At 71.9% G+C, this 56,604-nt stretch carries 49 protein-coding genes, 10 tRNA genes and 1 other RNA gene (1 of these 60 only partly in view); 27 read left to right on the plus strand and 33 right to left on the minus strand.

Features of this window, described 5'->3' with window-relative positions; all coding sequences use genetic code 11:
• Positions 1-18 precede the first annotated feature (18 nt).
• Positions 19-92: transfer RNA gene (locus tag ABTZ58_RS02390), tRNA-Met, on the minus strand.
• 61 nt (positions 93-153) lie between these two features.
• Positions 154-1,284: a dihydrofolate reductase family protein gene (locus tag ABTZ58_RS02395; protein ID WP_351349608.1), complete on the minus strand. Its 1,131-nt coding sequence runs from the start codon at positions 1,282-1,284 to the stop codon at positions 154-156.
• A gap of 75 nt (positions 1,285-1,359) precedes the next feature.
• Here ABTZ58_RS02395 and ABTZ58_RS02400 point away from each other — a divergent pair, with 75 nt between their 5' ends.
• From ABTZ58_RS02400 to ABTZ58_RS02410, 3 genes are all read left to right on the plus strand, one after another.
• Positions 1,360-1,875, plus strand: coding sequence for a MarR family winged helix-turn-helix transcriptional regulator (locus ABTZ58_RS02400; RefSeq protein ID WP_351349610.1), 516 nt, complete (start codon positions 1,360-1,362; stop codon positions 1,873-1,875).
• A 139-nt stretch (positions 1,876-2,014) separates the two neighbouring features.
• Complete coding sequence (locus ABTZ58_RS02405; RefSeq protein ID WP_351349612.1) at positions 2,015-2,656, plus strand: GTP cyclohydrolase II; 642 nt, start codon at positions 2,015-2,017, stop codon at positions 2,654-2,656.
• A 117-nt stretch (positions 2,657-2,773) separates the two neighbouring features.
• Entirely contained in the window at positions 2,774-3,292 is a 519-nt protein-coding gene (locus ABTZ58_RS02410; RefSeq protein ID WP_351349614.1) for a MarR family winged helix-turn-helix transcriptional regulator, read from the plus strand.
• Positions 3,293-3,347: 55 nt separating this feature from the next.
• On the opposite strand, the gene ABTZ58_RS02415 is transcribed toward ABTZ58_RS02410, so the two are convergent.
• Positions 3,348-4,208: an RNA polymerase sigma factor SigF gene (locus ABTZ58_RS02415; RefSeq protein WP_309096947.1), complete on the minus strand. Its 861-nt coding sequence runs from the start codon at positions 4,206-4,208 to the stop codon at positions 3,348-3,350.
• A 332-nt stretch (positions 4,209-4,540) separates the two neighbouring features.
• Entirely contained in the window at positions 4,541-5,035 is a 495-nt protein-coding gene (locus ABTZ58_RS02420; RefSeq protein WP_351349617.1) for a MarR family transcriptional regulator, read from the minus strand.
• 223 nt (positions 5,036-5,258) lie between these two features.
• Between ABTZ58_RS02420 and ABTZ58_RS02425 the strand changes: the two genes are divergently transcribed.
• The 5 genes from ABTZ58_RS02425 (at position 5,259) to ABTZ58_RS02445 (ending at position 9,371) form a co-directional block, all read left to right on the plus strand.
• Positions 5,259-6,419, plus strand: a complete 1,161-nt coding sequence (locus ABTZ58_RS02425; protein ID WP_351350373.1) for a PP2C family protein-serine/threonine phosphatase — start codon at positions 5,259-5,261, stop codon at positions 6,417-6,419.
• Between the two features lie 144 nt (positions 6,420-6,563).
• The gene (locus ABTZ58_RS02430; RefSeq protein ID WP_502995996.1) at positions 6,564-7,472 is read left to right on the plus strand and encodes an STAS domain-containing protein; all 909 of its coding nucleotides are present in this window, start codon (positions 6,564-6,566) and stop codon (positions 7,470-7,472) included.
• Positions 7,469-7,894 carry an STAS domain-containing protein gene (locus ABTZ58_RS02435; protein WP_351349621.1) on the plus strand — a complete coding sequence of 142 codons (426 nt, stop codon included), beginning with the start codon at positions 7,469-7,471 and terminating at the stop codon, positions 7,892-7,894. Before ABTZ58_RS02430 ends, ABTZ58_RS02435 begins: the two co-directional genes overlap by 4 nt.
• Positions 7,891-8,334, plus strand: coding sequence for an ATP-binding protein (locus tag ABTZ58_RS02440; RefSeq protein WP_351349623.1), 444 nt, complete (start codon positions 7,891-7,893; stop codon positions 8,332-8,334). Before ABTZ58_RS02435 ends, ABTZ58_RS02440 begins: the two co-directional genes overlap by 4 nt.
• On the plus strand, positions 8,334-9,371 hold the full coding sequence (locus tag ABTZ58_RS02445; protein WP_351349625.1) for a SpoIIE family protein phosphatase: 1,038 nt from the start codon (positions 8,334-8,336) through the stop codon (positions 9,369-9,371). The genes ABTZ58_RS02440 and ABTZ58_RS02445 overlap by 1 nt, the downstream gene beginning before the upstream one ends.
• A gap of 180 nt (positions 9,372-9,551) precedes the next feature.
• Here the strand turns inward: ABTZ58_RS02445 and ABTZ58_RS02450 are convergent, their stop codons facing one another.
• The 6 genes from ABTZ58_RS02450 to ABTZ58_RS02475 form a co-directional block, all read right to left on the minus strand.
• A complete protein-coding gene (locus ABTZ58_RS02450; RefSeq protein WP_351349627.1) occupies positions 9,552-11,393 on the minus strand; it encodes a caspase, EACC1-associated type in 1,842 nt (613 codons plus the stop codon).
• Positions 11,390-11,809 carry a hypothetical protein gene (locus ABTZ58_RS02455; protein ID WP_351349629.1) on the minus strand — a complete coding sequence of 140 codons (420 nt, stop codon included), beginning with the start codon at positions 11,807-11,809 and terminating at the stop codon, positions 11,390-11,392. The genes ABTZ58_RS02450 and ABTZ58_RS02455 overlap by 4 nt, the downstream gene beginning before the upstream one ends.
• A 672-nt stretch (positions 11,810-12,481) precedes the next feature.
• A tRNA-Lys gene (locus tag ABTZ58_RS02460) sits at positions 12,482-12,554 on the minus strand.
• Between the two features lie 150 nt (positions 12,555-12,704).
• Positions 12,705-14,894 (minus strand): DEAD/DEAH box helicase, encoded by a 2,190-nt coding sequence (locus ABTZ58_RS02465; protein ID WP_351349631.1) that lies wholly within the window; start codon positions 14,892-14,894, stop codon positions 12,705-12,707.
• A 430-nt stretch (positions 14,895-15,324) separates the two neighbouring features.
• A complete protein-coding gene (locus ABTZ58_RS02470) occupies positions 15,325-15,858 on the minus strand; it encodes a hypothetical protein (RefSeq protein ID WP_351349633.1) in 534 nt (177 codons plus the stop codon).
• Between the two features lie 87 nt (positions 15,859-15,945).
• Complete coding sequence (locus ABTZ58_RS02475) at positions 15,946-16,296, minus strand: metallopeptidase family protein (protein WP_190199398.1); 351 nt, start codon at positions 16,294-16,296, stop codon at positions 15,946-15,948.
• An 83-nt stretch (positions 16,297-16,379) separates the two neighbouring features.
• On the opposite strand from ABTZ58_RS02475, the gene ABTZ58_RS02480 reads away from it, so the two are divergent.
• The 7 genes from ABTZ58_RS02480 to ABTZ58_RS02510 all read left to right on the plus strand — a co-directional run bounded on the left by ABTZ58_RS02480 (position 16,380) and on the right by ABTZ58_RS02510 (position 23,138).
• Positions 16,380-17,966 (plus strand): metallophosphoesterase family protein, encoded by a 1,587-nt coding sequence (locus tag ABTZ58_RS02480; protein WP_351349635.1) that lies wholly within the window; start codon positions 16,380-16,382, stop codon positions 17,964-17,966.
• A gap of 80 nt (positions 17,967-18,046) precedes the next feature.
• Positions 18,047-18,119: transfer RNA gene (locus ABTZ58_RS02485), tRNA-Glu, on the plus strand.
• A gap of 35 nt (positions 18,120-18,154) precedes the next feature.
• Positions 18,155-18,229: transfer RNA gene (locus tag ABTZ58_RS02490), tRNA-Asp, on the plus strand.
• A gap of 24 nt (positions 18,230-18,253) precedes the next feature.
• Positions 18,254-18,327 (plus strand) — tRNA-Phe (locus ABTZ58_RS02495).
• A 295-nt stretch (positions 18,328-18,622) separates the two neighbouring features.
• Positions 18,623-22,591 (plus strand): ATP-dependent RNA helicase HrpA, encoded by a 3,969-nt coding sequence (gene hrpA / locus ABTZ58_RS02500; RefSeq protein ID WP_351349637.1) that lies wholly within the window; start codon positions 18,623-18,625, stop codon positions 22,589-22,591.
• A 92-nt stretch (positions 22,592-22,683) separates the two neighbouring features.
• Positions 22,684-22,758 (plus strand) — tRNA-Asp (locus ABTZ58_RS02505).
• Positions 22,759-22,934: 176 nt separating this feature from the next.
• Positions 22,935-23,138: a DUF6274 family protein gene (locus tag ABTZ58_RS02510; protein ID WP_351349639.1), complete on the plus strand. Its 204-nt coding sequence runs from the start codon at positions 22,935-22,937 to the stop codon at positions 23,136-23,138.
• A 455-nt stretch (positions 23,139-23,593) separates the two neighbouring features.
• Here ABTZ58_RS02510 and bldC read toward each other — a convergent pair whose 3' ends face one another.
• Together bldC and ABTZ58_RS02520 are read right to left on the minus strand one after the other, a co-directional pair.
• Positions 23,594-23,800 carry a developmental transcriptional regulator BldC gene (gene bldC, locus ABTZ58_RS02515; protein ID WP_003949541.1) on the minus strand — a complete coding sequence of 69 codons (207 nt, stop codon included), beginning with the start codon at positions 23,798-23,800 and terminating at the stop codon, positions 23,594-23,596.
• 598 nt (positions 23,801-24,398) lie between these two features.
• Entirely contained in the window at positions 24,399-25,244 is an 846-nt protein-coding gene (locus ABTZ58_RS02520; RefSeq protein ID WP_351349641.1) for a DUF8083 family protein, read from the minus strand.
• A 222-nt stretch (positions 25,245-25,466) separates the two neighbouring features.
• On the opposite strand from ABTZ58_RS02520, the gene ABTZ58_RS02525 reads away from it, so the two are divergent.
• Together ABTZ58_RS02525 and ABTZ58_RS02530 are read left to right on the plus strand one after the other, a co-directional pair.
• Positions 25,467-26,573, plus strand: a complete 1,107-nt coding sequence (locus ABTZ58_RS02525; RefSeq protein WP_351349643.1) for a Leu/Phe/Val dehydrogenase — start codon at positions 25,467-25,469, stop codon at positions 26,571-26,573.
• Positions 26,574-26,880: 307 nt separating this feature from the next.
• A complete protein-coding gene (locus ABTZ58_RS02530; RefSeq protein WP_309095869.1) occupies positions 26,881-27,126 on the plus strand; it encodes a DUF3073 domain-containing protein in 246 nt (81 codons plus the stop codon).
• Between the two features lie 80 nt (positions 27,127-27,206).
• Here ABTZ58_RS02530 and purM read toward each other — a convergent pair whose 3' ends face one another.
• The 9 genes from purM to purS form a co-directional block, all read right to left on the minus strand.
• On the minus strand, positions 27,207-28,286 hold the full coding sequence (gene purM, locus ABTZ58_RS02535; RefSeq protein ID WP_351349645.1) for a phosphoribosylformylglycinamidine cyclo-ligase: 1,080 nt from the start codon (positions 28,284-28,286) through the stop codon (positions 27,207-27,209).
• A 45-nt stretch (positions 28,287-28,331) separates the two neighbouring features.
• Positions 28,332-29,861, minus strand: a complete 1,530-nt coding sequence (gene purF / locus ABTZ58_RS02540) for an amidophosphoribosyltransferase (RefSeq protein ID WP_351349647.1) — start codon at positions 29,859-29,861, stop codon at positions 28,332-28,334.
• A gap of 63 nt (positions 29,862-29,924) precedes the next feature.
• A complete protein-coding gene (locus ABTZ58_RS02545; protein ID WP_351349649.1) occupies positions 29,925-30,698 on the minus strand; it encodes an META domain-containing protein in 774 nt (257 codons plus the stop codon).
• Between the two features lie 37 nt (positions 30,699-30,735).
• Positions 30,736-31,533: a maleylpyruvate isomerase family mycothiol-dependent enzyme gene (locus ABTZ58_RS02550; RefSeq protein ID WP_351349651.1), complete on the minus strand. Its 798-nt coding sequence runs from the start codon at positions 31,531-31,533 to the stop codon at positions 30,736-30,738.
• Between the two features lie 5 nt (positions 31,534-31,538).
• Entirely contained in the window at positions 31,539-32,372 is an 834-nt protein-coding gene (locus ABTZ58_RS02555; protein WP_351349653.1) for a M23 family metallopeptidase, read from the minus strand.
• A gap of 23 nt (positions 32,373-32,395) precedes the next feature.
• Entirely contained in the window at positions 32,396-32,896 is a 501-nt protein-coding gene (locus ABTZ58_RS02560) for an ArsR/SmtB family transcription factor (RefSeq protein WP_351349655.1), read from the minus strand.
• A 115-nt stretch (positions 32,897-33,011) separates the two neighbouring features.
• Positions 33,012-35,270, minus strand: a complete 2,259-nt coding sequence (purL, locus tag ABTZ58_RS02565; protein WP_351349657.1) for a phosphoribosylformylglycinamidine synthase subunit PurL — start codon at positions 35,268-35,270, stop codon at positions 33,012-33,014.
• The gene (purQ, locus tag ABTZ58_RS02570; protein WP_351349659.1) at positions 35,267-35,947 is read right to left on the minus strand and encodes a phosphoribosylformylglycinamidine synthase subunit PurQ; all 681 of its coding nucleotides are present in this window, start codon (positions 35,945-35,947) and stop codon (positions 35,267-35,269) included. Before purQ ends, purL begins: the two co-directional genes overlap by 4 nt.
• Positions 35,944-36,207, minus strand: coding sequence for a phosphoribosylformylglycinamidine synthase subunit PurS (purS, locus tag ABTZ58_RS02575; RefSeq protein ID WP_010045045.1), 264 nt, complete (start codon positions 36,205-36,207; stop codon positions 35,944-35,946). The genes purQ and purS overlap by 4 nt, the downstream gene beginning before the upstream one ends.
• Before the next feature lie 267 nt (positions 36,208-36,474).
• On the opposite strand from purS, the gene ABTZ58_RS02580 reads away from it, so the two are divergent.
• The 8 genes from ABTZ58_RS02580 (at position 36,475) to ABTZ58_RS02615 (ending at position 41,052) form a co-directional block, all read left to right on the plus strand.
• The gene (locus ABTZ58_RS02580; protein WP_351349661.1) at positions 36,475-36,792 is read left to right on the plus strand and encodes a histone-like nucleoid-structuring protein Lsr2; all 318 of its coding nucleotides are present in this window, start codon (positions 36,475-36,477) and stop codon (positions 36,790-36,792) included.
• 132 nt (positions 36,793-36,924) lie between these two features.
• Positions 36,925-36,996, plus strand: a tRNA-Gly gene (locus tag ABTZ58_RS02585).
• An 80-nt stretch (positions 36,997-37,076) separates the two neighbouring features.
• Positions 37,077-37,149 (plus strand) — tRNA-Gly (locus tag ABTZ58_RS02590).
• Between the two features lie 137 nt (positions 37,150-37,286).
• Positions 37,287-38,252, plus strand: a complete 966-nt coding sequence (locus ABTZ58_RS02595) for an ABC transporter ATP-binding protein (RefSeq protein WP_351349663.1) — start codon at positions 37,287-37,289, stop codon at positions 38,250-38,252.
• Complete coding sequence (locus tag ABTZ58_RS02600; RefSeq protein WP_351349665.1) at positions 38,249-39,046, plus strand: ABC transporter permease; 798 nt, start codon at positions 38,249-38,251, stop codon at positions 39,044-39,046. Before ABTZ58_RS02595 ends, ABTZ58_RS02600 begins: the two co-directional genes overlap by 4 nt.
• A gap of 22 nt (positions 39,047-39,068) precedes the next feature.
• Positions 39,069-40,337, plus strand: coding sequence for a sensor histidine kinase (locus ABTZ58_RS02605; RefSeq protein WP_351349667.1), 1,269 nt, complete (start codon positions 39,069-39,071; stop codon positions 40,335-40,337).
• A complete protein-coding gene (locus tag ABTZ58_RS02610) occupies positions 40,334-40,954 on the plus strand; it encodes a response regulator (RefSeq protein WP_351349669.1) in 621 nt (206 codons plus the stop codon). Before ABTZ58_RS02605 ends, ABTZ58_RS02610 begins: the two co-directional genes overlap by 4 nt.
• 22 nt (positions 40,955-40,976) lie before the next feature.
• Positions 40,977-41,052: transfer RNA gene (locus tag ABTZ58_RS02615), tRNA-Gly, on the plus strand.
• 51 nt (positions 41,053-41,103) lie between these two features.
• Here the strand turns inward: ABTZ58_RS02615 and ABTZ58_RS02620 are convergent.
• From ABTZ58_RS02620 to ffs, 6 genes are all read right to left on the minus strand, one after another.
• Positions 41,104-42,003 carry a phosphoribosylaminoimidazolesuccinocarboxamide synthase gene (locus ABTZ58_RS02620; RefSeq protein ID WP_351349671.1) on the minus strand — a complete coding sequence of 300 codons (900 nt, stop codon included), beginning with the start codon at positions 42,001-42,003 and terminating at the stop codon, positions 41,104-41,106.
• A gap of 69 nt (positions 42,004-42,072) precedes the next feature.
• Positions 42,073-43,548 (minus strand): N,N-dimethylformamidase beta subunit family domain-containing protein, encoded by a 1,476-nt coding sequence (locus ABTZ58_RS02625; RefSeq protein WP_351349673.1) that lies wholly within the window; start codon positions 43,546-43,548, stop codon positions 42,073-42,075.
• Between the two features lie 220 nt (positions 43,549-43,768).
• Positions 43,769-45,610: a hypothetical protein gene (locus ABTZ58_RS02630; RefSeq protein ID WP_351350375.1), complete on the minus strand. Its 1,842-nt coding sequence runs from the start codon at positions 45,608-45,610 to the stop codon at positions 43,769-43,771.
• Positions 45,611-45,937: 327 nt separating this feature from the next.
• Positions 45,938-47,188, minus strand: a complete 1,251-nt coding sequence (gene purD / locus ABTZ58_RS02635) for a phosphoribosylamine--glycine ligase (protein ID WP_351349675.1) — start codon at positions 47,186-47,188, stop codon at positions 45,938-45,940.
• 126 nt (positions 47,189-47,314) lie between these two features.
• Positions 47,315-49,783 (minus strand): DNA polymerase III subunit gamma and tau, encoded by a 2,469-nt coding sequence (locus ABTZ58_RS02640; protein ID WP_351349677.1) that lies wholly within the window; start codon positions 49,781-49,783, stop codon positions 47,315-47,317.
• Positions 49,784-49,872: 89 nt separating this feature from the next.
• Positions 49,873-49,967: signal recognition particle sRNA small type (gene ffs / locus ABTZ58_RS02645), an RNA gene on the minus strand.
• 73 nt (positions 49,968-50,040) lie between these two features.
• Here ffs and ABTZ58_RS02650 point away from each other — a divergent pair.
• A tRNA-Ser gene (locus ABTZ58_RS02650) sits at positions 50,041-50,128 on the plus strand.
• Between the two features lie 135 nt (positions 50,129-50,263).
• Entirely contained in the window at positions 50,264-50,485 is a 222-nt protein-coding gene (locus tag ABTZ58_RS02655) for a hypothetical protein (protein WP_309096820.1), read from the plus strand.
• Positions 50,486-50,766: 281 nt separating this feature from the next.
• Here the strand turns inward: ABTZ58_RS02655 and ABTZ58_RS02660 are convergent, their stop codons facing one another.
• The 6 genes from ABTZ58_RS02660 to ABTZ58_RS02685 all read right to left on the minus strand — a co-directional run.
• Complete coding sequence (locus tag ABTZ58_RS02660) at positions 50,767-51,558, minus strand: cation efflux transmembrane domain-containing protein (RefSeq protein WP_351349679.1); 792 nt, start codon at positions 51,556-51,558, stop codon at positions 50,767-50,769.
• The gene (locus ABTZ58_RS02665) at positions 51,549-51,884 is read right to left on the minus strand and encodes an ArsR/SmtB family transcription factor (RefSeq protein ID WP_351349681.1); all 336 of its coding nucleotides are present in this window, start codon (positions 51,882-51,884) and stop codon (positions 51,549-51,551) included. The genes ABTZ58_RS02660 and ABTZ58_RS02665 overlap by 10 nt, the downstream gene beginning before the upstream one ends.
• Before the next feature lie 76 nt (positions 51,885-51,960).
• Positions 51,961-53,583: an ABC transporter substrate-binding protein gene (locus ABTZ58_RS02670; protein ID WP_351349683.1), complete on the minus strand. Its 1,623-nt coding sequence runs from the start codon at positions 53,581-53,583 to the stop codon at positions 51,961-51,963.
• A gap of 4 nt (positions 53,584-53,587) precedes the next feature.
• A complete protein-coding gene (locus tag ABTZ58_RS02675) occupies positions 53,588-55,801 on the minus strand; it encodes an amino acid adenylation domain-containing protein (protein WP_351349685.1) in 2,214 nt (737 codons plus the stop codon).
• 154 nt (positions 55,802-55,955) lie between these two features.
• A complete protein-coding gene (locus ABTZ58_RS02680) occupies positions 55,956-56,423 on the minus strand; it encodes an MSMEG_6728 family protein (protein ID WP_351349687.1) in 468 nt (155 codons plus the stop codon).
• 17 nt (positions 56,424-56,440) lie between these two features.
• Positions 56,441-56,604, minus strand: partial view of a DUF4383 domain-containing protein gene (locus tag ABTZ58_RS02685; RefSeq protein WP_351349689.1) — the 3' end only. The gene runs 289 nt beyond the window's last position; only the last 164 of its 453 coding nucleotides appear in the window; the start codon falls outside the window, past its right edge; it ends in the stop codon at positions 56,441-56,443.

Here is a 56,604-nt window from a genome sequence, read left to right on the forward strand (position 1 = left end):
CCGGCCCTCGGCCTTCAGTAGCGGGGACAGGATTTGAACCTGCGACCTCTGGGTTATGAGCCCAGCGAGCTACCGAGCTGCTCCACCCCGCGTCGTTGTGACTCCAGTGTACGCCATGCGCAGGACAGCTCGCGCCACACCCGCCACCGGGGCTCAGGACAGCAGATGGCGGTTGGGCGCCTGGGCCCGCTCGGCGTGCTCCGGGAGGACGACGACCTCCGCCCCGGCGGCGGCCAGGACGCCGCTGCCGTCGGCCGCCGCCACGAAGGTGTCCGGCTCGCGCCAGGCGGTGACCACCCGGCGTACGCCCGCGTCGAGGATCAGCCGGGCACAGGGCGTGGGCCGGGAGGAGCGGCGGGCGCAGGGCTCCAGGCTGCTGTACACCGTCGCGCCGGCAAGCCGCGGGTCGGCCGGGTCGATCCCCGCCAGGGCCGCCTCCTCGGCGTGCACGACCGGGTCGCCGCCCTCACGGGAGTGGCCGCGGGCCAGCTCCGTGCCGTCGGCCGCGACCACCACCGCGCCCACGCTGAACGCCGTGTCCGAGGGCGGGCAGCGCTCCGCCAGCTCGCAGGCGAGGGCCAGCCAGTGGTGGTCGGCGGCGACGGGCAGGGCGCCGGTGCCGGGGGCGGTCGGCGCGTAGCGCATGAGGACGACGTCCTCGATCCGCCGTGTCTCCAGCAGCCGGAGCCGGCCGCCCTGGTAGCCGCCGGGCCCGAAGAGGCGAGGGGCCTCGGGGTCGCCCACGAACAACGGGGCGAGGACCAGCTGGAGTTCGTCGGCGAGGCCCTGGGTGAGCAGCTGGGTGTGGATCAGGCCGCCGCCCTCGACCATCAGGCGCCGTACGCCGCGGACGTCGTGCAGGTGGGTGAGGAGGCGGCGCCAGTCGAGGTCCGCGCCGAGCGGGACGACGTCGGCGGCGATGCCGAGGGCGCGGGCGCGTCCGGCGCCGGTGTCGGTCGTGTACAGGACCTTCTCGCCGCCGGTGTGCCAGAACCGGGCGTCCGGGTCGAGGTCGCCCGACCCGCTGACGGTGACCTTGAGCGGGTACTCGGGCCGGCCGGCGGCCATCCGCGCGGAGCGCCGCTCGGGCGAGTTCACCAGCAGCCGGGGGTTGTCGGCGCGGATGGTGCCGGCGCCGATCAGGATCGCGTCGACGGACGCGCGGACCTCGTCGACCCGGTCGAAGTCGGCCGGGCCGGACAGCAGCAGGCGTTCGGGACCGGTGTCGTCCAGGTAGCCGTCGAGGGAGACGGCGGCGGACAGCAGGACGTACGGGTGGGACATCGACGCTCCGCGGCTGGTCGGGACGGCGGACGGACAAAGCTTGGTTCAAGTTTGAAACAAACCTACACTGGCGGCATGACGACCCGCTGGCTCACCCCCGAGGAGCAGCGCGCCTGGCGCGCCTACATCGCCGCTTCGCTGCTCCTGGAGGACGCGATCGACCGGCAGCTCCAGCAGGACGCCGGCATGCCCCACCTTTACTACTCCATCCTGTCCGTCCTGTCCGAGGCCCCGGAACAGCGGCTGCGGATGACCGACCTCGCCGAGCGGCTGAAGATCACGCGCAGCCGGCTGACGTACGCGGTGACGCGGCTGGAGAAGGACGGCATGCTGCGGCGCGAGGCGTGCCGGTACGACAGGCGGGGCAGCATCGCGGCGCTGACCGAAGAGGGGTTCGCCGTGCTGGAGCGGGCGGCGCCCGGGCACGTCGAGACCGTGCGGAACTCCCTGTTCGACCGGCTCAGCGCGGAGCAGGTCGGGCAGCTGGAGGAGATCTCCACGGCGATCGCGCGAGGGCTCCAGGAGGACGGGGCCCGGCCGGCGGCGGACGACGTGCCGTGGCGGCGGAGGTCCTCGACGGCCTGTTCGTGACGCACGCCACACGGGGCCACCCATCATTGCTTCAAACTTCAAGCAAGAGTAGGGTTCCGGCCGTGAGTCTGTTTCAAATCTGAAGCAACCCACCAGACGGCCTGTGCAGCCGAACAGGAACGGAACCCGGAGGCCCCGCATGCCCGACACCCCCAGCGTCCTCGCCACCCCCCGCTCCCGCGTCCGGGTCCCGCTGCGCTTCCACGACGGCTACGAGGCCGACGCCGAGCTCGTCACCTTCCACGGCCTGGCCGACGGCCGGGAGCACGTGGCCGTCGTCCTGGGCGAGCCGGGCCCGGTCCCCCTCGTGCGGCTGCACTCCGAGTGCCTGACCGGGGACGTGTTCGGCTCGGCCCGCTGCGACTGCGGCCCGCAACTGCGCGAGGCGGTCGAGCGCATCGCCGAGCGCGGCGGCGTGCTCCTCTACCTGCGCCAGGAGGGCCGGGGCATCGGCCTCTACAACAAGCTGGACGCGTACGCCCTCCAGGACCAGGGCCTGGACACGTACGAGGCGAACGCGGCGCTGGGGCTGCCCGAGGACGCCCGCGACTACACGGCCGCGGCACAGATGCTGCGGGCCCTCGGCATCGCCGAGCTGGACCTGCTCTCGAACAACCCCGACAAGGCGGCCCAGTTGCGCACCCTGGGCGTCGGTGTCCGGGACCGGGTCCCGACGGGCGTCTTCACCACCGCGCACAACGTCCGCTACCTGCGCGCCAAGGTCCTCCAGACGCAGCACACGCTGCCGCTCGCGGCGCTGACGGAGCTGAGCGCCGGCTGAGCCACCCGGGTCCGATCCGGCGCCGAACGGGACTGCTTGCCCTACGGCTCTTCGGGTACAGCCTTTGAATGAGGGCGACCTCCGCAGTACCCGGAGCTTATGGAAAGTGACCGTTTTGTGACCGATCTCGACGGCCCCGGCGACCACCGGGCGAAGGGACGGGGTGATGGCCCGGAGGCCGTCGCGGCGCAGATCACCGATGCCGTGGAGAGCCTGACGGCCCTGTGGTCCATCGCCGCCCAGGAAGCGTCCCTGCGGCTGTCCCCGCACCAACTGCGGGCGCTGCGCACCCTGCAGGAGACTCCCGGACTGAACCTCACGTCCCTGGCCGACCGGCTCGACATCGGCCTTCCCACGGCCAGCCGCCTGTGCGACCGGCTGGCGGCGGCCGGTCTCCTGGAACGCGTGCCGCATCCGGTCACCCGGCGCGAGGTGCAACTCCGGCTCACCGCCCACGGCCACCGCGTCCTGCGCGATGTGGCGGACCGCCGCGCCCAGGCGCTGACCACGGCACTGAAGGCGATGCAGCCGGCGGAACGGGCGGCGCTCAGCCGGGGGCTGCGGGGATTCCTGGCCGCCCGGCGGGCCGCCGTCCCCCGCGGGCACCGCACGGACGGACCGCGCGCACACCGGTGAGCGCGGGACGTGCCCGGCCGGCGGCACGTCCCGCGCTCACCGCGGGCTCAGGGCCTCACCCGGTCGCCAGCATCCCCGACCGCAGACGGGCCACCGTGCGCGAGAGCAGCCGGGACACGTGCATCTGGGAGATGCCGAGCCGGGCGCCGATCTCCGCCTGCGTCAGCTCCTCCACGAAGCGCAGGTGCAGGATGAGGCGCTGACGCTCGTCCAGTTCGGCGACCAGCGGGGCGAGGGAGTGGAAGTCCTCGACCAGTTCCAGCGCCGGGTCCTCCCCGCCGATGAACTCCGAGAGCTTGGTGTCGCTCTCCTCGGCGTCGGCGCTGATCGTGGCGTCGAGCGAGGAGGAGACATAGCCGTTGGCCGCGATCTGCGCCTCGACGACCTCCTCCTCGGAGAGGTTCATCAGGGCCGCCAGCTCCGCGACCCTGGGCGCGCGGCCCAGCCGGGAGGCCAGCTCCTCGGTGGCCTTGGCCAGTTCCGTACGGGCCTCCTGCAGCCGGCGCGGCACGTGCACCGCCCAGGACGTGTCCCGGAAGAAGCGCTTGATCTCACCGACGATGTACGGCACCGCGAAACTGGTGAACTGCACCTCGCGGGAGACCTCGAACCGGTCGATGGCCTTGATCAGGCCGATCACGCCGACCTGGACGACGTCCTCCATCGACTGGCCGCCCGAGCGGAACCGGCGGGCCGCGAAGCGCACCAGCGACATGTTCATCTCGATGAGCGTGTTGCGCGCGTACTGGTATTCGGGAGTGCCCTCCTCCAGCACCGCGAGGCGGTCGAGGAACTGCCCCGTCAGCTCGCGCGCGTCCTGCGGAGGGATCTTCTGCGGCTCCGCGATCTGCGGCAGCTCCTCGCCTGCGTAGGTGGCGGAATCCGTCGTCGTGCCGATGCGCGTGGTCGCGGTCACGGGCCCTCCCTCGTAGTTCCGGCCCGCTCCGATCCCCCGACAGGCCACCTCCACCGCCGCTACCCCCGCTCGCCCCGGTCATGCCCCGCATCGGCCCCGGCGAGACGTAGACCACAGTCGGCGCAGGTCGGGGCGGTGTCGGGGTACCCGCACAGGTGCTGTGTCAGTGCGGGCAGGAGGGTGGGCGGGTGTGGTGCGGCGAAAGAGACCCAGGGGGTCGTGGAACGGACAGTTGTCGTTTGACAACCATAGTCGTGGAGCAACAAAGTAGCGAGGCCGAGCAGGTGACGGGAAGGGTCCGCAAGGGACGGCCCGGCGCCGCGGCGGGCAGTTCAGGCAGTCCGGGTACCGGACGCGCGGGAGTCGTCGGAGTCGTCGTGTATCTGGGCCGCCGCCGCGTCGCAGAACGCCTCCAGACCCTGCAGCAGCGCGACCCGCTTGGCGGCGGGCATCTGGTCGAGCACCGCGCGCAGCGCCTCCTCACGGCGCACGCGCAGATCGGCCAGGAAGGCGCGGCCCCGGCTGCTGAGCCGCAGGCGCAGCTCACGCCGGTCGGCCGGGCTCACCACGCGTTCGACGAACCCGGCCGCCTGCAGCCGGTCGCACAGCCGGCTGGTGGAGGGCGGCGTGGACGCGAGGGAGTCGGCGAGCGTGCGCAGGTTGATGCCCTCGTGGTGCTCCAGGATGAGCAGCACGCGCAGCTGGGACGCGGACGCGGGCGCCGTCGAGGCCCTGCCCCACAGGACTTCCAGCAACTCCGCGGCCGTGGAGGTCACACGGGCGACCTCTGCGGGCTCAGGGCGGGGTCGGAGGGAAGTCACAGTCACACTCTCGCAGGCACCGGGATGGCCGTCAGCGTACTAGGCGTAGGGGACGCCGGCGGTGACGACGGCCGCGGACCCCGCCCGTCCCTCCCCCCACCGGCCGCCCGCGCGCTCATACCCGGGCCCTGGCACCCCGGCCCCTCATCCCCCGAGAACCCGTCGGCACCGGCCCGAAACCGGCCGGCGCCCGACCAAGGAATGGTGTAGCAACCCCGTGACCACGATCATGAACAGATTCGTGGCCGCCGAGCGCGCCCTGCGCACGGCGGCACCCCACCAACTGCTGGACGCGGTCCGTCGTGTACTGACCGATCAGTACGCGGCGGACTCCGTCGAGCTGTTCCTCGCCGACTACGGCCTGACCGTGCTGCAGCCGGTGTCCGTCCTGCCGCACACCCTCCAGCCGGTGCCGGTGCACAGCGGCCCGGCCGGCCGGGCCTTCGGCGCGCAGGAACCGTACGTGGAGACGCTCCCGGACGACCTCGTGCGCGCGCATCTGCCGGTCACCGTGCGCGGCGACCGCCTCGGCGTGCTGACGGTGACCCTGCGCGGCCACGAGCACGCCCGGGCCGTCCTGCCCGAACTGGCCGAGATCGCCGAGGTGCTGGGGCACGAGGTGGTGGTGGCCGAGCGGGACACCGACCTCTACCTCCAGGCCCGCCGCAGGGACCGGCTCACGCTGGCCGCCGAGATGCAGTGGCAGCTGCTGCCGGGCCGCTCCTGCGTGCGCCCCGAGTACGAGCTGGGCGCCCAGCTGGAGCCGGCGTACGCGATCTTCGGCGACAATTTCGACTGGTCCGCCACGGCCGACCGGCTCAGCCTGTACGTCACCAACGGCATGGGCGAGGGCATAGAGGCCTCCCTGCTGACGAACCTGGCGATCAACGCCCTGCGCAACGCCCGCCGGGCCGGCCTCTCCCTCGCCGACCAGGCGGCCCTGGCCGACCAGGCGGTGTACGCCCACTACCGGGGCCGCTCCTACCTGTCGGTGCTCATGCTGGACATCGACCTGGCCACCGGGCTGGTCCGGGCGGTGGACGCCGGGTCGCCGCAGCTGCTGCGGCTGCGCGAGGGCACGGTCGAGCAGGTGGCCTTCGACGCCCAGCTGCCGCTCGGCATGTTCGAGGAAACCGACTACGTGGCGCAGGAGTTCCGCGTCGAGCCGGGCGACCGGCTGATCTTCGTCAGCGACGGGGTGTACGACGTCGCCTCCCCGGGCGGCGAGACGTACGGGGCCGCCGCCCTGGCCCGGGCGATTCACTCCACCCGGCTCCTCCCGGCCGCCGAGGTGCCCCGGGCCGTCCTGCGCGAACTGACCGGCCACCGGGGCGGGACCGTCCCGGACGACGACGCCATGGTGGTGTGCCTCGACTGGCGTGGCCGCTGAGCGGCGGGGAAAGCGCAGGTCGAGGGCGTCCGCAGCGAGGTGTTTGGTGGTGCCGTACGTCGGCACTAATGTTTGTCATACGGCAAGTAACGGACTGAGGTGCCGGAGCGACCTCGGTCCGGCCCGCGCAAGGGAGCGATGCACGTGTCGGTGTCGGAAGAGACCGCGGAACAGCAACCGGCCGCCCACCAGGTCAGCGCCTTTCTCGAACGGCGCCGGGAGCAGATCGCCCAACGCTGGGCCGACGCCGCCCTGTTCCGCACGGTCTTCACCGTCTCACGCGACGAAGCCGTGGAGGCGGGCAGGGCCGTGGCCGCCGCGCTGGCCGCGGTGGCCGCCGCCGGACGGCTGGAGGACATCCGGGCGTCCGGCTTCGAGGCGGTCCGCGACCAGCTGGGGCGGATGGCCGCCTCCCGCGCCCGCACGGGCACCGACCCGGACGGCGTGGCACGCGAGGTGGCCGCCCTGCGCGAGCCGGTGACCGAGCTGCTGCGCGCCGAGTTCGAGGACCCGTCCGCCCCCGGGGCCCAGGAGTGCGTCGTGGCGCTCACCGTGCTCATGGGCACGCTGCGCCTGGTCGTGATGGAGACCACCGTCAGCGCGGGCAAGGAGGTCATCGCCCGCCAGCGCGAGCAACTGCACGAGGCGACCACCCCGGTGATCAAACTCTGGGACAGCACCGTCGCCGTCCCGCTCATCGGCACCCTGGACAGCGCCCGCAGCCAGGTCGTCATGGAGTCCCTGCTGGACGCGATCGTCACCGAGCGCGCCCGGTACGCCATCCTCGACATCACCGGCGTGCCCACGGTCGACTCGCTGGTGGCCCAGCACCTGATGAAGACGGTCGCCGCGGCCCGGCTGATGGGCGCCGAGTGCATCGTCTCCGGCATCCGGCCCGCCATCGCGCAGACCATCGTCCACCTCGGCATCGACCTCGGCACGGTGCTCACCCGCGCCAGCCTGGCGGACGCCCTCGCCTACGCGCTCAGCAAGCAGGGCGTCGAGATCGCGCCGCTGCGCGCGGCCGCGGCGGCGGACGCGGGCCCGCGGTGACCGGGGCCGCGGGACTCCCGACGGCCGGGGCCGCCGGCGGGTACGGCTACACCGTGCCGGTCCTCCGGCTCGGCGACATCCTGCTGGTCACCCTCCAGGGGGAGCTGCACGACGGCATGGCCGAGCAGCTCCAGCACGACATCACGGCCCGGATCGCGCACTCCCGGGTGACCGGCGTGGTCATCGACATCTCCGGCGTGGACATCGTCGACTCCTTCCTCGGCCGGGTCCTCGCCGAGATCGCCGCCGGAGCCGAACTGCTGGCCGCGCGCACGGTCCTGGCCGGCATGCGCCCCGCGGTGGCCATCACCCTGGTCGAGCTGGGACTGACCCTGCCCGGACTGCGGACCGCCCTGGACGTCGAGCGCGCCATGGAACTGCTCGCCGGCGACCCACGCGGCGGCGAGGGGAGTCCTTGGTGACCGTTTCCCGCCACGCCGCCCCGGCCACCCTGCCCATCGGCTCGGACGCCGATCTGGCCTGGGTGCGCCAGCAGGTCCGGCAGGCCGCCGCCGAGCTCGGCTTCGGCCTGGTGCAGCAGACCAAACTGGTCACCGCCGCCAGCGAGCTGGCCCGCAACACCCTCGTCCACGGCGGGGGCGGCCATGTGGAGCTCACCCCGCTGGACACCGGGCAGGCGCGGGGCCTCAGGCTGGCCTTCGTCGACTCCGGGCCCGGCATCCGCGACCTGGACCTGGCGATGACCGACGGCTACACCAGCGGCGGCGGACTCGGCCTCGGCCTGAGCGGATCCAAGCGTCTCGTCCAGGAGTTCGAGGTGGACAGCACGCCCGGCGCGGGGACCACCGTCACCGTCACCGCCTGGGCCACCGTCGTGGCGCCGACCCGTCCGGGGCCGTGATGAGCAGGGTCTGGGACGTGCCGGTGGCCGACTCGACCCGGGTGCGGGACGTGCGCGTGGCGGCCGAGGAGGCCAGCGCCCGCGCCGGACTGCCCCCGCAGCGCACCGCGACCGCCGCGCTCGTGGCGACGGAGCTGGCGACCAACCTGCTGCGGCACGCCGACGACGGGCACGTGATCATCAACCTGGTGGAGAGCGCGCACGACCACCGGACGGCCGTGCAGCTGCTGTCCCTGGACCACGGCCCGGGCATCCCGGACGTCGCGCAGGCGATGCGCGACGGCTACAGCACCTCCGCCACCCTGGGCGCCGGCCTCGGCACCTGCCGGCGCATAGCGAACGCGTTCGACCTGCACAGTGCCGTCGGCCGGGGCACCGTGGCGGTGGCCCGCATCGACCATGACCCGGCCGTGCGCGGCTCGTCCCCGTCCCCGCACCCGCGGGCCGGCGGCGTGAACGTCCCCCTCGGCCGGGCCGAGCACTCCGGGGACTCCTGGGGCCGGGTGCACACCGGCGACCGCCTGACCCTGCTGCTCGCCGACGGCCTCGGACACGGCGCCAAGGCCGCCGAGGCCTCCACGACCGCCGTTGCCGAACTGCGCGACGTGGCGGACCGGCCCCCCTCCGACATCCTGCGGCACCTCGGCCGGGCACTGCGGCGCACCCGGGGCGCGGCCGTCGCCGTGGCCCAGGTCGAACTCGACTCCGGCCTGCTGCGCTTCGCCGGCATCGGCAACGTCGGCGCCCGGCTGCGCACCGACGGCGGCTGGAAGTCCCTGCTGTCCCACCCCGGCATCGTGGGCGCCCAGGCCCCCGCGACCGTACCCGTGCAGCGGGAACCCTGGCGCGACGACAGCCTGCTCGTCCTGCACAGCGACGGCATGCCCACCCGCTGGTCCCCACCCGACGACGCCGTCCTCCTCCGGCGCGACCCGGCGGTGGTGGCGGCGGTGCTCCTGCGGGACGCGGGCAGCGCGGCCCGGCCGGCCGGGGACGACACGTGCGTGGTGGTGCTGGGGCGCGGCGCGGGCTCCTGAGCCCCGGCCATGGCCCCGACAAGGACAGAGGTGGCCGAACGTGAGGTAGCGCAGAGCGAGTCGATGCCCACCGCCCGGCCAGGGCACCGCGAAGGCCGCTCGGAGTCCGGAACACCGAGGTCAGAGCACACTCACGTGACACTCGGCCCGCGCCGTATCGGCTCGTGCCACTCCATCCGCTCACGCACGAAGCTTCGCAGGCAAGGCGTGCATATCCCCTTGGGAGTCCGTCAGGTATAGCCAGTCATCGGTACAGGCCGGGGCCCCTTGACGGTCAGCGCTCAGAAGCACCTCGTAAGAGCGGAGCTTTCGGCCGACGGGGAGTTTCCAAGCTGTCAACGTCGCCGCACGATCAGCAGTGAAGAGAGTGTCGCCTACGGCAAACGGCCGGGTGAGAACACGCCCTTTGGTCTTCCGTTCCCAAAGCTGGGCACCACTCTTTGCATCGAGGGCGACAAGCCGGTTGTCCACGTCACCGAACACCACCAATCCGCTCACCGCAGCCGGAGCGACAGCGAGGTTGGCTGCTGCATCGAACCGCCACAGTGGCTCACCGTTGGCCGGGTCGACAGCCACAATCCTCTGGCGAGAGAATTCGACCTGTTGGACCAAGTAGATGCCGGAGTCGGTGACAGCCCAGTCTCCGACAAGCGGCCTCTCGGGCCGGTAAGACCAGTTCGGTTGGCCTGTGACTTCCAGGAATGCCTGGACGCGCTTCTCCGTGGGGTCCGTAGCGTCCCCCTGAGGCCGGGGCTCCTCAGTCATGACGATCACACTGCCTGCGGCCACTTCAGGAGGACAACCGACGGCTGGTTGCCCCAACCCTTGTGACCAGCGAACGCCATCGGACCGGACATCGATCGAGTGCAGGGAGCCGTCCGGGCTCGTTGCGTACAGAGTGTCTACGGAGACCCTTAGAAGGCCGTCACAGACTTGCAGCCGGGCAGACCGACGAGGCTTCCCCGTTCGCAGATCCACGCTCCGCAGCAAGCTGCCCGGGCCCGGGAAGTAGGCAGTGCCACTGTGGAAGACGGCGCTGCCGGGGTAGTTCGTCTGAATCAACGGGTACCGGCGGCGGGACTCGGCGTCGAACACGTGCAGGCTGTACTTTTCGTGCACTACCAAGGTGCCGTCGGATAAAACCGGCTGACGGGCGGAGCCGGAAGCGGCCGAGACCCGCCAGGGCATTTCAGCTCGACGGGTCGGGGGCGGGCCAGCAGTCCGACGGCTCGGCCTCTTCTTGGTGGTACGCGAAGACCGCTGCCGACGCTTCTTCTTCACCTTGGTCAGCACTATGTCGTACTGCATCTCGCCACCCATCCGAGGTGTCTGTTCGATCCCCTCCAGGTGGAGCCGCTCAGAGGTGTACTTGAACAGGTCATGAAGGGTGACGAGACCATCGCCATCGAGATCGGCGTCACCACTGCGCAAACCTTCGACGATCGCTGCGGTGAAGCGTGAGAGTGAAGGCGTCTCCGCGTCGGAGTGATCGCCCTCCCAGGCTCGCTGCATCCGGGTGCCAGCGGTGATGATGACACGGCCGTGGCCAGCCAGTGCCTCCTCGAAGCCTGCCGACTCGCTCCCTTTGGCGCCAGGAATGAACAACCCGCTGTAGCAGCAGTCCACTACAACGATGATGCTGCGGGCACGACACTCGTCCATCATGTCGTGGACGAAACTCGCGGAGATCGCCGAGTGGGCGGGGCGCTCCGGATCGGTGTTCCGGACGGCGAAGTAGAGCTTGTCGCTGCGATTCCTGACCCCGTGGCATGAGAAGTACAGCAGACAGACGTCATCCCGTCGCGCGGTGAGGAAGAACTCCTCGATCGCTCGCTCCAGCAAGGGCCGGTCGGCGTCGACCAACTCCTGTACCTCGAAGTGTCCAATCTCTGGATCGCTTAGGACCTCGGCCAATCCAGCGCAGTCCACCTCTGGAGAAAGCAGCTTGGAGAGTTGGTCGTATGTTCCCGTGCCGATGAGCAGGGCCCGGCGGTGGCCTTCGCCGAATGCCTGCGCGGTCACGAGGTCGAAGGCTGCGGCTGCACAGTGCCTGTCTCGTCTGCGTCAGGCGCCCCGCTGTGTGCCAGGAAGGCATCGATCAGCCGCTCCCGCTCAACATCGGAAGCGTCACTCAACTCGATCGTGCGTCCGTCCAGTTCCACCATGATGCTGTGAATTGGACGGTTCTTCAGCCAAGTGTCGGCGAGCTTGAGGACCTGACGCAGGACGAAAGGGGCGGCAGTGACAGCAACCGCTCCGGCAGCAATCAGTTCACCGCTCTTCGCCCCTGCCCCGACAACATTGGGGGAACGTGCCAACTGTACGTCTGTCACATCCAGTTCGAGGAGAGAGCGGCGCAGTTGGCTGCTCAAGCGGAGGAGCTCGTCGTCATCGGTGTCTGAAAGCCCTCTCAGCTCCAGCCGTACGGTCTTACTCATTCTCACGCCCCGCGATCTCTGCTTTTGTGTCCAGAGCACCTTACTGGGAGTGACCGTGCAGCGGTGGGTTTTCCAGCGAATCGCCCCTCTACGTATGGCTTCGCGCCGGCCGCCTACCGTCTTGGCCGTTGGTGAGTTGCGGACGTCGCCTGCACGGTCGGCGCCGTCACGCTCTACGGTCGTCGACCTCGTCGATGTCTCCCCCGACTTCCAGGGGACCATCGTGACCCGGACCTACTCCCACCTGGAACGGATCATGCTCACCGTGCAGCTGCTGCCCGCCCCTTCGCCCCGAGCCCGGCTGAACCTTTCTCAACGACCGTGATCGCTGCCAACTCGAGGCCGGTGCCCGGTTGGTCCGCCATCTCACTACAACTGTCCGGGAGCTGGCTCGTGGAGACCCCGAGTACGCCCTCCCCAGCCGCCCCCCTCTTCCCGCCGAGCATGCCTGGTCGATTGCCAAAGCATGAAGACTCGTCCCGGACAGTGACTGTCCCCACGTGCGACCACGGGCCCGTCACCGTCTGGGAACCCGACTCGTGTGCAGGAAGCGAGAAGGAGCATCAGCCAGGCGGCTACCGCGTTGACACACACATGGCGTGGCCCCGGCCAGGAGGACTGGTCGGGGCCACGAAACCGCTGGTCAGAACCGCAGAGCGGTCCTGGCCCCGGTAGGCCCTGTGGGACTCGAACCCACAACCAATGGATTAAAAGTCCACTGCTCTGCCAATTGAGCTAAGGGCCCGGGCGATGTTGCCCCCACGAGCATAGCCGGAGGACGCCGGGTCTCCGATCGGGTATCGGCGTCCCGGCCGCGCCGGGGGGCGGAACAGGGCCGGAACGGCCGAGCGCCGCGGCCCGCCTGGGGGGCCACGGCGCTCGTCACGCGTCTGGATCAGCCGTTGCGCTTCCAGCGCGGCTTGTCCTCGCGGCGGCCGAAGGAACCGCCGCCGCGGTGGTCGTCACGACGGCCGTAGGGGCGGTCGTGGCCCGGACGGTCGTTGCCCGGACGGTCGTGGCCGCCGGAGCGGAAGCCCGGACGGTCGTCCCGGCGGTCGCGGTTGAAGGGACGGTCGCTGCCCCGGTGCCCACCGCGCTCGTCCCGGCGGAAGCCGCCGCGGTCACGGTCGCGGTTGAAGCCACCGCGGTCGTCACGACGCTCGAAGGAACGCCCGCCGCGGTCACCCCGGTCGTCACAGCGCTCGAACGAACGGCCACCACGGTCGCCCCGGTCGTCGCGCCGGAAGCCGCCGCGCTCACCCCGGTCCGCCCGGTCGTCCCGGCGGAAGCCGCCACGGTCGTCACGGCGCTCGAAGGAACGGCCGCCACGGTCGTCACGACGGTCGCGGTTGAAGCCACCGCGGTCGTCACGACGCTCGAAGGAACGCCCGCCGCGGTCACCCCGGTCGTCACGGCGCTCGAACGAACGGCCACCACGGTCGCCCCGGTCGTCGCGGCGCTCGAAGGAACGGTCACGGTCGGAGGACCGGTCCCGGTCGGCGTACCGGTCGCGCCCGGCCCCGCCGCGCTCGTCACGCCGCTCCCGGCGCTCGTAGGGCGCGGAGGTCTCGGCGCGGTCGTGACGCTCGACGTCCTTGGCGGTCGGCTGCTCGGGCACCGACACCTCGACGGCGACGGGGGCGTCCCCGGCCTCGGCGTCCGCGGCCACGGGCTCCTCGCCCCGCTCACGCGCGATCCGCGCGAGCAGCCGGTCGGCCTCCTCGCGCAGCTCGTTCGCACGGCGCTGCGCCCGCTCCAGCTCCTTGGTGAGCTGGGCGACCTCGCGCTCGGCCTGCTGAGCGGCGTTGCCCACGGACTCGGCCTGGACCTCGGTCATGGACCGGGCCCCGGTGATCTCGGCGACCTCCGGGTCGAAGGCGCCGGCGCTCTGGATGATGTGGCGCGTGGCGTCGACGCCCGCGTCCTCCATCAGCCGGAAGATCTGGCGCCGCTGGTGCGGCAGGGAGAGGGAGACGACCGTACCGGTCCGGCCGGCCCGCGCGGTGCGGCCCGCGCGGTGCAGGTAGTCCTTGTGGTCGCCGGCCGGGTCGACGTTCAGCACCAGGTCGATGCCGTCGACGTGGATGCCGCGGGCGGCGACGTCGGTGGCGACGAGCGCGTTGACGTAGCCCTTCTTGAAGTCCTCCAGCACGCGGGTACGCGCGCCCTGCGTCATACCGCCGTGCAGCGCGTCGGCCTTCACACCGGAGTCGCACAGCTGCTCGGCGATGCGGTCGGCGCCCAGCTGGGTGCGGACGAAGATGATCGTGCGGCCCTTGCGGGAGGCGATCGCGGCCGTGACCGGCGCCTTGTCCTTGGGCTTCACGATGAGGATGTGGTGCGACATGGTCGTGACGTTGCCCTGGGCGCTGTCGACCTCGTGCGTGACCGGGTCGGTCAGGTAGCGCTTGACCAGCGTGGAGATCTCGTTCTCCATCGTGGCCGAGAAGAGCATGCGCTGGCCGCCGGCCGGGACCTGGTCGAGCAGTTCGGTGACCTCGGGCAGGAAGCCCAGGTCGGACATCTGGTCGGCCTCGTCGAGAACGGCGATCTCCACGTTCTCCAGGGAGCAGGCGCCGCGGTTGATGATGTCGCGCAGCCGGCCCGGGGTGGCGACCAGGACGTCGACGCCCTTCTCCAGGGCGTAGATCTGGTTGCCCATGGACGTACCGCCGCAGACGACCTTCATCTTCAGGCCGAGGACGTCGCCGTAGGGCTGGAGCGCGTCGGCGACCTGCATGGCGAGCTCACGCGTGGGGGTCAGGATGACGGCACGCGGCTTGTGCTTCTCCGTGCGGCCGCCGGCGAGCTGCGCCAGGGTCGGCAGACCGAACGAGAGGGTCTTGCCGGAGCCCGTGCGGCCGCGGCCGAGGATGTCCTTGCCGGCCAGGGCGTCCGGGATGGTCGCGGCCTGGATGGGGAAGGGGGTGGTCACGCCGTTCTGCGCGAGCTTGCGCACGACGCCCTCGGGCAGGCCGAGGTCCGCGAAGGTGGCCTCGGGGGTGGTGTCGGGGCCGGCCTCGGGGGTGGTGTCGACTGCCTCGTTCTCGGGCATGACGACGTGATCAGTACTGGTGATGGACATGCGAATGCGAAACCTTCCGGAGTCTCGTCGGCACGCGCCCGTCAACTCCGTGATTCGCGATTCGCAATACGACCGCCTCAATGCGGTCCACCACGGCAAGGGAGAGTACGCGCCACACGGCGCGCTCTGCGGTGGCGCCGGGCAAGATGGGATCAAACGATCTGCCACCATACGCAGTCCGGGCCGCGTTGCGCAAACCGGACCGAGCGGGAGACAGCGGGAAACCGCCCGGCCGCAGACGACTCGAAGCGCTTCCCCGCACCCGTCAACCACCCACCCCCCCGAAATGTTCCCCCCACCCGAACCCCACTCCGGCACCGTCGCCCACCGGCACCGGCCACCTCGCAGCGCCCGCCCGACCCGGATCCGAGCCGGCGGCCCCGCCCGACCCGCATCCGGCCCAGCGGCCCCGACCCGGTGAAGCCGGTCACTACGCCGGTGCCCCCGCCTCCGGGGCCGGTTCCCGTTGGGCCAACTGGGGAGCGGGCGGCTCGTGGGCCGAGGACGAGGGTTCCGGCGTGGGCTCCGGGGACGTCGTCGGCTCCTGGGTCGTCGGGGTCGGGTCCGGCTCGGTCGTCCGGGTGGGCGTCGGCTGGGCCGGCGGCCTCGCCGTCGGCTTGGACGTCTTCCCCGGCTTGCCGCCCCCGGGCGCGGACGCGCTCGCGTCCGGCGCCGACGACACCCGCGGCGGCGCCGACTCCCCGGGCCGCCCGCGCTCGCCCTTCTTCCCCTTCTTGCCCTTGCCGCGTTCGCGCTCCTCGTCGGCCGCGGCGGCCCCGAACCCGCCGGCGCCGCCCGACACCGTCGAGCCGCCGCCGGACGCTTCGCCACCTCGCTGCCCGGCCGAGTGCGACGGCTTGGTGCGCCCGCCCGCGTCGTCGTCGCCCACGCTCATACAGCCGGCGGCAGCGGCGACGGCCACGACGGTGGCGGCCAGGCGGACGGGTACGTACAAGGGGCGCACGGGGCCACCTCCGGAAGGGCTGATGGAGTCAACACCTCCAACTCCCGCCGCCCACAAGAGGACACGCGCCCCCTGTTCACAACCCGCTCAGCCATAGCCCAGGGCGTGAAGGCGCTCGTCGTCGATGCCGAAGTGGTGGGCGATCTCGTGCACCACCGTGATCTCCGTCTCGGCGACGACGTCCTCCCGCGACTCGCACATCCGCAGGGTCGGGTTGCGGTAGATGGTGATCCGGTCCGGCAGCACACCGGCGTACCACTCACCCCGGTCGGTCAGCGGAGTCCCCTCGTACAGCCCGAGCAGCTCGGGATCGTCCGCCGGCGGTTCGTCCTCGACGAACACCGCGACGTTGTCCATCAGTCGCGTCAGCTCCGGCGGGATCCGGTCGAGCGCCTCGGCGACCAGTTCCTCGAACTCCTCGCGCGTCATCTCCAGCACAGGCCCATTGTCGGCCACGAGACCTCCGTACGAGAGCCTCCCGGCGCCGCATATCCGGCCCCGGACTTGGGCATACGGGACCAATGGCCCGCGTCCCCGCCGCAGTCCTGAGTGTCCTGAACCCGATCCGCAGCGCCCCGCGCGCCCTGGCCCGCCACTACCGCTCCCGCCAGGCGCCCGCCACGATCGCGCTCGTACCGCAGCCGCACCCGTGGACCCGCGCGGTGGGACTCGTGACCGTCGTCCTCGTCGGCGCCTGGCTCGGCCTGCTGGTCGTGGGCAACGTCCGGGTCCCGGTCGGTCCCATGAACACGACGATGACCCTGCGCCCGTCGCTCACCGGCGGGACGAAGATCAACATTTCGCCGCTGGGCGCCCTGGAGCTGAACAGCCACATCGCCCCCGTCCGCCTGGACGTCAACGTCGACCAGCTCGACCCCGACCGCTCCCAGGCCCTGGTCGACCACCCCGAACGGCTCTCCGGCCTCCAGGACGAGGTCGCCGAGGACGTCGGCCGCGGCACCCTCGACCTGGCCGTCCGCTCCGGCGTCGCCGTCGTCGTGGGCGCCACCGCCCTGGGCCTGGCGGTCTACCGCCGCCCCCGCCGCGCGATGGCCGCCGGCGGCCTGGCCCTCGCCCTGCTCGCCGCCTCGGGCGGTACGGCGTACGCGACCTGGCGCCCCGACTCGGTCCTGGAGCCCAAGTTCTCCGGCCTGCTCACCTCGGCCCCCTCCCTGGTCGGCAACGCGCGCAGCATCGTCACGGAATTCGACGTCTACCAGAAGGAGTTGGCCCGCCTGGTCACCAACGTGACCAAGCTCTACGACGCCACCTCGACGCTCCCCGCGTACGCGCCCGACCCCTCCACCATCCGGGTCCTGCACGTCTCCGACATCCACCTCAACCCGGCGAGCTGGAAGATCATCGCCTCGCTCGTGGAGCAGTACAAGGTCGACGTGATCGTCGACTCGGGTGACACGATGGACCACGGCACGGCCGCCGAGAACGGCTTCCTCGACCCCGTCGAGGACCTCGGCGCCCCCTATGTCTGGGTCCGCGGCAACCACGACTCGATGATCACCCAGCGGTACCTGGAGGGCCTGAAGAACGTCCACGTCCTGGACGACGGCCGGGCCGAGACGATCAGGGGCCTGCGTTTCGCGGGCATCGGCGATCCCCAGTTCACCCCCGACCGCTCCAAGAGCGCCGGCGCCGAGCAGTCCCAGCAGCTCGCGGGGGCCCGCCTGGCCACGGCCCTGCGCGACCAGCGGGCCGCCGGCACCCCGGTGGACGTGGCCGTCGCCCACGAGCCCTCCGCGGCCCGCGGAGTCGACGGCGAGGTCCCCCTGGTCCTGGCGGGCCACCTCCACCACGACGAGACGGAGATCCTGAAGTACGGCACGCGGCTGCGCATCGAGGGCTCCACGGGCGGCAGCGGCCTGCGCGCCATCGAGGGCCGGCACCCCGACCCCATCGAGGCGTCGATCCTCTACTTCGACCGGGACACCCGCCATCTCCAGGCCTGGGACGAGATCGAGCTGGGCGGCCTGGGCCTCACGACGGCCGAGGTCAGCCGCCACCTCCCCGAGGAGAACCAGCCCGGCGCCTCGCCGTCCCCGAGCACGTCCCCGAGCACGTCTCCGGAGGGCTCCCCTTCACCCTCCCCCTAAACCGTTTTGGCGATAGGTCCCGCCATCCCATATGCTTCTCACGTCCCCGACGCGCTGAGAAGCGCCCAGGCGGGCCGATAGCCCTCATCGTCTAGCGGCCTAGGACGCCGCCCTTTCAAGGCGGTAGCACGGGTTCGAATCCCGTTGGGGGCACGCACCACCCTGTGCGACACTGTCGTACGAAGCTTGGTCCTGTGGAGCAGTTTGGAGTGCTCGCCACCCTGTCAAGGTGGAGGCCGCGGGTTCAAATCCCGTCAGGACCGCTGAGGTTTCACGTGAAACCTCGTGGCTGGGTAGCTCAGTTGGTACGAGCGTCCGCCTGAAAAGCGGAAGGTCGCCGGTTCGACCCCGGCCCCAGCCACAACCGCCCTCCCGAGGGCCTGAGCCCCTCTCCGTCACCATCGGAGAGGGGCTCTTTCGCGTCGGCCGGGGGTGAGGTGCACGCCGGATACGCATCGCCCTGCCCATCGCCGCCGTCGGCCTCGCCGCAGCCGTCGCCGCCACCGTGATGACCTCGTCCGCCGGTGCGGCCACCGCCCTGCCCGCCCCGACCGTCGAGCCGGTCATCGACTCGACAGGGCGGGGGCGGTGCCGTCCCCGCCCTGGGGCAAAAGCGTTAGCCACGAATTTCCCGGGGATGAGATCCTGGATCCCGTATGTCTACGCAATCCGCCCCCGCCCTCGGCGCCCTCGCCCCCCGCCTGACCGAGCTGTCCCTGCGCGACGCGCACCGGCTCGGGCGCAGGCTTGAAGGTGCGCGCAAGATCCGTAAGCCGGAGGCCAGGGCCGCCGTGCTCGCCGAGATCGAGGCGGAGATCGCCAAGGGCGAGGAGCGGATGGCCGGCCGCCGGGCCCGCGTGCCCGAGATCACGTACCCCGAACAGCTGCCGGTCAGCCAGAAGAAGGACGACATCGCGGCCGCCATCCGCGACCACCAGGTCGTGATCGTCGCCGGCGAGACCGGCTCCGGCAAGACCACCCAGATCCCCAAGATCTGCATGGAGCTCGGCCGGGGCGTGCGCGGCATGATCGGGCACACCCAGCCGCGCAGGATCGCCGCCCGCACCGTCGCCGAGCGCGTCGCCGAGGAGCTGAACACCCCCCTCGGCGAGACCGTCGGCTGGAAGGTCCGCTTCACCGACCAGGTCGACCCCGAGGCCACCTTCGTCAAGCTCATGACGGACGGCATCCTGCTCGCCGAGATCCAGACCGACCGCGAGCTGCGCGCCTACGACACGATCATCATCGACGAGGCCCACGAGCGGTCCCTCAACATCGACTTCCTGCTCGGCTACCTCGCCCAGCTGCTGCCCAAGCGCCCCGACCTCAAGGTCGTCATCACCTCGGCGACCATCGACCCCGAGCGCTTCTCCCGGCACTTCGGCGACGCCCCGATCATCGAGGTCAGCGGCCGTACATACCCCGTGGAGGTCCGCTACCGCCCACTCCTCGAAGAGGACGGCGACGACGCCGACCGCGACCAGATCACCGCGATCATCGACGCCGTCGAGGAGCTCCAGAAGGAGGGCCAGGGCGACATCCTCGTCTTCCTCTCCGGCGAGCGGGAGATCCGCGACACGGCGGACGCCCTGACGAAGAAGAACTACCGGTTCACGGAGATCCTGCCGCTGTACGCGCGGCTCTCCCACGCGGAGCAGCACCGGGTCTTCCAGCCGCACACGGGCCGCAGGATCGTTCTGGCCACGAACGTCGCCGAGACGTCCCTGACCGTCCCGGGCATCAAGTACGTCATCGACCCCGGCTTCGCCCGCATCTCGCGCTACAGCCACCGCACCAAGGTCCAGCGCCTGCCGATCGAGCCGGTCTCGCAGGCCAGCGCCAACCAGCGCAAGGGCCGCTGCGGCCGTACCTCGGACGGCATCTGCATCCGCCTGTACAGCGAGGACGACTTCAACGCCCGCCCGGAGTTCACGGACGCGGAGATCCTCCGGACGAACCTCGCCTCCGTCATCCTGCAGATGACCGCGGCCGGCCTGGGCGACATCGAGAAGTTCCCCTTCATCGACCCGCCGGACCACCGCAACATCCGCGACGGTGTGCAGCTGCTCCAGGAGCTGGGCGCCCTCGACCCGGCGCAGAAGGACCCGCGCAAGCGGCTCACGGACACCGGCCGCAAGCTCGCCCAGCTGCCCGTCGACCCGCGGCTGGCCCGCATGGTCCTGGAGGCGGACAGGAACGGCTGCGTCCGCGAGGTCATGGTCATAGCCGCCGCGCTGTCCATCCAGGACCCGCGCGAACGCCCCGCCGACAAGCAGACCCAGGCCGACCAGCAGCACGCCCGCTTCAAGGACGAGACCAGCGACTTCCTGGCCTACCTCAACCTCTGGCGCTACATCCGGGAGCAGCAGAAGGAGCGCGGCTCGTCCTCCTTCCGCCGGATGTGCAAGCAGGAGTACCTCAACTTCCTTCGCATCCGCGAATGGCAGGACATCTACACGCAGTTGCGCACGGTCGCCAAGCAGATGGGCATCCACCTCAACGAGGACGACGCCCCGGCCGACCGCATCCACCTCTCCCTCCTCGCGGGCCTGCTGTCCCACATCGGCATGAAGGACATCAAGGACGCCGGAGGGGAGGGCGGGAAGAACACAGCGAAGAACGAGTACCTGGGCGCCCGCAACGCCAAGTTCGCGATCTTCCCCGGCTCGGCCCTGTTCAAGAAGCCCCCGCGGTTCGTGATGTCCGCCGAACTCGTCGAGACCTCCCGCCTGTGGGCCCGGGTCAACGCGAAGATCGAACCCGAGTGGGTCGAACCCCTCGCCCAGCACCTGATCAAGCGCACCTACAGCGAGCCGCACTGGGAGAAGGACCAGGCGGCCGTGATGGCGTACGAGAAGGTCACGCTCTACGGCGTGCCGATCGTGGCGCAGCGGAAGATCAACTACGGCCGGATCGACCCGGAGACCAGCCGCGAGCTGTTCATCCGCAACGCGCTCGTCGAGGGCGACTGGCGCACCCACCACAAGTTCTTCGCGGACAACCGCCGCCTGCTCACCGAGGTCGAGGAGCTGGAGCACCGCGCCCGGCGCCGGGACATCCTGGTCGACGACGAGACGCTGTTCGACTTCTACGACCGGCGGATCCCCGAACACGTCGTCTCGGGCGCGCACTTCGACTCCTGGTGGAAGCGCAAGCGGCACGAGCAGCCCGACTTCCTCGACTTCGAGCGCGAGATGCTCATCAACGAGAAGGCGGGCGAGGTCAGCAAGGCCGACTACCCCGACTCGTGGCGCCAGGGGAACCTGAAGTTCCGGGTGACGTACCAGTTCGAGCCAGGCGCGGACGCCGACGGCGTGACCGTGCACATCCCGCTCCAGGTCCTCAACCAGGTCACCGGCGAGGGCTTCGACTGGCAGATCCCGGGCCTCAGGGAGGAACTGGTCACGGAGCTGATCCGCTCCCTGCCCAAGCCGATCCGGCGCAACTACGTGCCCGCGCCCAACTACGCGAAGGCCTTCCTGGACAAGGCGGCCCCGCTCCAGGAGCCCCTCACCACCACCATGGCCCGCGAGCTGCGGCTCATGGTCGGAGTCCCCTTCGACGCCGAGGACTTCGACTGGGACAGGGTGCCCGACCACCTGAAGATCACCTTCCGGATCGTCGACGAGCGGCGCCGCAAGCTGGCCGAGGACAAGGACCTGGAAGCGCTGAAGCTCCGGTTGAAGCCGAAGGCGCGACAGGCCCTCTCCCAGGCGGCGGCGGCGACGGCCGAACGCCAGGGCGGCGAGTCCCTGGAGCGCAGGGGCCTCACCGACTGGACGATCGGCACGCTCACGCGCGTCTTCGAGACGCGCAGGGCCGGCCAGCCGGTCAAGGCGTACCCGGCACTGGTCGACGACGGCGACACGGTCTCCGTCCGCCTCTTCGACACCGAGGCCGAGCAGGCCGAGGCGATGTGGAAGGGCACCCGCCGCCTGATCCTGCGCAACATCCCGGTGAACCCGGCGAAGTTCGCCTCCGACAAGCTGACCAACGCGCAGAAACTCGCGCTGTCCTCGAACCCGCACGGCTCGGTGCAGGCCCTGTTCGACGACTGCGCGATGGCGGCGGCGGACAAGCTGATCGCGGACTTCGGGGGGCCCGCGTGGGACGAGGAGTCGTACCGGAAGCTGTTCGACAGGGTGCGCGCCGAGATCGTCGACACGACCGTCCGCACGGTGAGCCAGGTGCAGCAGGTCCTGGCGGCCTGGCAGGCCTGTGAGCGCCGGCTGAAGGCCGTACGCAGCCCGGCGCTGCTGCCGAACCTCCAGGACGTCCGCAGCCAGTTGGACGCCCTCGTGAAGCCCGGATTCGTCACGGAGGCGGGCGTGCGCAGGATGCCGGACCTGATGCGCTACCTGGTCGCTGCCGACCGGCGCCTGCAGCAGATGCCGACGAACGTCCAGCGCGACACCACGCGCATGGAGAAGGTCAAGGAGATGCAGGACGAGTACGCCTGGCTGCTGGAGCAGATGCCGCAGGGCCGGCCGGTGCCGCGGCAGGTCCTGGACGTCCGCTGGATGCTGGAGGAGCTGCGGGTCAGCTATTTCGCCCACGCGCTGGGCACGGCGTACCCGATCTCCGACAAGCGGATCGTGAAGGCGATCGACGCGCTGGCACCGTGACCGCCCGCACACCCTGGGTGAGTTCGACCCGGGGCTCCCCCTCCTGTACAGTCTCTTCTCGCAGCGCAACGCACGAAAGCGCGGCGAAACCTGGTCCTGTGGAGCAGTTTGGAGTGCTCGCCACCCTGTCAAGGTGGAGGCCGCGGGTTCAAATCCCGTCAGGACCGCAGCAGAGAGCCCGGATCTTCGGATCCGGGCTCTTTTGTCTGCCCTGCCGGCTCCCTCCGACGGCAGCCGGTGTGAGTACGGCTCCGTGCGCCCCCACGCGCCGTCTTGACGCCCCCTCAATCGGTCGGTACCCCAGAACCAGGGCCGTCCCCCGTACGGCCCGTGGAGGTGGCGTATGGCGGCATCGGCTAGGCACGAGACGCGGGCCCTGCTCCGCGCGCACCTGGCGGCCGCGTCGTCCTACCGGCACCTCACCCGGCACTGCCCGATCTGCCGTCACCTGCTGCGGCTGGCGATGGAGTCCGCCCCGCACTCCGTTCAGACGGCGAACCCCGCCGAGGACGAGGTCGCCGGGGACGGGAGCCCCGCGCCCGCATGAGGCGGCCTCAACACCCTTGCGCGCAACGGGAGCTGGGGCCGGAGGCTCCTCTACCCCACCGGCGGCCGGGCTAACAAGCCGCTCGGTATGTGACGGGTGTCACCGCATGAGTTTTACAAAGTGCGGTACTTACCCACCTCCTACAAACGGTCAATTTAATATGTGCAATTGCACCTTGTCCGAGGTGCCGCACCCAGCTGATCCGACACCCCTCCCCAGACTCCGACAAGCCCGCTCACAGCGGGTCCGGCGGCTGGTGCCCGGCGCACAAAAAAGATCGCGCTGGACCCGGCGGAGTCCAGCGCGATCGACGACGCACCCTGTTACATGCCCGGAAAGCTCTCTCTGGCTTGGGCGTGGGGCCTGTTGGGGCAGGACCCCGCGTCGCTTGGAGCTGTGGGTCCGGACGTCACGGCCAGTTGGGGGACGGACCGTTTCGCCCGGTATTCAGTTGTTCAGGCCTCGCTGCGCTGCTGCGGAATGCCCGCGAGCAGAGCGCGGACCTCGGCCTCGCGGTAGCGCCGATGCCCGCCGAGCGTGCGGATCGACGTGAGCTTGCCGGCCTTCGCCCACCGCGTGACCGTCTTGGGGTCGACGCGGAACATCGTGGCGACCTCAGCCGGGGTCAGCAGCGGCTCGGCATCAGGGGTGCGAGCGGTCATGAGCGGCCTCCTCGGGAGAACCGAACCTTCTCGGTTCTTTCCTCTAAATTCTGCACCTTGACCCGCGTTGCCCGAAATGGCGGACGCGAGTCGAGTCGGTTATAGGACGAACGGCTTGTCCTCGGCACTACAACTACACCATCTGTCCAGCCGCGTCGGCCAAACCGATGGAATTGCCCCTCCAGGTGTCCATCAGCCACGGAAGCCGATGGACCATGCCATAGCGGACAGTCACGCCGCTGTGACGATCAGTCACAGCGGCGATCAGGAGTCACGAGACCCCCCATAGCGTGCAATGCTGAGATTCCACCCATAGTGCAGCACTAGGGACGGAAGGAGCCCTCCCCGGACTCCTTGTCCTATTTTGGCATGAGGAGGGGCAAGGGGCGCAAGGGTCTCGTACGTGTAGTCCGTCACGCTTGGCCTACTTGCGAGGTACGCCCGGATCGGGTCCTACGTCCCTTGTTGACGAAGCCTCAGGAAACGCACGGCCCGCTTCAGGAACTCGGTGCGAGGACGAAACCCCAAATCGGGCGGTTCGTCAAACGTCAGTTCGTTACCGACCACGAGCGTTCCGTACGGACCGCATGGTCAGGGGTCAGTTGGCCGACCGCAGATCCCGCACCGAACGCCACCGCTCCACAAGGCGGGCGTACGCCTCCCCGGCGGCTGCGCCGTCGCCCCGGCGCAGCGCGGCGATGCCCTCGGCCACGTCGGCGGCCGAGTGGTCCGCCTCCAGGGTCCCGGCCGGCACGGCGTGCACCAGGCCGCCGTAGTCCAGCTCCACGAGCGAGCGCGGGTGGAACTCCTCCAGCCAGCGCCCGACGTCCAGCAGTCCGTCGATCAGCGGTCCCTCGTCCATGGCCTCCCGCAGGGCGCGCAGGCCCCGGGCCACCCGCCGCCGGGCCTGGACCATGGGGGTGCGGTAGCGCAGCACGGGCGGGCCGTCCTCGCCGTCACCCTTGTCGTACTCGCGCTCCTCGTCGGAGACCAGCACGAACCAGCTGATCGGCACCTGCCAGGTCGCCGTACGGATCCACGGCCGTGCGTCGGGGTTGATCGCCAGCCAGCGCTCGTAGTCCTGGGCGGCCTGGCGGCGCAGGACGGGCGGCAGGACCGCGTCCAGGACGGGCGGCGGGAGCTCCTCCGAGAGGTCCTCCAGGGCCAGCCAGCCGCGCAGCCGGGTGCGCCAGGGGCAGACGCAGACGACCCCGTCCACGTCCAGCACGAAGGCGTCCTCGCTCTCGTGCACCGGCACCGGGACCGGCGGGGTGGGCGCCAAGTCGGCCAGGGCGCCCCGGAGTTCGTCCTGGTACGAGGGACGGTCCAAACGGCGTGCGTAGCGGGCCCAGTGGCCGCGCTCCGGCTCCGGGAAGGCGGCCAGCGGTTCGTACACGCGCAAGTAGCTCGCGTAGGGGACGATCACCGAGGACACCTTGGGCACGCCTGCTCCCTCCCCCGCGCACCGCGGCGAAAACCTGCGGAACCCGCTCACGATCGCGCGGGAAATCTATGCAAATCGTCGCACGGACGTACTCCGGTCGGAGGTGATCCTGAGCACGGTGCGGCCGACGGGCCCACCAGGCTCTAATCTCATGCCCAACGGTCCCCGCCACCCGCACGGGGCCTGTCTCCACCCGCCGCAACTTACTCAGGAGTCACCACCGTGACCGACGTAACCGGCGCACCTGCTGATGTCCTGCACACCCTGTTCCACGCGGACCAGGGAGGCCATGAGCAAGTCGTGCTCTGCCAGGACCGCGCGAGCGGCCTCAAGGCCGTCATCGCCCTGCACTCCACCGCCCTGGGCCCCGCGCTCGGCGGTACGCGCTTCTACCCCTACGCGACCGAGGCCGAGGCCGTCGCCGACGCGCTGAACCTCGCCCGCGGCATGTCGTACAAGAACGCCATGGCCGGTCTCGACCACGGCGGCGGCAAGGCCGTGATCATCGGTGACCCGGAGCGGATCAAGACCGAGGAGCTGCTGCTGGCCTACGGCCGGTTCGTGGCCTCGCTCGGCGGCCGGTACGTCACCGCCTGCGACGTCGGCACCTACGTGGCCGACATGGACGTCGTCGCCCGGGAGTGCCGCTGGACGACCGGCCGCTCCCCGGAGAACGGCGGCGCCGGGGACTCCTCCGTCCTCACCGCCTACGGCGTCTACCAGGGCATGCGCGCCTCCGCGCAGCACCTGTGGGGCGACCCCACCCTGCGCGGCCGCAAGGTCGGCATCGCCGGCGTCGGCAAGGTCGGCCACCACCTGGTGGAGCACCTGCGGGCGGAGGGCGCCGAGGTCGTGATCACCGACGTGCGCGAGGACGCCGTGGGGCGGATCCTCGCCGCGCACCCCGAGGGCGTCACGGCCGTCGCCGACACCGCCACCCTGATCCGCGTCGAGGGCCTGGACATCTACGCCCCGTGCGCGCTCGGCGGCGCGCTGAACGACGACACGGTCCCGGCGCTGACGGCCAAGGTGGTCTGCGGCGCCGCCAACAACCAGCTCGCCCACCCGGGCGTGGAGAAGGACCTCGCCGACCGCGGGATCCTCTACGCGCCGGACTACGTGGTGAACGCGGGCGGTGTGATCCAGGTGGCCGACGAGCTGCACGGCTTCGACTTCGAGCGGTGCAAGGCGAAGGCGGCCGGGATCTACGACACCACGCTCGCCATATTCGCACGTGCGAAGGAAGACGGCATTCCGCCGGCTGCCGCGGCCGACCGGATCGCCGAGCAGCGGATGCACGACGCGGCCGCGGCGCGCCGGGCGCGCTGACCCCCACCGGGGCACCGCTAGTCGCACAGGTGGCCGGTACCCGCCGGTGGGCAGTTAGAGAGAACTCTCACTTCTCCCGGCGGGTCGACCGCCGATAAGTGGTTAAAATCGCGGTTGACCAGCGAGGACGGGGCGCCTCGAAGGTCCTGGGCGCGGGCACGTCATGCGGGCGACGTACCGTATGGGCGCGGGCTCAGGTACCGTGGAAGCCCTACGGACCGGTCTCTCCGCGGAGAGTCCGTGCCGGACCATGAACGCGTGTCAAGACTCTGGGGCCGTCGAGCCCCGTCGTTGAGGGGGTCGAGCCATGGGGCGCGGCCGGGCCAAGGCCAAGCAGACGAAGGTCGCCCGCCAGCTGAAGTACAACAGCGGTGGGACTGACCTCTCACGCCTGGCCGAGGAGCTGGGTGCATCGCCTTCGAATCCGCAGCCGCCTAACGGCGAGCCGTTCGAAGACGATGAGGACGACGACCTGTACGCACGGTACGCCGACCTCTACGAGGACGACGACGACGAGGACGGCCAGTCCCCGCAGCATCGTCGCGGCGCTTGACCTTGCACTGAGCACAAACCCGGTCGGTGACTCCGGTCACCGACCGGGTTCTGTGCTGCACGCAAGGTAACGACCGTGTCTCAGCCGGCGTAGTCACCGATCAGGGCGGCACCGGTAGGGTGCTCGCCCCGTTCCGTGATCTCGCCTGCCACCCAGGCGTCCACGCCACGGTCGGCGAGGGTCGCCAGGGCCACCTCGGTGGACTCCTGGGGGACGATGGCGATCATGCCCACGCCCATGTTCAGGGTCTTCTCGAGCTCCAGGCGCTCGACGCTGCCCGTACGGCCGACCAGGTCGAAGATCGGGGCCGGGGTCCAGGTGGAGCGGTCCACGATCGCGTGCAGCTCGTCGGGGACGACCCGGGCGAGGTTGGCCGCGAGTCCGCCGCCGGTGACATGGCTGAAGGCGTGCACCTCGGTGGTGCGCATCAGGGCCAGGCAGTCCAGCGAGTAGATCTTCGTCGGCTCCAGCAGCTCCTCGCCGAGGGTGCGGCCGAGCTCCTCGATGTGCGCGTCCAGGGCGAGTCCCGCCTGGTTCAGCAGGACGTGGCGGACGAGCGAGTACCCGTTCGAGTGAAGACCGGAGGACGCCATGGCGATGACCGCGTCACCCGTACGGATGCGATCCGCGCCCAGCAGCCGGTCGGCCTCCACGACGCCCGTGCCGGCGCCGGCGACGTCGAAGTCGTCCTCGCCCAGCAGGCCCGGGTGCTCGGCCGTCTCACCGCCGACCAGGGCGCACCCGGCCAGCACACAGCCCTCGGCGATGCCCTTGACGATGGCGGCGACGCGCTCGGGGTGGACCTTGCCGACGCAGATGTAGTCGGTCATGAACAGCGGCTCGGCGCCGCACACCACGATGTCGTCCATGACCATCGCGACCAGGTCGTGGCCGATGGTGTCGTAGACGCCCAGCCGGCGGGCGATGTCGACCTTGGTGCCGACGCCGTCCGTGGCGGAGGCGAGCAGGGGGCGCTCGTAGTGCTTCAGGGCGGAGGCGTCGAAGAGGCCGGCGAAGCCGCCGAGGCCGCCGAGGACCTCGGGGCGCTGGGCCTTCTTCACCCACTCCTTCATCAGTTCGACGGCGCGGTCGCCGGCTTCGATGTCGACGCCCGCGGCTGCGTAGCTGGCGCCGCCTTCGGCAATGGGTTTCTCGGACATGGCTAAAGAGAACCTTCGTGTCGTACGGCGGGGAGGACGGGCCGTCTAGGGACGGCGGATCGCGTCGGCGGCGGCCGTGGCGGCCGGGCCGGCGGCCAGCTCCGTCTCCAGCAGCTGCTTGCCGAGCAGCTCGGGGTCCGGGAGCTCCATCGGGTACTCACCGTCGAAGCAGGCGCGGCACAGGTTCGGCTTGGCGATGGTGGTCGCCTCGATCATGCCGTCGATGGAGATGTAGGCCAGGGAGTCGGCGCCCAGGGAGGTGCCGATCTCGTCGATGGTCATGCCGTTGGCGATGAGCTCGGCGCGGGTGGCGAAGTCGATGCCGAAGAAGCAGGGCCACTTCACCGGCGGCGAGGAGATCCGGATGTGGACCTCTGCGGCGCCCGCCTCGCGGAGCATGCGGACCAGGGCGCGCTGGGTGTTGCCGCGCACGATCGAGTCGTCGACGACGACCAGGCGCTTGCCCTTGATGACTTCCTTCAGCGGGTTCAGCTTCAGGCGGATGCCCAGCTGGCGGATGGTCTGCGAGGGCTGGATGAAGGTCCGGCCGACGTAGGCGTTCTTCACCAGGCCGGCGCCGAACGGGATGCCGGAGGCCTCCGCGTAGCCGATGGCGGCGGGGGTGCCGGACTCCGGGGTCGCTATGACCAGGTCGGCCTCGACCGGGGCCTCCTTCGCCAGCTTGCGGCCCATCTCCACGCGGGAGAGGTACACGTTCCGGCCGGCGATGTCGGTGTCCGGGCGGGCGAGGTAGACGTACTCGAAGACGCAGCCCTTGGGCTTCGCTTCCGCGAATCGGGAGGTGCGCAGGCCGTTCTCGTCGATGGCGACGAACTCGCCCGGCTCGATCTCGCGGACGTAGGACGCGCCGCAGATGTCGAGGGCGGCGGACTCGGAGGCGACGACCCAGCCGCGCTCCAGGCGGCCGAGGACCAGCGGGCGGATGCCCTGCGGGTCGCGGGCCGCGTACAGGGTGTGCTCGTCCATGAAGACGAGGGAGAAGGCGCCCCGGACCTGCGGCAGGACGCTGTGCGCGGCCTCCTCGATGGTCAGCGGCTTGCCTTCGTCGTCCGTCTGGGCCGCGAGGAGCGCGGTGAGCAGGTCGGTGTCGTTGGTCGCCGCGACGCGCGGGGTGCGGGTGCCCTCCTGCTTGGGCAGGTCGGCGACCATCTCGGCGAGCTGGGCGGTGTTGACGAGGTTGCCGTTGTGGCCGAGCGCGATGGAGCCGTGCCCGGTGGCACGGAACGTCGGCTGGGCGTTCTCCCAGACGGAGGCACCGGTGGTCGAGTAGCGGGCGTGTCCGACCGCGATGTGACCCTGGAGCGAACCGAGGGAGGTCTCGTCGAAGACCTGGGAGACCAGGCCCATGTCCTTGAAGACGAGGATCTGTGAGCCGTTGCTGACCGCGATTCCCGCGGATTCCTGGCCTCGATGCTGGAGGGCGTAGAGCCCGAAGTACGTGAGCTTGGCGACCTCTTCGCCCGGAGCCCAGACACCGAAGACGCCGCAAGCGTCCTGGGGGCCCTTCTCGCCGGGGAGCAGGTCGTGGTTGAGTCGTCCGTCACCACGTGGCACGCCACCGAGTGTAGGCGAGGTCGACCGTTGGTCCGAATTGGGGATACCGGACTTTCCGGTGGATCACCGCTCGGCGACAGCTCGCACACTCGTGCCGTTTTCGCTGGTCAGCGTCAGAGTTTGGTGATCGACTCCGTACTTCAGCGACCCGTCGAAAAGTCGCAGCAGGGTCTTCTCGTCGGCCATGAGTGAGTCTTCGCACATCATTCGGGTCGTGGCCGGGGGGCCGAGGGTGATATGGCCGTCGCGGACCGTGGCCTTGGCGTTCACCTTGTTGCAGCCGAGGCTGCCGGCGACGGTGCCCTTCTCCTCGTCGAAGGTGAGGTGGGCGCGGCCGCCGGCCCGGGGGCTGGTGACGGTCCACCTGGTGCCGCTCAGCCGCGCGTCCTCGGCCTTGGTCAGCCGGACGGTCTCGCCCCGGTCGGTGGTGAGGGTGAGGCGGTCGCCGTCCACCCGGGCCTCGAACTCATGGCCGGAGAGCGTGCGCGCGAGGGTCTCCTCGAACGCCATGGGCGTGTCCTCGCAGGCCATCTCCGTGGCCATGGTCCTGCCGAGCCGGACGCGGTCTCCGTCGACGGTGGCGTCGGCGCCGAAGGTGTTGCAGCCGAGGCTGCCCTCCGCCCGGCCCTCGGCGATGGTGACGTGGGCGCCGGTGGGGGCCTGGTGGGTCTTCCCGTCGGCGGTGACGCTGTCCACGCTCCACCGGACGCCGGTGACCGGCCGCTCGGCACCGACCGAGCCGCTGCCGCCGTCCGCCTTCTCGCTGCCGCAGGCCGCCATGAGCGGGACGAGCATGGCGGCGGCCGTCAGTGTCATGCGCTGCTTCTGCCTGTCCATGCCACTTCGACGGAACACCCGGGGGGATCGGTTCCCCTCATGTCATCAAGGGCAGGTGAACCGACAGGTCCGCGCGTTCCCCGCTCGCCCGCACCTGGGCGTCCCGCAGGGCCTGCGCCCAGGCCAGCCGCCCGGTCGCCAGCCGGATCCAGGTCAGCGGGTCCGTCTCGACGACGTTGGGCGGGGTGCCCCGGGTGTGCCGCGGGCCTTCCACGCACTGCACCACGGCGTACGGCGGCACCCGCACCTCCGTCGAACCGCCGGGCGCCTTCACGGCGAGCGCGTCGGCCAGCAGCCGGGTGCCGGCGGCCAGGGCCTGACGGTCGTACGGGACGTCCAGGCCGGGGACGGCGGCGTTGAGGTCGTCGGTGTGGACGACGAGCTCGACGGTGCGGGTGACCAGGTAGTCGGCGAGCGGCAGGGCGCCCGCGCCGGTGGCCAGGAGCCGGGTGCCGGGGTGTGCGGCGAGGTCGGCGGTGAAGCGCTCCTCGGCGGCGGCCAGGTGGGCGACCGGGTCGGGGTGGCGCCCGGCCAGTTCGCGGGCGTACGCGGCGATGTCCCGGGCCTCGGCCGCGATCGCGAACGGCCAGTCGAGCAGGGTGGCGTCCTGCCGGGCCGGCTCCGGCAGCTCCACCAGGCGGGAGACGGCCCGCAGGGTCATCCCGAAGTGCGCCACCAGGTCCCGGACCATCCAGTCGCCGAGCCGCGTGGGCAGGGCGAGCTGGTCGTCGCTGAGCCCGGCGACAGCGGTCCGCACGTGCCCGAACTGGGCGAGCACGGCCGCCCGGATCTTGGCGGGGTCGTAGCTGCGGGGGCGTTTCCTGGCCGGAGGCATGAGGGTCAGCCTAGGGCGGGCGTCGCGGCGGGCGCTTCGAAGGTCTCCCCGTTGCGGGGGACGCCGATCCCGCGCCAGGTGAAGGGGACGCCCCGGGCCGCGTCCGGGTCGGGGGCGTCCATCAGCTGGAAGTGCAGGTGCGGCTCGGAGGAGTTGCCGGAGTTGCCGCAGCGGGCGATCGGCTGCCCGGCCCGGACCCGGTCGCCCTGGCGGACGGTGAGACTGCCGCGCCGCAGGTGGGCGTAGGCGGCGTAGGTGCCGTCGCCGAGGTCGAGGACGACGTGGTTGCCGAGGATGCGCCGGGTGCCGCACAGCTCGCGCACCGAGCCCTCGATCAGCATGAGGTACAGCAGCCCCGGCAGGGAGGTGCGGCTGAGGTGGTCGCGCTGTCCGTCGACGACCCGTACGACCGTGGCATCGGCGACCGCGAGGATCGGGGCGCCGTGGGCCGGGAAGTCCTGGGGGCGGCGGGCGAGCGGCCACAGCCAGTGGAAGGCGGGGCGGGCACCGGGCGCTGGTTCGGCCACGACGTCGATGGCGTACGTCTGGCCGTGGGCGTGGACGCCGTGGCTGGGGGTGCGGTCGGCCGGGCTGTTCAGGGCGGACCAGCGGCCGGTGACGGGCGGGGCGACCTCGACGGGCTCGCGGGCCACCCGGGGGCTGTCCGGGGCGCCGCCCCACCGGTTGGCGACGGTGACGACCGCGTACGCGAGCACCAGCGGCAGCAGGTTGAACAGGACCGGATGGCTCCAGCCCAGGCAGACGTGGGCGGTCACCAGGCCGATGAAGAGCAGCTGGAGAACCCGGAAGGCGACCATGCCGAGCTTGCGTACGGACATCCTGTTTCCCCCTGTCTGTGTGTCTACGGGCGGGCCGTCGCCAGTGCCACCAGCAGCGGGACGACCCGGGCCGGCGGCACCTCGTAGCGGCCGCGGCCGGTCGTGTGCAGCCAGCCAGTGCCGGTGAGCCGGCTCAGGTGGTGGTAGATCTGGCCGGTCGTGCCGACCTCGTCCAGCCCGGCGAGTTCGGCGGCGGTGCGGCGGCCGCCGATGATCTCGCGCAGCAGCCGGAGCCGGACGGGGTGGCCGAGCGCCGCGAAGGACTCGGCGGCCACCGTCCCGTCGGCGTCCAGGAGGTCCTGTGTGAGGGCCGTCAGCTGCCAGGCGTACTCCTCGCCGGTCGGCAGCCGGACCGCGCCGGTGTAGAGGACGCCTCCGTCGGCGATGCCCGCGCCGGAGAGCTGCTCCCTGAGCCCGTTCAGGGCCCAGAAGTCGCCGCCGTCGACACGGGGACCGGTGCGCCGGTCGCCCTCCAGGGCCGCCAGGCGGCGTTCGAGGTCGGCGACGCGTTGCTCCAGATCCATGATGTCGAGATTACGAAAGTACGTAATTCCGTGCAACACCGTGGCGCGGGAAAGCCGTCCGGACACGGCGAAGCCCCCGCCCGGAGGGACCGGGCGGGGGCTTCGGGGCTGTCGCCTACGCCAGCAGCGCCGGGATCGTGCTCTCGTGCGCCTCGCGCAGCTCGGACAGGGTGAGCGCGAACTCGCCCTGCACGTCGACCGTGTCACCGTCGACCACACCGATGCGGGTGGCCGGGAGGCCCCGGGCGCCGCACATGTCGGTGAAGCGGAGCTCCTCGGAGCGCGGCACGGCCACGACCGCGCGGCCCGCCGACTCGGAGAACAGGAAGGTGAAGGCGTCCAGACCGTCCGGGACGATCAGGCGGGCGCCCTTGTCCCCGAGCAGCGCCGACTCGACCACGGCCTGGATCAGACCGCCGTCGGACAGGTCGTGCGCGGAGTCGATCATGCCGTCGCGGGAGGCGGAGATCAGGATCTCGGCCAGCAGCCGCTCGCGCTCCAGGTCGACCTTCGGGGGCAGACCGCCGAGGTGGTCGTGGATCACCTGGGACCAGGCCGAGCCGCCGAACTCCTCGCGGGTGTCGCCGAGGAGGTAGAGCAGCTGGCCCTCCTCCTGGAAGGCGACCGGGGTGCGGCGGGCGACGTCGTCGATGACGCCCAGGACCGCGACCACCGGGGTCGGGTGGATGGCGGCCTCGCCCGTCTGGTTGTAGAGGGAGACGTTGCCGCCGGTCACCGGGGTGCCGAGCTGCTGGCAGGCGTCCGCCAGACCGCGCACGGCCTCGGCGAACTGCCACATCACCGCCGGGTCCTCGGGCGAGCCGAAGTTCAGGCAGTCGGAGACGGCGAGCGGCCTGGCGCCGGTGGTGGCGACGTTGCGGTACGCCTCCGCCAGGGCCAGCTGGGCGCCGTGGTACGGGTCGAGCTTGGCGTACCGGCCGTTGCCGTCGGTGGCGATGGCCACGCCGAGGCCGGTCTCCTCGTCGATCCGGATCATGCCGGAGTCCTCGGGCTGGGCGAGGACGGTGTTGCCCTGCACGAAGTGGTCGTACTGGCTGGTGATCCAGGACTTGGAGGCCTGGTTCGGGGAGGAGACCAGCTTCAGGACCTGGTCCTTCAGCTCCTCGGAGGTCTCCGGGCGGGGCAGCTTGTTCGCGTCGTCCGCCTGGAGGGCGTCCTGCCAGGCGGGACGGGCGTAGGGGCGCTCGTAGACCGGGCCCTCGTGGGCGACCGTGCGCGGATCGACGTCGACGATCTTGCCGCCGTGCCAGTAGATCTCCAGGCGGTCGCCGTCGGTCACCTCACCGATGACGGTGGCGATGACGTCCCACTTCTCGCAGATCTCAAGGAAGCGGTCGACCTTCTCCGGCTCCACGACCGCGCACATGCGCTCCTGCGACTCGCTCATGAGGATCTCCTCGGGCGAGAGCGTGGAGTCGCGCAGCGGGACGTCGTCCAGGGTGACGCGCATGCCGCCCGAGCCGTTGGAGGCGAGCTCGGAGGTGGCGCAGGACAGGCCGGCCGCGCCGAGGTCCTGGATGCCGACGACCAGCTTCTCCCGGAACGCCTCCAGGGTGCACTCGATGAGGAGCTTCTCCTGGAAGGGGTCGCCGACCTGCACGGCCGGGCGCTTGGACGGCTTGGCGTCGTCGAAGGTCTCGGAGGCCAGGATGGAGGCGCCGCCGATGCCGTCACCGCCGGTCCGGGCCCCGTAGAGGATGACCTTGTTGCCGGCGCCGGAGGCCTTGGCGAGGTGGATGTCCTCGTGCCGCATGACGCCGATGGCACCGGCGTTGACCAGCGGGTTTCCCTGGTAACAGGCGTCGAAGACGACCTCGCCGCCGATGTTGGGCAGGCCCAGGCAGTTGCCGTAGCCGCCGATGCCCGCGACCACGCCCGGCAGGACGCGCTTGGTGTCGGGGTGGTCGGCGGCGCCGAAGCGCAGCGGGTCGACGACCGCGACCGGGCGCGCACCCATGGCGATGATGTCGCGGACGATGCCGCCGACGCCGGTGGCCGCGCCCTGGTAGGGCTCGACGTAGGAGGGGTGGTTGTGCGACTCGACCTTGAAGGTGACCGCGTAGCCCTGGCCGACGTCGACGACACCGGCGTTCTCGCCGATGCCGACGAGCATGGCGTCGGACTCGGGTGCCTTCTCGCCGAACTGGCGCAGGTGCACCTTGGAGGACTTGTACGAGCAGTGCTCGGACCACATGACCGAGTACATGGCGAGCTCGGCCCCGGTGGGCCGGCGGCCGAGGATCTCGACCACGCGCTCGTACTCGTCCTTCTTCAGGCCCAGTTCGGCCCAGGGCAGCTCGACGTCGGGGGTCGCGGCCGCGTGCTCGACCGTGTCCAGAGGCGTCCGGCTCATGCGTTGACCAGCTTCTTGAGGATCGAGGTGAAGAACGGGAGGCCGTCGGTGCGGCCGGTGCCGATCAGCGGCTCGACGGCGTGCTCGGGGTGCGGCATGAGGCCGACCACGTTGCCGGCCTCGTTGCTGACGCCGGCGATGTCCCGCTGCGAGCCGTTGGGGTTGAAGTCCAGGTAGCGGAAGGCGACGCGGCCCTCGGCCTCCAGCTGGTCGAGCGTGTACGCGTCGGCGACGTACTGCCCGTCGTTGTTCTTCAGCGGGATGTGGATCTCCTGGCCGGCCGTGTAGTCGGTGGTCCAGGCGGTCTCGGCGTTCTCCACCCGCAGCTTCTGGTCGCGGCAGATGAAGTGCAGGTGGTCGTTGCGCAGCATCGTGCCGGGCAGCAGGTGCGCCTCGGTGAGGATCTGGAAGCCGTTGCAGATGCCGAGCACCGGCATACCGGCCCTCGCCTGCTCCAGCAGGGGCTCCATCACCGGCGAGAAACGGGCGATGGCCCCGGCGCGCAGATAGTCGCCGTAGGAGAAACCACCGCACAGCACCACGGCGTCGACCTGCTTGAGGTCCTTGTCCTTGTGCCAGAGGGCGACGGGCTCGGCGCCCGCGAGACGGATCGCACGCTGCGTGTCCCGGTCGTCCAGCGAGCCCGGGAAAGTGACGACGCCAATACGAGCGGTCACTTCACGGCCTCCGCGACTTCCTCGACGCGGACCGTGAAGTCCTCGATCACGGTGTTCGCGAGGAAGGACTCCGCAAGATCGTGAATGCGGGCGAGGGCGGCCTCGTCGACCGGCCCGTCAACTTCCAGTTCGAAACGCTTTCCCTGGCGGACGTCCGAGATCCCCTCGAAACCCAGCCGCGGCAGTGCGCGCTGCACCGCCTGGCCCTGGGGGTCGAGGATCTCCGGCTTGAGCATGACGTCGACTACGACGCGTGCCACTGGCACTCCCGGTGTGTGGTGCTGAGCAGGTTCCTTCAGACTACCCGCACAAAATTTCTACGCGCGTCGACTTGTAGGAAGCTACGTGAGCGTCATCACGATCCGGCATCGACGAGCACACTCACGAAAATTTCCGGGAAAGATTCCCGATCGACACCCGAAACCTATTGCGTTCGGACACGCGGAAGGATTTAGTCGGGCTTCACCATGCATTGCCGGGCACTGTGGAAATGAATTGGCAAGTGCCGCAAGAAGGGACCGATATTCGTGGCGCAGAAGGTCGTGGTCACTCTCTTTGACGACATCGACGGCTCGGAAGCGACGGAAACGATCGCCTTCGGACTGGACGGCAGGTCGTACGAGATCGACCTGAGCGAGGTCAATGCCGGCGCACTGCGGAAGGCGCTCGCGCCCTACGTGGAGGCCGGCCGCAAGCGGTCCCGCTCGGGCAAGGCGTACCGGCAGACGGAGGTCGCCCCCGACCCCTCGGCGGTGCGCGCCTGGGCGCAGGCCAACCGGATGGAGGTCCCCGCGCGCGGACGCATCCCCAAGAGGGTCTACGAGGCGTTCAGCGCCGCGCAGTGACGGCCCGCCGGGCCCGCGCCGACGACCGGTCACCGGCCCCTCGCGCCAGCCGACTTGCGCAGCACCCCTGCTGATCAGCTAGAGTCTGGAGCACGCCGAGGGGCACGGCCGAAAGGCCCAGCTCACGGACATGCGGGTGTAGTTCAGTAGTAGAACATCCCCCTTCCAGGGGGAAGGCGCAGTGTGCGATTCCTGTCACCCGCTCTGCACCGCCGTACCGACCACTGATGTGGATCAGGTAGGCTGGTGCCCGCACCGGTCAGTGAGAGCTGGTCGGGAGCAATGCGGACGTAGCTCAGTTGGTAGAGCGCAACCTTGCCAAGGTTGAGGTCGCGAGTTCGAGCCTCGTCGTCCGCTCGGGAATGAGACCCCGGTCCTGACGGACCGGGGTCTTTTCGTTTCCCCGGCATCCTTCCGACCCCGCTGACATTTGTCATGCCGAGTGATGACAGCGCGCACTGCTCCGCGGACCGTGCGGACGGAACGCTGGAAGCATGCAAACCAACGGACACGAACACGTGATTGAGGTCACTGACCTGCGGCGTGTGTACGGGGGCGGGTTCGAGGCAGTACGCGGAATCAGCTTTTCCGTCCGGCGCGGGGAGATCTTCGCGCTGCTCGGCACCAACGGCGCCGGCAAGACGTCGACCGTCGAACTGCTGGAGGGACTCGCCCCGCCCGCGGACGGCCGGGTGCGGGTCCTCGGACACGACCCGTACACCGAGCGGGCCGCCGTACGCCCCCGCACCGGTGTGATGCTCCAGGAGGGCGGGTTCCCGTCGGAGCTGACCGTCGCGGAGACCGCGCGGATGTGGGCGGGGTGCGTGAGCGGGGCCCGGCCGCCGGCGGAGGTGCTGGCACTGGTCGGACTGGAGTCGAAGTCCGGCACCCGGGTCAAGCAGCTCTCGGGTGGACAGCGGCGCCGGCTGGACCTGGCGCTCGCCCTGCTCGGCGACCCCGAGGTGCTGTTCCTGGACGAGCCGAGCACCGGTCTGGACGCCGAAGGCCGCCACGACACCTGGGAGTTGGTGAGCGCGCTGCGCGACGGCGGTACGACCGTGCTGCTGACCACGCACTACCTGGAGGAGGCCGAGCAGCTCGCCGACCGGCTGGCGATCATGCACGAGGGGCGCATCGCCGCCACCGGCACCCCGGCCGAGGTCACCGCCGCGGAGCCCTCGCGGATCTCCTTCGAGCTGCCCGACGGCTACTTCGTCGGCGACCTTCCGCCGCTCGGCGAACTGGGCGTGGCCGGGCACGAGACCGACGGCCGGACCGTCCGGCTGCGCACCCACGAACTGCAGCGGACCGCCACCGGGCTGCTGATGTGGGCCGACCGGGCCCGCGTCGAGCTGCGCCGCCTGGACGTGCGGTCGGCGTCCCTGGAGGAGGCGTTCCTCGGGATCGCCAGGGAGGCCTCCGCCGAGCGGGCCACGACGACGAAGGAGTACGCGGCATGAGCGCCGTCCCCACCACGCCCCGCCCCGCGGCGACCACCGCGCTGAGCCGGATGACGGCCCTCGCCCGCGCCGAACTGACCCTCCTGGGACGGACCAGGGGCGCCCTCGTCGCCGCGCTGTTCGTGCCGCTGGTGCTGCCGGTCAGCGCCTCGCAGGCGGCCGGGGAGATGGACCTCGCCAAGGCCGGGCTCGACACCGGCACCTTCGTGCTGCCCGCCGCGATCGGCTTCTCCCTGCTCTTCGCCGTCTACTCGGTGCTCGTCGGCACCTTCGTCGTCCGGCGGGAGGAACTCGTCCTCAAGCGGCTGCGCACCGGCGAGCTGCGGGACGGCGAGATCCTGGCCGGCGCGGCCCTGCCGGCCGTCCTCACCGGGCTCGCGCAGAGTCTGCTGCTGGCCGCGGGATGCACCGTGCTGCTGGACGTGGCCGCGCCGTCCGCGCCCCACTTCGCGGTCCTCGGACTGCTGTTGGGGCTGGTGCTGTGCGCCGCCCTCGCCGCGGCCACCGCGAGCTTCACCCGGACGGGCGAGAGCGCGCAGGTCACGCCCATGCCGCTGATGATGGTCTCGATGGTCGGCTCCGGGATGTTCGTCCCGCTGGAGCTGCTGCCGGACCGGGTGGCCTCCGTGTGCGAGCTGCTGCCGCTGACTCCCGTCGTCACCCTGGTGCGCGGCGGCTGGACCGGCGACCTGTCCGCCTACGACGCGCTCGGCGCCGTCGCCACCGCGGTGGCCTGGACCGCCGTCGCCGTGTTTGCTGTACGGCGGAGGTTCTCCTGGGAACCGCGGCGCTGAACGAACGGGGAGTGACGGGCTGATGCGCGGGCCGGGCAGGTGGTGGCGGGGGAAGACGACCCCGGCCAAGGTCGAGACGTACACACGGGCGTCGTTCCACTCCTTCGCCGTGATGGAGTTCTGCTCCGTCGGGGTCACGTCGGCCGTTCCGCTGGGGCCACGGCTGGGCGGCTGGGTGCTGCTGATGGTGGGCGTGCACGCCGCGGTGTGCTTCGCCACCGTGTCCCGGGCCGTGGACTGGACGCGCGGCCGCAGGCCCCAGCCCGTGGGCCTGATGTGGACCCTGGCCGCCGTCACCGCCGTGATCTCCGTCGCCGCCATCGGCATCGCCGAACGCGGACCGGGCGGTGAGTCCGCCGACACCGCGGCGGGCGGCGTCTTCGGCGTCGTGCTGATCTTCGGTCCCGGCATCATCGCGCTCGGCGTCCGCGACCGGCGGCGGGCGTTCGGGATCGCCGCCGGCTTCGCGCTGGGTGGCGGGATCGTGGCCCTGGCCTTCGGGGCTCCCGCGCAGGCCGCGCTGGTCACGGCGGTGATCGTGCTGGCCGGAGGCGGGTTCATCGCCTTCACGGCCGTCTTCTCGGTGTGGCTGCTCAACGCCGTCTATGAGCTCGACGAGGCCCGTGAGACCCGGACCCGGCTGGCCGTGGCCGAGGAGCGGCTGCGCTTCGGGCGGGATCTGCACGACGTCATGGGGCGCAACCTGGCCGTGATCGCGCTCAAGAGCGAGCTGGCCGCACAGCTGGCCCAGCGGGGGCGGCCGGAAGCCGTCGCGCAGATGGTCGAGGTGCAGCGGCTCGCCCAGGAGTCGCAGCGGGAGGTGCGCGAGGTCGTGCGCGGCTACCGGGAGGTCGACCTCGCGGCGGAACTGGCCGGTGCGCAGGGGGTGCTGGCCGCCGCCGGGATCGACTGCACGGTGAGCGGGCGGACCCCGGCGGGACTGCCGGCCGGGGTGCAGTCGGCCCTGGGGTGGGTCGTACGGGAGGCCGCGACGAACGTGCTGCGGCACGGGGACGCGCGGCGGTGTGTGGTGGAACTGCAGGTACGGGAGGGGCGGGTGGTGTTGTCCGTGGAGAACGACGGGGTCACCGCGGCGGAGAACGGCGTGCCGGGTTCGTCCGGTACGGGTCTGGCCGGGCTGCGGGAGCGGCTGGCGAAGATCGACGGGACACTGGAGGCTGGGCCGGCCGGCAGGGGGCTGTTCCGGCTGAGGGCGGAGATCGCCCTGCCGTCGGCGGCCTCCCCCGCCGGGTCCGCCGCCGCGCGCGAGGTCGACGAGGTCGGCGGATGACCGCCGCCAGGCCCGTGCGGCTGCTGCTCGCCGACGACGAGCACCTGATCCGGGGGGCGCTCGCCGCGCTGCTGGCGCTGGAGGAGGACCTCGTGGTCGTCGCCGAGGCGGCCACCGGGCCGGAGGCGCTGGCGATGGCCCGGGCCCATGAGCCGGACGTCGCCGTGCTGGATCTCCAGATGCCCGGCGCCGACGGTGTGAAGGTCGCCACATCCCTGCGGTCCGAACTGCCCGGCTGCAAGGTGCTCATCGTCACCAGCCACGGGCGGCCCGGGCACCTGAAGCGGGCGCTGGCGGCCGGGGTGCGGGGATTCGTGCCCAAGACGGTGAGCGCGCAGCGGCTCGCCGAGCTCATCCGCACCGTGCACGCCGGGAACCGTTACGTCGACCCGGAGTTGGCCGCCGACGCCATCGCCGCCGGGGACTCGCCGCTGACCGCCCGGGAGGCCGAGGTGCTGGAACTCGCCGCGGACGGGGCGCCCGTCGCGGAGATCGCCGAGCGGGCCGCGCTGTCGCAGGGGACGGTGCGGAACTACCTGTCGTCGGCCGTGTCGAAGCTCGGGGCGGAGAACCGGCATGCCGCGGTGCGGCTCGCGCGAGAGCGAGGTTGGGTATAGTGGTTCCCGCGCCACGGCGCATGCGAACGTAGCTCAGTTGGTAGAGCGCAACCTTGCCAAGGTTGAGGTCGCGAGTTCGAACCTCGTCGTTCGCTCCAGCGAGAAGCCCCCCGGTTCCGGCCGGGGGGCTTGCTCGTGTCCGCTGCCGCTTACGACCAGCTGGTACCGGTCAGGCGCTCGTACGCCTCCACGTACTTGGCGCGGGTGGCGTCGACGACCTGCTGCGGCAGGGCCGGGGGCGGCTGCTCGCCCGTGCGGTCCCAGCCGGACTCCGCCGAGGTGAGCCAGTCGCGCACGAACTGCTTGTCGTACGACGGCTGCGTCCGGCCCGGCTGCCACTGGTCGGCCGGCCAGAAGCGGGAGGAGTCGGCGGTGAGGACCTCGTCGGCGAGGACCAGGGTGTCGCCGTCGAAGCCGAACTCGAACTTGGTGTCCGCGAGGATGATGCCGCGCTCCCGGGCGATGTCCCGGCCCCGCGAGTAGACGGCGAGGGTCGCCTGGCGCAGCTGCGCGGCGGTCTCCGCGCCGACCTGGCGGGCGACCTCCTCGTAGGACACGTTCTCGTCGTGCTCGCCGACCTCGGCCTTGGTGGCCGGGGTGAAGATCGGGGCGGGCAGCTCGCTGCCGTCGACCAGGCCCTCGGGCAGGGCGAGGCCGCAGACCGTGCGGGTCTGGTTGTACTCGGCCAGGCCCGAGCCGGTGAGGTAGCCGCGGGCCACGCACTCCACCGGGACCATCTTCAGGGACTTGCAGACCAGGGTGCGGCCCTGCCAGTCGGCCGGGGCGCCGGCGGGCAGCTCCGTGCTCAGGACGTGGTTCGGGACCAGGTCGGCGAGCTGGTCGAACCACCACAGGGACAGCCGCGTGAGGATCCGGCCCTTGTCCGGGATCTCGGTCGGCAGCACCCAGTCGTAGGCGGAGATGCGGTCGCTGGCGACCATCACGAGGTCGCCCGCCTCGTTCCGGTAGAGCTCGCGCACCTTGCCGGTGTGCAGATGCACCAGGCCCGGAATCTGGAGCGGCTCGGGCTTTTCGACGAATCCGGACACGGTTCCTCCCCGTGGTTCAGTACGAGTGGCTCGATTCTCCCGTATGCGAGCCCGCTCGCCGACAGCGGGTCAGTCGCGTTTGCAGATGCGGTCCAGGAGGTTGGCGGTGGCGCGCTGGACGCGCCCGTCGACGTGGCCGGGGCGGTCCAGGGCCGGTGACCAGGCGAACGTTCCTGCTGCGAAGACCCAGGCGCCGGAGGGGGCGCGGTAGAGGGACGTCTCCTGGTGGCGCGGGACACCCTCCTTGTCGGTGTACGGGGAGTGGGCGAGCAGGACGCGCTCCTCGTGCTCGGGCAGCGGGGTGCGCGGGAAGTAGCGGTCGGCCTCGCCCGCCACCAGGTTCTCGATCTCGTCGCCCTCGTGCGCCCCCGTCGCCTCCCACAGCCAGTGCCCGGCGTTGCGCACGACCAGCGGATGCGGCTCGGGCACGTGCCCCGCGTACTGGATGCCGAGGAGCTGCTGCTCCGCCCGGTCGATCTCCCGCCACAGCACCGGCTTGCCGGGGCCCTTGCGCTTGCGGCAGGTCAGCAGCCGGTGCGGCACGCCGGACGGGGACGGGCCCAGTTCCACCTGCCAGTACAGGGTGTTGGCGGAGAGGAAGACCAGCGAGGTGCCAGCGTCCCGGGCGGCCTCCACGGTCCGGCGCATCTCGGCCGACCAGTACTCGTCGTGGCCCGGGAAGACCAGGCCCCGGTAGCGGGTGGGGTCGACGCGGCCCGCGTGCAGGTCGCTGGCGTCGGCGTAGGCGATGTCGTAGCCGTAGCGCTCGGCCCAGCGGATGAAGTCGTAGGCGTGCCCGACGTGCAGCGGGAGGCCGGCGCCCGCGTACGGGCGGTCGAAGGAGACCGTCGTGGCGGCGTCCGCCTCGCCCAGCAGCCGGCCCTGGTCGTCCCAGGCGTGGTAGAGACTCGCGCCCGTGCGCCCGTCCTCCGGGTAGAGGTTGTAGGCCTGCCAGGTGATGTCGGGCAGGACGAGGAGCAGGTCGGCGGGCTGGTCGTGGCGGACGGTGAACGGCACGTGGGAGCGGTAGCCGTCGGCCGTGGTGAGGACGGCCACGTACGCGCCGATGTTCCAGTACGACGGGACCTGCAGCCGCCAGGACAGCCACCAGTGGTGGCAGGAGACCGTGCGGTCGGCGGTGAGGGGCGGGGGCTGGACTATGCCGGACAGGCGTGGGCTGGTGGTGATCTTGGCGGCGCCGTCACCGCCGTAGTGGCCGATGCGGTAGATGTCGACGGCGAACTGCTGGGGCGGGTCGACCGTGATGTGGAAGTCGACGGCCTCGCCCGGGGCGACCGCGCCGGTGGAGGTGAAGCCCTTGATCTGGCGGTGGACGTCGTCGGCGGCGCGGGGGCCGCCGGAGCGGCCGTCCCTCCGCTGGGCGTGGGGGCCGTCCTGGTCCACGTACCAGGGGACGATCCGGCCGGTGTCGTCGAAGTACGTGACATCGCCGCGCAGCCACGGAACGGGGCCCTGCCCGAAGGGATCCGTCACGGCGTGCGCCAGTGCTCCCGACTCCCAGCGGCGGATCTGCTCCGAACGCATAGTCGCTTCCCCTCCCCTTCGCCCCCGTGGTGATGCCTGCCGATGTGGTGTGTGGTGTCGTGTGTGGTCTTGTGCGTTTGTCGTATGTCGCACGCCCTTGCCATGCGCGCGAACGGTCCAAGCACATCACATAACGCACGCACTTCGTCACTGTTCGTTTTGAATTGGCCAGAAGCGGAAGGTGGGGCTCCGGCGGGCGGGTGCCGGGGGACCGACGGGGTCAGGCGAGGCGGACCGGCTTCTCCGGCCGTATGCCCAGGTCGGCCAGCCAGGTCCGGAGCGGGGCGGCGTCGCCGTCCTCGATCAGGGCGAGGACCTTCGGTGCGAGATCCGGGGTGCGGGCGCCGTCGACGAGCAGCGTCGGGCCGTCCAGCCAGTCGAGGCCGGGTGTCGCTCCGGCGGTGTCCATCGCGGCGCAGCAGACCATGGCCGTGAGGTGGTCGGCGAGCAGGTCACGGGCCGTGCGCGGGGGCTGGAGGGGGAAGAGGGGGAGCGTGCGGTCGTCCCAGAGGGCGGCGGCGGGGTCGGCGGCCGTGGCGTCGGGGGCCGTGGGGGACGGGCGGGGTGCCGCGGTCTCCTCGCGGGACAGCTCGGCGCTGAGGCGGGCGGCGAGGGCGGCGCTGCGGGGGGTGGTACCGGAGAGGTCTTCTTCTTCGTCGTCGGCGGGGGCCGCCGCGGGTAGGACCGGTCCGGGGCTCGCTCCGGTAGCCGGTCCGGCTGCGGTCGCGGGAGCGCCGTCGGCTCTCGCGGTGGGGTGCTCGCCCGGTACCGCGGGACCGTCGGCGGAGAGACCCGTCAGGTGGTCCAGGACGCGGGCGAGGGTCGGGGCGCCGGTACCGGAGGACGTGGGGCCGGGGGCGGGGCGGACGCCCAGCGCGTTCAGGACGCGGTGGAGGCGGGCCGCGTCGATGCGCCACTTGCGGTCCACGACCTCCTCCGGATACTCGCTCCAGTCCACCGGCGACCAGTCGGGTCCTGCCCCCGCCGGTCCGCCGTGGAAGAGGCGGGCGGCGAGCAGGGAGGCGGCCTCGTCGACCGCGCCGGGCTCCTCCAGCAGGTCGCAGGCCGGCCGCTCACCGAGCCGGGACGCGAAACCCTCGGCCAGGCGGTCCCGCCGGGACAGCTCCGTGAGCGCCGCCACGACACCCGCGTCCAGCCGGGACGGCCAGCGGCCCATCCGCCAGGCGGGCAGGGCGACCCGGGTCAGCAGCCGGTCCCAGCCGGCGTAGGCCAGACCCACCTGCTCCTGGGCGACGATCCGCAGGCCGTAGTCCACAGCCTGTGCACGCTCGGCGGCCGCGGCCGCCACGCCCCGCTCCATCTCGGCCGCGTGCACCCGGCAGCCGCGCAGCAGCACCCGGGCCACCCACCCGACACCGGCGAGGACCAGCCGGGACACCGGGTCACGGCGGGGCGCCGAGGTCACCGCGACCGCGGCGTCCAGGCCTCGGACGAAGCGCCGGGCGGCGGCTATGTCCGGGTGGGCCGAGGGCCCCGTGCCGGCCACCACCGGGGCGAGGACGGCGCGCAGCTCGCCGACCCGCATCCACCACAGGAACGGGGAGCCGATGACCAGGACCGGTGCCACCGGGTGGCGGCGGTGGGCGTGCCGGCCCGCGCCCGCTATGTCCTCGTGCTCCTCCGCCGGGGGCGGGCCGTGGGCCCGGTGCGTGCGGTCCTCCAGCCAGCTGTCGCAGTCGGGGGTGAGCGCTATCGCCGAGGGCGCGGGGACGTCGAGGCGGTCGGCGAGGTCGCGCACCATCCGGTACAGATCCGGGGCGGCCTCCTCCGCGATGGCGACCGTCGGGCTCATGGCCGGGCGGGCCCGGGCCACGACCAGGGCGATGGCGGCGGCGGCGAGCAGCACCAGGAGCGCCAGCGGCGTCAGGACCCAGCGGGCGGCGTCCCAGCCGGGACCGGCCAGGTGGCCGGTGGGGATGCCCGCGAGCAGGACCACGGCGGCTGCCGCCGGCAGCAGGGCGGCGGCCAGCGCCCGGCTGCGGATGCGCAGCACCACGAGCGCCCGGGACCGCGCGGCCTGCGCGCCTGCCTCCACACCCATTCCGGTCACGACCGACCTCCCCCCCTCCCCGTTGACCTGACGCTTTCCTTGCTCACTCCCCCACTGTGGCACCCGCCACCGACATCGCAATGCCGGTGGGCCAAGTGCCGGAACGCTTGCGCGGCACCCTAGTTGGGGCCCCGGCCCCCGTCAGCCGGATAGGACATCGGTCACTCGATGGAATGGCTCTGGGGAAAGGTGGATGACGGACGGCGAGGATCAGGCCCTCGTCCACCGCATACTTCAGGCCCCGGATCCTGAGACGGATCCGGGGCCTGGGAGGTTCATCGGCGCGAGGGTGGTTCCACCCCGCTCGGGAGCGGCCGGCTACGCGCCCGCCGCCCTGGCCGCGATGTCCGTGCGGTGCTGGGAGCCGTCGAGGTGGATGCGGCCGACGGCGGTGTACGCGCGGTCGCGGGCCTCGGCGAGATCCTTGCCGGTGGCCGTGACGGACAGGACGCGGCCGCCCGCGCTGACGATCGCGTCCCCCTCGCGCCGGGTCCCGGCGTGCAGCACGTAGGCGTGCGGGGCGTCCTGGGCGGCGACCTCGTCGAGCCCGGTGATCGGGTCGCCGGTGCGCGGGGTGCCGGGGTAGTTGTGCGAGGCGACGACCACTGTCACGGCCGCGTCGTCGCTCCAGCGCAGCGGCTCCAGGTGGGCGAGGTTGCCGGTGGCCGCGGCCATCAGCAGCCCCGCGAGCGGGGTCTTCAGACGGGCCAGCACGACCTGGGTCTCGGGGTCGCCGAAGCGGGCGTTGAACTCGATCACGCGAACGCCCCGGGAGGTGATCGCGAGACCGGCGTAGAGCAGCCCGGAGAACGGCGTGCCACGGCGGTTCATCTCGTCCACGGTCGGCTGCAGCACGGTCCGCAGCACCTCGTCGACCAGCTTGGGGTCGGCCCACGGCAGCGGGGAGTACGCGCCCATGCCGCCGGTGTTCGGGCCCTGGTCGCCGTCCAGGGCGCGCTTGAAGTCCTGGGCGGGCTGCAGCGGCACGACCGTCTCGCCGTCGGTGACGGCGAACAGGGAGACCTCCGGGCCGTCCAGGTACTCCTCGATGACCACGCGCTCGCACGCGGCCGCGTGCGCCCGGGCCGTCTCCAGGTCGTCCGTGACGACGACGCCCTTGCCGGCGGCGAGGCCGTCGTCCTTCACGACGTACGGAGCGCCGAAGGCGTCGAGGGCCGCGTCGGCCTCTTCCTCGGTCGTGCAGACGTACGAGCGGGCCGTGGGCACCTCGGCCGCCGCCATGACGTCCTTGGCGAAGGCCTTGGAACCCTCCAGCTGCGCGGCCCGGCCCGAAGGGCCGAAGACCGGGATGCCGGCCTCGCGCACGGCGTCGGCGACACCGGCGACCAGCGGGGCCTCCGGGCCGACGACCACGAGGTCCGCGCCGAGCCGCTGGGCCAGCTCGGTGACGGCGGCGCCGTCCAGGGCGTCGACCTGGTGCAGCTCGGCGACCTCGGCGATGCCGGCGTTGCCGGGGGCGCAGTGCAGCGCCGTGACGTCGGGGTCGTGGGACAGGGAATGGCACAGGGCGTGTTCGCGGGCGCCGGTACCGATGACGAGGACCTTCACGGGGGTCAGCCTAACGGGAGGCGCCGGGATTCCCTTGTGCGGGCTTCCGAAGGGGCGGGGTGGCCGCGTTGGAGGTTCCTCCAGGCCGGTCGGCCGCGGGGGCCGCCGCCCGTGCCGCACTCCTCCCTACGGCTCGTTCGAGAACTCCTCCACGACCGTCGCGCCCAGCTCCCGGACGATCAGTTCCTGACCGGACAGGGCCGACTCGTCGAGGTCGGGGTCGTCGTCCTCGGGGATGTCCTCCTCGACGGACACGTGGCGGGGCTGCGGGGGCGAGGGCTGCGGGACGGGGGCGGTCGGGGCGGCCGCCGGGACCGACGCGGCGCCGGAAGGGGAGCCGCCCGGCTGCGCGGCGGGTGCCGCCGGGGCCGTCGACTGGGCCGGGGCGGAGCGCTGGGCGGTCGCCGTACCGCCGCCGAAGCCGCCGCCGTAGCCGCCGCCCCCGCCGGAGCCGTGGCCGCCGGGCTGGCCGCCGCCGTAGCCGGACGGGCCGCCCGGGGCCGGGGGTGCGGAGCCGCCGGAGGGGTCGACGATCGCCTCGATCTTCCACTGGACGTTGAACTGCTCGCCCAGCGCCTGCCGCAGCACGTCCTCGCTGCCGCTGCTCAGGAAGTTGTCCCGGGCACCGGCGTTGACGAAGCCGAGCTGGAGGGTGGTGCCGTCGAAGCCCGCGACCTGGGCGTTCTGGCTGAGCAGGATCCAGGTGAAGCGACGGCGGTTCTTGACCGCTTCCAGGATGTTCGGCCAGAGCATGCGGGGGTCGAGGCCGGCGGGCGCGGGGGCCGCGGGCGTGGGGGCGGCCTGGGCGGGAGGTGCCGACGGTGCTGCCGGTGCCGTCCGCGGAACGCTGGGTGTGGGGGCGCTCGGTGTCGCGGGGCCCGCTGCCGGGGTGTCCGGGGCGGGTGCGCCCGGGGCGGGTGCGCCCGGGGTGGGTGCGCCCGGGGTGGCGGTGGGCCAGCCGCCCGGGCGGCGGCCGCCGCCCGCGGAGGCGGCGGTGGGCCAGGCGCCGGGGGCCGGGGCCGATGCGGCCGGTGCCTGAGGGGTCGTGGGTGGGTGCGGAGGCTGGGCGGGGGTGCCGGCGGTGGCCGTGGGTGCCCCGGGGGCGTGCCCGGTGGGGGCGCCGGGCCCCTGGGGCGCTGTGCCCGGGCCCGCTGCCGCGGGGGCGTGCTCCGCCGCGGCCGCCGTACCACCACCGGTGCCGCCGCTGCCCGGACCACCGGGTCCGCCGGGAACTCCGGGGCTGCTGCCTGCTCCGGGAGCTCCGGGACCACCGCGCACCGCCGCCCGGGCCGCGGCCGGGCCCCCGCCCGGCGGAACCGGCTGAACCGGAGCGTGCGCGGCGGGCGCGCCGCCGGGCCTGTCCTGATGGCCCTCCGGCTGCGGTCCGGGCACGTATCCCGTGGCGGGCAGGCCGGCCGGGCCCGCGGCGGAGAAGTTCACCCCGCGCTCGATCCGGTCCAGGCGGGCCATGAGGGAACGCTCGTCGCCGTAGGCGGCCGGAAGCAGGACGCGGGCGCAGATCAGTTCCAGCTGGAGGCGGGGCGAGTGGGCGCCGCGCATCTCGGTCAGGCCCTCGTTGACCAGATCGGCGGCCCGGCTCAGCTCGGCGGGGCCGAAGGTGCCGGCCTGGGCCTGCATGCGCTCCAGGACATCGGCGGGGGCGTCGATGAGCCCCTTCTCCACGGCGTCCGGAACGGCGGCGAGGATCACCAGGTCGCGCAGCCGCTCCAGCAGGTCGGCGACGAAACGGCGGGGGTCGTTCCCGCCCTCGATCACGCGGTCGACGACCTCGAAGGCCGCGGCCCCGTCACCGGTGGCGAAGGCCTCGACGACGGAGTCGAGGAGCGAGCCGTCGGTGTAACCGAGCAGGGAGGTCGCCATGGCGTACGTCACACCGTCAGCGGCGGCGCCGGCGAGCAGCTGGTCCATGACGGACATGGAGTCACGCACGGAACCGCCGCCGGCGCGCACGACGAGCGGGAGCACCCCGTCCTCGACGGGGATGCCCTCCTGCTGGCACACCTCGGCCAGGTACTCCCGGAGGGTGCCGGGCGGGACGAGGCGGAAGGGGTAGTGGTGGGTGCGCGAGCGGATCGTGCCGATGACCTTCTCGGGCTCGGTCGTCGCGAAGATGAACTTGAGATGCTCCGGGGGCTCCTCGACGACCTTCAGCAGCGCGTTGAAACCGGCCGACGTGACCATGTGGGCCTCGTCGATGATGTAGATCTTGTACCGGCTGCGGGCGGGTCCGAAGAAGGCCTTCTCGCGCAGGTCACGGGCGTCGTCCACGCCACCGTGGGAAGCGGCGTCGATCTCGATGACGTCGATGGAACCGGGGCCGTTGCGCGCGAGGTCCTGGCAGGAGTGGCACGTACCGCACGGCGTGGGCGTGGGGCCCTGCTCGCAGTTCAGGCAGCGGGCCAGGATGCGCGCGCTGGTCGTCTTGCCACAGCCGCGCGGCCCGCTGAACAGGTACGCGTGGTTGACCCGGTTGTTGCGCAGCGCCTGCTGCAACGGGTCGGTGACATGCTCCTGCCCGATGACCTCGGCGAAGGTCTCCGGGCGGTAGCGGCGGTACAGAGCGAGAGACGACACGCATACGAGGTTATAGGCGCCCACTGACATCGGACCCCTGACATCGGGCCCCGTCCGGGACACGGGCCCGGCCCCACCGGCCCGGGGACGCAGACGCCCCTCACGCACCCGCCAGAGCCGACCTACCCTTGCTGCCTTCCGGCCCTGGGGGAGTTCAGTCAGATAGCGCCGCGTGAGGGGCTGCGCCAAGGCTACCTGATGTCGGGGGCAGGGAACGAGTTCGCGAGCACTCCTCTCGGTCATGTAATGTTTCCGGCGGAGGATTCGCCTAGAGGCCTAGGGCGCACGCTTGGAAAGCGTGTTGGGGGCAACCCCTCACGAGTTCGAATCTCGTATCCTCCGCCAGTGCCTCACCGGGCACGATGTCGAAGGGCCCCACCGTTCGCGGTGGGGCCCTTCGACGTTTTCCGTCTCAGTTCGTGACCTCATCGTCGCTCGCCCGTCCCCACAAACACCCCCCGGGGCGCATACTGGGGCGTGATGACAAAGCGTGCTGCACAGAAGCGTCATTTGCCTACCAGCCCCTTCGCGGCCCCCGTCGCGCCGGCGCCGAAGCACTTCGCCGTCGGGGACCAGGTCACCCACGACATGTACGGCCTCGGCCGGGTGATCGGTGTCGAGGACGGGATCGCGGTGCTCGTGGACTTCGGCTCCGCACAGATGCGGATCCTGAGCCCCTACGCCAAGATGACCAAGCTGTAGGACCTCGTGCCGGGTCACGGCACGCGCGGCCCCGTCAGGGGGCCGCTCCCAACGAAAGAGAGTCCTCCCATCGAACCGACTTCGCTGTTCTCCGCTCCGGAAGGGCAACCCCGCCGCTCCGCCGCGGCATCGCCTCCCCCGGTCACCAATCCCTTCCGAGCCCCGGACTTCGGAGAGGACGAGGTCTTCCCGCCCGAGGAGTCCGGGGAGTTCCCGGAGACCGGGGAGGTGGAGCGGCCCGCGCCGGGCAGGCGGACGTCGCGCCCGCGCCGCAGGGCGGCCTAGCCGGTCCCCGCACAACACCCACCCCCTGCGCGGCAACCGCAGCTCCCCCCACCCTCCGGCGACACCGGCAGCGACGGCGACGCCGTCCGTGATGGTGACGCCGGCTGTGACGGTGACGCCGTCCGTGACGGTGACGCCGGTACCGCGCAGCAGCCCTTGCCACGCCACGCGTCCCGGCCCTCCTTGACCGCCACGGCGGCGATGACCAGGGCCGCGATGGGGTCGGCCCAGGACCAGCCCACGGTGGCGTTCAGGAGCAGGCCCGCCAGGAGCACGGCCGACAGGTACGTGCACAGCAGTGTCTGGCGGGAGTCGGCGACCGCGCTGGCGGAGCCCAGTTCGCGCCCCGCCCTGCGCTGGGCCGCGGACAGGAACGGCATCACCGCCAGGGAGAGGGCCGCCAGCACGATGCCGGGGACCGAGCGTTCCGCCGCGCCGGTCCCGGCCAGGGCCCGTACCGCGTCGGCCGCGACGTACGCCGCCAGCGCGAAGAAGGACAGGGCGATGACGCGCAGCGCGCTCTTCTCCCGCGCCTGACGCACGGCGTGCTCGCGTGCGGAGAACTGCCAGGCGACGGCGGCGGCGGAGGACACCTCGACGACGGAGTCCAGGCCGAAGCCGATCAGGGCGGTGGAGGAGGCGAGCGCCCCGGCGGTGAGGGCGACGACCGCCTCGACCGCGTTGTAGGCGATGGTCGCGGCGACCAGCAGCCGTATCCGGCGGGTCAGCGCGTCGCGCCGCGCGGGGCCGGGGGACAGGGAGATCTCCGCGGCCACGGTCAGCAGCACCCCTCGGTGGCGGCCTCCGGGCAGGTGCGGTCGGACTCGACGGCGACCACGGCGGTGCGCAGGTCGTCGAGCGCGTGGCCGAGACGGGCGTCGGCCAGTTCGTAGCGGGTCCGGCGGCCCACGGGGACCGCGACGACCAGGCCGCAGTCGCGCAGGCACGCCAGGTGGTTGGAGAGCCGGGTGCGCGAGACGCCGAGCGTGTCGGCGAGGTCGGCCGGGTGGGCCGGGGCCTCGCGCAGGGCCAGCAGGATCCGGCAGCGGACCGGATCGGCGAGCGCCCGGCCGAACCGGACCAGGACTTCGATGTCGGGGGCAGCAGTCAGCATCCGACGAGCGTACCCGGGTTCAGGAAACCATGAATTCAGGGTTGGGTGAACATTTTTCCGTCCGCGCCTGCCCGCCTCAGGGCGTCTCGCTGGGGATCACGCAGTTCTTCGGCTGGGGTCGTCCCGTCGGCCAGCCGAGGCCCACGAACTTGAGCGTCCCCCGGCCCTTGCGGCCCGGGTCCAGTTCGACGATCGCGGCCGGTTTGTCGTAGGCGTTGCCCCCGGTGGTGAGGCAGATCAGACCGCTGGTGGCCCGGACGCGGTGGCGCGAGTGGAGGAGGGACCACTGGCGGCCGACGTCCTCGCGGGTGGGGACCGTCGTCTCGGGCGCGCCCTGCTGGGCCTGGTGCAGGGCCTTGCCGATGGTGAGGAGGCCGTCGTGGACGAGCATCGTGCGGGAGTCCTCCAGGTTGGGCGTGGAGCCGAGGGAGATGCCCTCGCGCCGGGTCGCGGCGATCTGGGCGCGCAGGGCGTCCAGGGCCGCCTTCGGTTCGGTGAGGTACTGGGGGAGCTCCTGGGGTTTCGGGGCGCGCTTGTGGGTGGCCGTCCACTTCTTCGTCCAGGCGGCCAGTTCCGTGCTCCAGGCGTCGGGGTGGGCAGGGGCCGCGTACTGGACCGTGACCTTCGGCCGCCCGTCGTCGCCGCGCAGCGAGGCCCAGTCCCGCTCGGTCATGTCCTGGCGCAGCGAGGCCGCGTCGGAGCCGCTGACGATGGTGTAGTGGCGGCCCTCGCAGCCCACCTGGGCCAGCTTGAGGGCGAAGATGCGCAGGTGGAGGGTGCGGCCGGCGAAGTAGACGGTGTCGGCCTCGGAGTCGCAGATGTTGTTGGCCGTCTGCGTGAACTGGTTGCCGGTGGAGCCCGCCTCGTCGATGGCCGGGGACTCGAAGGACATGGCGGCGGGACCGGCCGGGCCCTCCTCCTTGATCCGGCTGAACGCCCTGGCCAGGGACTCGTTGTAGCTGTCGGGGCGTTTGTCGTACACCAGGACCGTCCGCAGGTTGCGACGGCCCTGTGCGCCGTTGAAGTCGGCCAGGGCCCGGGCCGCGTCGTTGTTGGTGGGCAGGATGCGGGCCAGGCCCGGGAAGCGGAGCCTGGCCATGCCGTCCGCCCGGTCCTCGTTGGCGATCCGGTCGCCGCTGATGCGGGCGGCCAGCACCGGCACCTTGTTCTCGGTCAGGCGTTTGACGGCCGCCTCCGTGGCGGCCAGGCTCAGGTTGAAGCCGGTGACCGCGCGCAGCCGGTCCTCGGGGGAGGCGGCCATCCGCAGCAGCGTGTCGACGACCTTCGCCTGGTGCCCGTAGTCGCGCCCGGGGTTGGCCAGGACCAGCCGGATCTTCGGCGGTTCGCCCTCGCCGGCGTTGGCCTGCCGCTGCCCGAGGTACGCACCCTGCAGATCGCTGCGCATCTGCCGGCGCAGGGCCTCGCGGCCGGACTGCAGGGGCAGCATCATCGCCACGGTGACGTGCGGCTGGTCCTCGATCCTGTCGTTCTCGCGGGCGATCGCGCGGGCCACGTCGGCGATCTCCCGGGTGCCGAAGTCGTAGCCCTCGCCGTTCACGCCGACGCACTCGCCGTCGATCCGCTCCACACCGTCGGCGCAGGTGTCCGGCTTGCGGACGAGGGAGGTCGTGAGCGTGACGCCCGCCACGAGGACCAGCACCCCTAACAGCGAGTAGAGGATCTTCTTCCATCTCGGCATGCCGTCATCTCCTTCGCCGGAGCTGTTCGGTGCAGGTGCAGCGCAGCAGGGGCTGTTCGTTCTCGGCCAGGGCGCTCCAGTCCGCCGCGGTCCTGCTGAGCCGGCCGGCGCCCTCGAAGTCCATGATCGAGAGGAGGTCCAGCAGCTTGGCCAGGGTGCGGGCGGTCTCCCTGCCGGTCGGGCGGGTGCGTTCCTCGCACAGCCACACCGCGTGCAGCAGCTGGTCGACCGTGCGGCGCAGCGGCGGGCCGTCCGCCGCCACCAGGCCCTGGGCACGCTCGCGCCGGGCGTCGGCGCCGCCCGGGTAGGGGGCCTGGGCGATCTCCAGGAGTTCGGCGCACCAGGCGCGGGGGCGGCCCGGGAGCGTGGCGGCGAGGTGGCCGACGACGTCGTCGGCGCCGCCGGAGACCAGGTGGTGGTTCATCCGGTGGGCGGTCAGGGAGCGGAAGGCGCCCGCGCGCGCGATGCCGTCGCCGGCCGCGTCGTCGCCCGACAGGTCCTCGTCGCGGATGCGGTCCTCCCCCGCCGCCCGCCGCGCGTAGTGGTCGCGCAGCAGGTGATGGTCGGCGTACCAGGCGGCGCCGTCCGGGAGCAGGCCGTAGAGGCGGTGGACGAGGAGCTGGCGCAGGCCGAAGTCGCCGATGAAGTGGCGTTCGCAGGTGGGCCAGCCGGTGTCGGCGAGGAGCCGCGAGACGTGATGGGCGGTCAGGTGGTGGACGTGCCCGGCCTGGTGGTGGCGGAGCAGCACGTCGGCGCACTCGGTGTCGTGGGCCACCGACAGGTGGGTGAGGAGGTCCAGCCAGTGGGCGTGGTGCTCGGCCGGGAGGCGTACGGGCAACTGGTCCAGGATCAGTTCCCGTAACAGCACCTCGGCGACCGGGTGTTCGGCGTCGTCGCCCGGGAGGCGCAGGGGGGCGTCCAGGAGGTCACGGTCGTTGGCGTCGGCCGGCATGCGGAACGCCGCCGCGGCCGCGGCCAGCCGGATCACCGTATGCGGGCGGCCGCCGCTCAGCCGGGCCACGGCCGCGTCGATCCGGCGGCGGTTGACGCCGCCCTCCGGCTCGGCGTGCTGCTGTCTTCGCACCGTCTCCCGGCGCAGCTGGTCGCCGGTGAGCAGCGGCATCCGCAGCAGCAGCACCCCGTCGGCGAGCGGGGCGCCGTCGGCGCCCCCGTCCGTGCGTCGGGACCACTCCGGCGGGGCCCCGTCGGACGGCCGGTACTCGGCCGGGGGCGTGATCAGCCCGGGCGGCAGGCCGCCGTGCAGGAAGGCGCCGCCGTCCGCGCGGCGGGCCGTGCCGATGACGACGACACGGTCGCGCCGGCCGCCCCGGCGGTCGGTGAGCACCGCGCGCAGCAGCCGCTCGCCCAGGGGCGACTCGGCGTGGTCCAGCAGCAGGCCCGGGCGGCCGACCCGGCGCAGCCAGCCGGAGGGCGAGGCGTACGCCGCCTCCAGGTCCTCGCGCAGGGCCCGGAAGAGAAAGCTTTCCGCGACCTCGCGTGCCTCGCCGCCCGACCGGAAGTCGGCGGCGAGGATGCGCAGCCCGATCCGGGGCTGGCCGGCCGCGCCGGGGTAGGCACCGTAGACCCGCTCCAGCTCCGCCCTGCCGCGGGGGGCCGCGCGTTCGAAGACGGCGTCCAGCAGGGCGTTGCTGACGGCCGCCGAGTAGGGGTCGAACGCCTGCCCGTACATGGTCGCCAGCAGGTTACGGATGGTGCCGCGCAGCATCCCGCGCCAGAAGTCGCCGCCGCCCAGGCCCCGCACGCGGCGCCGCTGGGGCAGGTCCTCGTAGCGTTCGGCCTCCGTCGCGACCGCCTGGGGCCCGCCGTCCGCGACGCCGGTCGCGATCATGGCGAGGCCGGTGAACAGGCGCGGGAAGGCGAACGAGCCGCCCGTGCCCTGCCAGGTGCACAGCCGCCGGGCCACCTCGACCAGCGCCTCGGTCGCGGCGGAGCGGGCGCCGGGCTCCGGGGCGGCCCGGTCCTCGTACACCGGCGAGGCGCAGTCGAGGTGGATCACCGGCACCTTGGCGGCGAACCGGTCCCGTACGGCGCGCAGCAGCCGGCCCTTGCCCATGCCCGGGCCGCCGGTGAGCAGCACCACGGGCAGATCCGGACCGTACAGCGGCTCCCGCCCGGCACCCGAGGGCGACCGCCCGAACAGTCGCGCGAAGAAGCCTTCCTCGGAGAGGAGGCTCTCGAAGCCCAGTTCCTCACACACGGTTCCCCCATGACGTCCTGCCCGCCCGAACCCGTGACCGCTGTGCCGGAACAGATCGTGACCGCTGTGCCGGAAAAGATCCAGTGGAACACGGAACCGTCCGGCCGACAACGGGTGCCGCACGGACGGGAGTTGACCCCAGGGGGAGGTGCGACTACGCGGGGCGGTCGGAGGCGGGCCAGACGTACGGCAGGTCGTCCGGCACCCCGGGGAAGAGCGCCCCGTAGGTGTCCGGGTCCTTGCGCACCAGGGCCGAGCGGTGGCTGCGGTGGAAGGGCCGGTCGCCCAGCCAGGGCGGGAGTTCGCCCTCGGCGGCCAGGTCGTGCTGGCCGCGGACCGGGGCGTGGGGGCGGGCGGTGGCGAGGTCGGCGACCAGAGTGGCCGCGCAGCTGTCCTGGTGACCCTGCTCGCGCCAGACGCGGCAGATCTCCAGGCCGTAGCGGACCAGGGCCTCCTCGTAGCCGGTCCACATCCGCACGGCCGGGTGCCGCCGCCAGCCGTAGCCCGGCACGATCAGGCCGCGCAGGACCTGAAGCGCCTCGACGCGCTGCTTGCCGAGCCGGCGGCGGTCCAGGGCCAGGGCGGTCCTGCGGAAGTCGGGGTAGGGCAGGAAGGTCTGCATGCCGTGGTCCGTCCCCCTCACCGCGCGTGTCTGCCCGCGGGGCGCCGGCCTAGGGCGAGGGCGAGGGCGATCATCCCGACGCCGAGGGCGAAGTGCAGCCAGTCGTCGGCGGAGTTCAGGGGCACGAAGTTGGCGCCGCTGTCGTGGCCGACGGACAGGCCGTAGACCCACAGCACCAGGT

This window comes from Streptomyces sp. NPDC094143 (genome assembly GCF_040303825.1).
Classification (GTDB): Bacteria; Actinomycetota; Actinomycetes; order Streptomycetales; family Streptomycetaceae; genus Streptomyces.

Bases quoted from the DNA above. Each gene is read 5' to 3' on its own strand.
- ABTZ58_RS02595 (WP_351349663.1), top strand. From the start codon at position 37,287: ATGCAAACCAACGGACACGAACACGTGATTGAGGTCACTGACCTGCGG.
- ABTZ58_RS02445 (WP_351349625.1), top strand. From the start codon at position 8,334: ATGAGCAGGGTCTGGGACGTGCCGGTGGCCGACTCGACCCGGGTGCGG.
- ABTZ58_RS02530 (WP_309095869.1), top strand. From the start codon at position 26,881: ATGGGGCGCGGCCGGGCCAAGGCCAAGCAGACGAAGGTCGCCCGCCAG.
- ABTZ58_RS02395 (WP_351349608.1), bottom strand. From the start codon at position 1,284: ATGTCCCACCCGTACGTCCTGCTGTCCGCCGCCGTCTCCCTCGACGGC.
- ABTZ58_RS02625 (WP_351349673.1), bottom strand. From the start codon at position 43,548: ATGCGTTCGGAGCAGATCCGCCGCTGGGAGTCGGGAGCACTGGCGCAC.
- ABTZ58_RS02510 (WP_351349639.1), top strand. From the start codon at position 22,935: ATGGCGGCATCGGCTAGGCACGAGACGCGGGCCCTGCTCCGCGCGCAC.
- ABTZ58_RS02465 (WP_351349631.1), bottom strand. From the start codon at position 14,894: ATGTCCATCACCAGTACTGATCACGTCGTCATGCCCGAGAACGAGGCA.
- ABTZ58_RS02480 (WP_351349635.1), top strand. From the start codon at position 16,380: ATGGCCCGCGTCCCCGCCGCAGTCCTGAGTGTCCTGAACCCGATCCGC.
- bldC (WP_003949541.1), bottom strand. From the start codon at position 23,800: ATGACCGCTCGCACCCCTGATGCCGAGCCGCTGCTGACCCCGGCTGAG.
- ABTZ58_RS02600 (WP_351349665.1), top strand. From the start codon at position 38,249: ATGAGCGCCGTCCCCACCACGCCCCGCCCCGCGGCGACCACCGCGCTG.
- ABTZ58_RS02680 (WP_351349687.1), bottom strand. From the start codon at position 56,423: ATGCAGACCTTCCTGCCCTACCCCGACTTCCGCAGGACCGCCCTGGCC.
- ABTZ58_RS02670 (WP_351349683.1), bottom strand. From the start codon at position 53,583: ATGCCGAGATGGAAGAAGATCCTCTACTCGCTGTTAGGGGTGCTGGTC.
- ABTZ58_RS02400 (WP_351349610.1), top strand. From the start codon at position 1,360: ATGACGACCCGCTGGCTCACCCCCGAGGAGCAGCGCGCCTGGCGCGCC.
- ABTZ58_RS02605 (WP_351349667.1), top strand. From the start codon at position 39,069: ATGCGCGGGCCGGGCAGGTGGTGGCGGGGGAAGACGACCCCGGCCAAG.
- ABTZ58_RS02655 (WP_309096820.1), top strand. From the start codon at position 50,264: ATGACAAAGCGTGCTGCACAGAAGCGTCATTTGCCTACCAGCCCCTTC.
- ABTZ58_RS02425 (WP_351350373.1), top strand. From the start codon at position 5,259: ATGAACAGATTCGTGGCCGCCGAGCGCGCCCTGCGCACGGCGGCACCC.
- ABTZ58_RS02610 (WP_351349669.1), top strand. From the start codon at position 40,334: ATGACCGCCGCCAGGCCCGTGCGGCTGCTGCTCGCCGACGACGAGCAC.
- ABTZ58_RS02455 (WP_351349629.1), bottom strand. From the start codon at position 11,809: ATGAGTAAGACCGTACGGCTGGAGCTGAGAGGGCTTTCAGACACCGAT.
- ABTZ58_RS02560 (WP_351349655.1), bottom strand. From the start codon at position 32,896: ATGGATCTGGAGCAACGCGTCGCCGACCTCGAACGCCGCCTGGCGGCC.
- purM (WP_351349645.1), bottom strand. From the start codon at position 28,286: ATGTCCGAGAAACCCATTGCCGAAGGCGGCGCCAGCTACGCAGCCGCG.
- purL (WP_351349657.1), bottom strand. From the start codon at position 35,270: ATGAGCCGGACGCCTCTGGACACGGTCGAGCACGCGGCCGCGACCCCC.
- ABTZ58_RS02630 (WP_351350375.1), bottom strand. From the start codon at position 45,610: ATGGGTGTGGAGGCAGGCGCGCAGGCCGCGCGGTCCCGGGCGCTCGTG.
- ABTZ58_RS02405 (WP_351349612.1), top strand. From the start codon at position 2,015: ATGCCCGACACCCCCAGCGTCCTCGCCACCCCCCGCTCCCGCGTCCGG.
- ABTZ58_RS02665 (WP_351349681.1), bottom strand. From the start codon at position 51,884: ATGCTGACTGCTGCCCCCGACATCGAAGTCCTGGTCCGGTTCGGCCGG.
- ABTZ58_RS02555 (WP_351349653.1), bottom strand. From the start codon at position 32,372: ATGTCCGTACGCAAGCTCGGCATGGTCGCCTTCCGGGTTCTCCAGCTG.
- hrpA (WP_351349637.1), top strand. From the start codon at position 18,623: ATGTCTACGCAATCCGCCCCCGCCCTCGGCGCCCTCGCCCCCCGCCTG.
- ABTZ58_RS02550 (WP_351349651.1), bottom strand. From the start codon at position 31,533: ATGCCTCCGGCCAGGAAACGCCCCCGCAGCTACGACCCCGCCAAGATC.
- ABTZ58_RS02545 (WP_351349649.1), bottom strand. From the start codon at position 30,698: ATGGACAGGCAGAAGCAGCGCATGACACTGACGGCCGCCGCCATGCTC.